The following is a 57,198-nucleotide window of genomic DNA, read 5'->3' as shown; positions in this document are numbered from 1 at the left end:
ATTGCGCGCACAGCCAGCAAAACCTGCTCGCAATTGCCGCTGCTCGTTGCCTTGCCCGGAAAGGGGCAGGAAATCTATGCGCAGTTGTTTGATGGCAATGGTGCTGCCATGGACGCGCCGTCTGTTCGAAACCTTGAGGATTTGCCCAATGCGGTTTCAGCCGGAACACGTCTGGCCGGCGCCGCTGCCGAAGCTGTCAGGGCGGCCTGTGCCTTTTCGGAAGAGGCCGTAATTGGAGAGCAGGCCTACCCCGATATTGCAGAGGTGGCCAAGCTTGGTATTCTTGCCAATCCGTTAGACTCCGCGGCATCGCCGCTTTACCTGCGGCCTCCCGATGCGACACCGCAAAAAAAGGGACGCATCGAAAGGCTGCCTGAAAGAGCGAATTGAACATGACCTATTGGTGGTTTTGGGGAACACCGCCGATTATCGAAGCAGCCGCGGTCGGAGATCTGCCTGCATTGGCCGATATCCATCGAAAGTCCTTTCCACATGCCTGGGATGCGGATGAACTGGCACGCATGCGTGCGCATGAGGGGACGCAGATCCTCATTGCCCGCCGCCCAAGCCCTTACGGGACACGATCCGTCGTCGGTTTCCTGATCCTGCGTTCGGCTGGAGACGAGGCCGAAGTCATTACCATCGCTGTCGATCCGCGCCACCGGGGCAAAGGGGTTGCCGGAGCGCTGATGAAGGATGGCATGTTCAGGCTCTACGCCGACAGGTGTGCCTGCCTGTTTCTCGAAGTTGATGCAGTCAATATGCCCGCGGTGAAGCTGTACCGACGCCTCGGATTCGAGAAGGTCGGAGAACGCAAGGGCTATTATCGCGCAGGTGACGGTGACGGAACGGCGCTTGTCATGCGCGCCGATCTTCGCTAAGCGCTGCCTACGCATCTAGTCAACATATCGGATCGGGCATATGGCGGAAGAACAGCATTCGGCACTTGCAGAACAATGTGCAGCCAAGGGCATGCGCATGACCGAACAGCGCCGCGTCATTGCCTCCGTGCTTGAAAAAGCCTCCGACAGCCATCCGGATGTCGAGGAACTGTACCGCCGTGCCGTTGCAATTGATTCCCGCATTTCGATTTCGACGGTTTACCGCACAGTGAAGCTGTTTGAAGATGCCGGCATGATCGAGCGCCATGACTTCCGCGACGGGCGGTCGCGCTATGAAACGGTGCCGGATGAACATCACGATCATCTGATCGATCTCAGAAGCGGTGAAGTGATCGAGTTCCGAAACGAGGAAATTGAGGCACTTCAGGAGTTTATCGCCAAGGAACTTGGGTATAAGCTGGTAGACCATCGGCTTGAGCTTTATGGCGTGCCGCTGAAACAAGGTGCGAAAACGGGATCGGGGGATCGCGGCGGAGATGGTTCAGACTAAGGCTGTTCTTGCGATACTGGCCCTGACACTGGTGTCGCTCTTCATGATCCCGATGCAATGGCTGGCCGTCCGGTTCAATCTCCCCCTGCAACGCTATCTGCCATGGATCTGGCATCTGATTGCCAATCGCCTTGTCGGAATCCGGGTTCATCAAATTGGCCGTCCGGTCGATAGCCGTCCTCTTCTGATTGCGTCCAATCACACATCCTGGGTCGATATTCCGGTCCTCGGATCGCTGATGCCGCTGTCCTTCATTGCAAAGTCCGAAGTGGCGTCGTGGCCGGTCTTTGGATTGTTCGCAAAACTCCAGAGATCCGTGTTTGTCAATCGAACCCGGCGTTCTGACACCGGCAAGGTGACCGACTCGATTGCCGGCCGCTTGAAAAGCGGCGATGCGATGGTCCTCTTCGCCGAGGGGACCTCGAATGACGGCAACGGCGTGCTGCCCTTCAGGTCTGCTTTGCTGGGATCTGCAACCCGTGCTCTTGATGCCGAGGGCGGTGAGGTTTGGGTCCAGCCCTTGTCGATCGCCTATCAGGGGCTTCAGGGCATGCCCATGGGCCGCCAGTTCCGCCCGAGGGTTGCCTGGTATGGAGACATGGAGTTGGCAGGCCATCTTTGGGGGGTGTTTTCTTCTGGTGCGCTGGATGTGGTCGTGTCCTGGGGGGAGCCTGTCCTTGTGCATCACGGCACCGACCGGAAGGTGCTGACACGAACACTGGAGCAATCCGTTCGCTCCATGACAATCGCTTCCTTGACCGGCACAGCGGACCAAAGCCCGAAAACGCCCGAGATCGAAGCGTTAAACCTATTCTCAAATGGGGAAAAAACCGTTAAAGCTGGCGCTTGAATGAACAGGAGATCGGGCGTGCCAGCGATTGCCGGACAGGGTCGCCCAAGCAGAACCGCTCGACAGAACTCCTGAACTCACCCGTTTTGCCATCAGCCTTAAAGGGCCGTGAGGAGCGAATGACCAGCCGCCTGGACCGCCAAGTGACCAAGACAGAATCTGCCGCAGACACCAAAAAAGACAACATGCGCAAAGTGTTTGTACGCACCTATGGCTGTCAGATGAATGTCTATGACAGTGATCGCATGACCGATGTTCTGGCTCCGGAAGGTTACACGGCAACGGACAATCCGGACGAGGCTGATCTCGTACTTCTGAACACCTGCCATATCCGGGAGAAGGCGGCCGAGAAGGTTTATTCCGAGCTGGGCCGGATCCGCAAGATCAAGGAAGAGCGCAACAAAGCCGGCAAGGACATGATGGTCGGCGTGGCCGGGTGTGTTGCGCAGGCCGAAGGGGAGGAAATCTCCCGCCGTGCTCCGGTGGTTGACCTTGTGGTCGGCCCGCAGAGTTACCACCGGCTGCCCAAACTGCTGGAACAGGCGAAGTCGGGCCAGAAGGTTGTCGAAACCGAGTTCGATATCGATGCAAAGTTCGATCACCTGTCCGAGCGGGCGGCGAAGCCGGTCCAGAAGCGGCCGCCGTCGGCTTTTTTGACGGTTCAGGAAGGGTGCGACAAATTTTGCACGTTTTGTGTGGTTCCCTATACGCGTGGTGCCGAAGTATCGCGCTCCGTGACCCAGATCGTCACCGAAGCCGAGCAGATGGCCGCTGGTGGCGTCCGTGAAATCACCTTGCTCGGCCAAAACGTGAATGCCTATCACGGCGAGGCGGAGGACGGATCGACATGGGGTCTTGGCCGCCTCTTGCGGCGCTTGTCGGAAATCGATGGCCTGGACCGGCTGCGCTACACCACAAGCCATCCACGGGACATGGATGACGAGCTGATCGACGCGCACCGCGACCTGAAAACCCTGATGCCTTATCTCCATCTGCCGGGTCAGTCAGGTTCGGACAAGATTTTGAAGGCTATGAATCGGAAACACACACGTGACGAGTATTTCCGTTTGATTGACCGGATCCGGGATGCAGCTCCCGACATTGCCCTTTCCGGCGACTTCATCGTGGGGTTCCCCGGTGAAACGGACCAGGACTTCGAGGACACGATGGATTTGATCCGCCGTGTTGAATATGGCTCTGCCTTCTCGTTCAAATACAGCCCGCGCCCGGGAACGCCAGGGGCAACGCTGACGGACCAGGTTCCCGAAGACGTGAAAAGCGCCCGGCTTGCGGAGTTGCAGGCCCTTCTTTCGGATCAGCAGCGTGCATTTAATGCGTCAAGGCTCGGAATGACCTGCGACGTTCTTCTTGAAAAGAAGGGCCGCCAGCCTGGACAGCTGGTCGGCAAGTCCCCTTGGTTGCAGCCGGTTCAAATCGATGCGCCTGAAAATCTGATCGGCAGCATACAAGCGGTGGAAATCGTCGAGGTTGGTGCCAATTCGCTGTTCGGGCGGCTGATTGCCGGGCAGGATATGCTCGTGACAGCACGGCCCGACGCCATTCCCGAAGTCCTTCAAGGAGGCGGCATTTGACGCGTGACAGCCAGTCTTCGGCTCGCAAGATACCGGACACATCTGCCAAACCGGCATCCGACCTGACGCATATTGTTCTCGCTTTTGAAGACAACAGATTGATCGGCGACCTGTTCGGTCAGTTCGATCAAAACCTGGCGCTGATCGAACAGCGGCTCGGCGTCGACGCCATAGCCCGCGGCAATCAGGTGACCTTGAAGGGGTCTCACGCTGGTTGTGCGCAGGCGCGGTCGGCTCTCGAGGCGCTTTACCAGCGGCTTCTGCAAGGCCATGAGATCCACCCCGGCGACGTTGATGGAGCGCTTAGAATGGCTGCCGCCGACGAAGCGCAGTTGCCGCTGCCGACCATGGAACCGAAATCGCGGTTGGCATTTGCACAGATCTCTACCCGCCGCAAAACCCTGGTTGCGCGTACGCCGACACAGGACGCCTATATCCGGTCGATGGACCGGGCGGATCTCGTGTTCGGCACGGGGCCGGCCGGCACCGGCAAGACCTATCTTGCAGTCGCTTATGCGGCCGCTCTCATCGAACGTGGCGACGTCAGCCGTCTGATTCTCTCCCGGCCGGCCGTCGAGGCAGGCGAGCGCTTGGGCTTCCTGCCGGGCGACATGAAGGAGAAAGTCGATCCCTATCTGCGGCCGCTTTATGACGCTCTCTACGATATGATGCCGCCTGAAAAGGTCGACCGTGGATTGCAGTCGGGCATGATCGAGGTGGCGCCGCTCGCCTTCATGCGCGGGCGGACCCTGTCGGATGCGGTGGTCATTCTCGATGAGGCGCAAAACACCACGTCGATGCAGATGAAAATGTTCCTGACCCGTCTGGGTGAAGGTTCCAAGATGATTGTCACGGGCGATCCGAGTCAGATTGACTTGCCTGCCGGTCAGACATCGGGCCTCCGGGAAGCGCTCGGGCTTCTCACGGAAGTCGAGGGTGTGGCGCATGTGCGCTTTACCGAGACGGATGTTGTCCGTCACGAGCTGGTGGCCCGTATCGTCACGGCTTATGACAATGCCGGCCGGGAGGCTTCGGAAGCGCGCGAGCGCCGGCATCGGGAGCGGCAGGCTGCGGCCGAGGCGGAAACCGGCAGGAACCCGAAGTCATGAACACGCAAAATCCCGGCGGGAACGCGCCGGTGATCGACGTGATCGTCGAGGCTGGAAATTGGCCCGACGAACGTTTTTTGCAGGATTTGTTCAACAGGTCCTTCACGGCGGCGTGCAGGGGGGCAGATCTCAAGTTCCTGAAGAGTTCAGAGCTTTCGGTCCTGTGTACCAACGATCAGGCCATCCAGGCACTCAACAAGCAGTGGCGGGACAAGAACAAGGCAACGAATGTGTTGTCCTTTCCCGCCAGCGAACCTCAAGATGATGTTTACGGTCCTCTGCTTGGGGATATTGTCTTTGGGTTTGAAACCGTTGAGCGTGAAGCAGACGAATTGGGAATTGAATTTCAAGCGCATCTCACCCATCTGGTTGTTCACGGAATACTCCATCTTTTCGACTATGATCATCAAGAGGACGATGAAGCTGAACTGATGGAAAGCCTGGAAGTGAAGATTTTGTCGGACCTAGGTCTTGAGAACCCGTATATTGACAGGCCCTTGATGCCGGATGCGTAATTGATGAGCTCTTTCCTTTGGGAACGATGATTAGAAAACAATGATGACTGCTTCTGATACGCCGGTTCAGCAGAGCCAGACGCCGCCGTCCATGAAGGATGGCGAGCAAAACTCCGACGAGCCGCAACAGAGTAGGCCGCAGAAATCTGCGGCTCTTTGGACCTCTGTGAAAAACATGCTCGGCTTCAACCGCAGCTCAACGAGTTTGCGGGAAAACCTCGCAGACGAGCTTGCGCGTGAAACTGGAAGAGATACTGCGTTCTCGCCTGAAGAGCGGATGCTTCTGGGCAATATTTTAAGGCTTCGTGAGCTCCGTGTTGATGATGTGATGATCCCGCGCGCAGACATCGACGCGGTGGAGAACACGACATCCATCGGGCGGGTGATGGAACTGTTCGAAGAAAGCGGCCATTCGCGTATGCCGGTCTATGACGAGACCCTCGACGACCCGCGCGGCATGGTGCACATCAAGGACCTGATCGCCTATTTTGCAGAGTGTGGATACGTAAAGCCCGATAAGGCGGAGGCGGTGCGCCAGCCAGAGCTTTCCGAACTGGGCCGTGGCGGGCAAGACAATTCTGAGGCGGGGGTGAACGGAAAGGGGCACAATTCCCGGCCGATCGATTTGGGGCGCATTGATCTGGCGATTTCCCTGGAAGAGGCAGGCTTGATCCGTCAGCTGCTGTTTGTTCCTCCTTCGATGCCTGCAACCGACCTGATGGCAAAGATGCAGGCCGACCGCATCCAGATGGCCTTGGTTATTGATGAATATGGCGGAACGGATGGCCTCGTTTCGCTGGAGGACCTTGTCGAAGAAGTTGTCGGCGATATTGAAGATGAGCATGATGAAGACGAGGATGACATGCTCATGCCGGTTTCCGAAAATATCTGGATGGCCGATCCGCGCATGCCGCTGGAAGATCTGGACGAAGCATTGGGAACCGATGTTGCTTCTGGCGAGATCATCGAGGATGTCGACACGTTGGGCGGGCTTCTCTACGTGACGCTCGGACGTGTTCCGGTTCGCGGGGAGCTCGTTGTTGCAGCGCAATTGCCGGGTTACGAGTTTGAAATTCTGGATGCCGACCCGCGGCGCATCAAGAAGATACGCATTCGGCGGCGGCGCAGCGACGTTCGTGTGCCGGACTTGCGCCGGAAACCGCGCAAGAACGAAACTGCAACTGCACAAGAATTAGGCGAAACGCCATCTTCTGCGGAAAACGTAAATCAGTCTAATCAATCTTGAGCAGGTGACGCTTGGGTCAGGTTGACCCTTTGCTTGTGTTGGCGCAATGGTTCACGCCTGTTGCCTTCGCCGGATTGCTTGATGCCAAGACCAATAACGTGCCTTTTAGATGCTCCTGACATGTGCCGGTCGGCGCGCGGGTGGCGCCGAATCGGCTTGGCACTGCTGTCCGGCGCTGTGGCGGCTCTTTCCTTGCCGCCGCTTGACTGGTCCGTCGTCCTGCTGTTGGCATTTCCGGCGCTTGTTTGGCTGATTGACGGCTCTGGCGAACCGGGGGGCACAAATTCCGGAAAACTCCGGAACGGTTTTTTCATCGGGTGGTTGTTCGGCTTCGGTTATTTCCTTGCGGGCCTTTGGTGGATCGGATCAGCCTTTCTTGTTGAAGCTGACCGCTTCGCGTGGATGATCCCTTTTGCAATCCTGACCATGCCGATGGGCCTTGCCCTGTTTACCGGCGTTGCGACGGCCATTGCCGCGCGATTTTGGAAGCCGCGGGCCTCGCGGGTGTTGTTGCTGGCAGTTTGCCTGTCCGCATCCGACTGGTTGAGAGGGCATGTTCTGACGGGATTTCCCTGGAATGCCTTCGGCTACGGCATTTCCGGTTCTTTGAGCCTGTCACAACTGGCGAGCGTTGTGGGGCTCTATGGGTTGAGTTTCCTTGTGGTTGCGGTTGCCGCAGCACCTGCCGTTCTCGCGGACAAACGGACCAAATCGGCGCGGGTTTTAACCGTCGCGATCGCTGTAGCCGTCTTTGTTACCGGGGGCGTTTATGGGGTTAATCGGCTAACCAAACACGACGGCGGCGATACGGCCACACAAATCCGCATTATCCAGCCGTCAATCGATCAGTCGGAAAAATGGAAGCCTGAAAACCGGGCGCGGATTTTTCAGGACTACCTGGAACTGACGCGCCAGCCTTTTTCGGTGACCGGCAGCCAGAAACGTGACCGCATCGTTATCTGGCCGGAATCCGCAGTGCCGTTCCTGCTGTTGCGGGAGCCTGGCGCGCTGGCAGCCATTGGCGAAGCGCTGCCCCAAAATGCGTCCCTGATCACTGGTGCGGTCAGAACCGCGGAAACGGCTGACGGCCCGGTTTACTTCAATAGCATTTTTGTCATCGGATCGAATGGTGTGGTTCAGGACATCTATGACAAGGTCCGGTTAGTACCGTTCGGTGAATATTTGCCCCTTGAGAACATTCTTTCCAGTTTGGGTGTGACCGCCCTCGTCGATGTACCTTCCGCGTTTCGTGCTGGTGCTGAACAGCGGCCATTGAAGGTGATGGAGGGCGGAAGTGTTTTGCCGCTGATTTGTTACGAGGCAATTTTCCCCGGACTGTCGCGAAACGCTTCGGGGCAGGACTATTCGTGGATTCTGAATGTGACAAATGATGCCTGGTTCGGAAGGACACCCGGACCCTATCAACACTTTGCCCAAGCACGGCTAAGAGCGATAGAGCAGGGGGTTCCCCTGATCCGCGCGGCGAATACCGGGATTTCTGCGGTTGTCGATCCAAAGGGCAGAATTCTCGAGTCTCTTCCCTTGTTTCAACGGGGAGTAATCGATGCGCCCTTGCCAAGTAAACTATCGTCAACACTCTACGGTAGGTACGGGGAAATTACATTCGCTTTATTGCTGGGGTTGAGTTTATTTTTTTTCATTTGCCAGCCCTGCAATCATTTTTCCCGTAAAGATTGATTTTTGTGCTTGGCGTTTGTGAAACGTTCGTGATACAACCGTGATATCGCTTATTTGTTAAGCGACGTGAAAGAAAGCGGTGAGGAGCGCAGGGGCAAGCTCTGGACGCGGCGGAGTTGGGGATCGCTGTGTCGCCGTTTTCATAAAATGGTGGCCAGGGCGGATAGAACGCCGAAAAAAGAAAGACTCCGAAATGCCGAGTAAAAAATCTCCAAATCCGATTGATATTCACGTTGGAAGCCGGGTGCGTCTGCGCCGCATGATGTTGGGAATGAGCCAGGAAAAGCTGGGGGAGAGTCTCGGCATCACGTTCCAGCAGATCCAGAAATATGAAAAGGGAACCAACCGGATTGGCGCCAGCCGCTTGCAGCATATCGCGACCATCCTGAAGGTTCCGGTCGCATTCTTTTTCGAGGATGCTCCGGGCACGCCTGAAGAGGCGGAGGGTTTTGGAGAGTCGAAGCCGACTTCCTATGTCGTTGATTTTTTGTCATCTTCAGAAGGTTTGTCTTTGAACAAGGCGTTTGTACGCATTGAAGACCCGAAAGTGCGCCGCCGGATTGTCGATCTCGTAAAGGCGCTGGCAGGCGACGAATAGGTTTCCGTCTTTTAATCTTGACGGGGGCTTCCTCTTTAATGATTGATGGCTATTGGAAGCGGCGATGCCTATCGCCGCTTCTCTTGTTTTGTTTCCCAGAAGGACGAGATTGCCAATGGCCCGTCAAGATTATCTTTTTACATCTGAATCCGTATCCGAAGGGCACCCGGACAAGGTCTGTGACCGGGTTTCCGATGCTGTTGTGGACGCCTATTTGGCCGAGATGCCGGAAGCGCGTGTTGCGTGTGAAACGCTTGCGACCACCAACCGGATCGTGATCGCCGGGGAGACCCGGGGGCCGGAAACCATCACCAAGGATTATATTGCACACCTTGCGCGCATGGCGGTGAAGGATATCGGCTATGCCCAGGACGGGTTCCATTGGGAAAACTGCGATATTGATGTGCATTTGCATGCCCAGTCCGCTCATATTGCCCAGGGGGTCGATGCGTCTGGTAACAAGGACGAGGGCGCGGGCGATCAGGGCATCATGTTCGGTTACGCCTGCCGTGAAACCGACGAGTTGATGCCGGCTCCGATCCTGTTTTCGCACAAGATCCTGAAAAAGCTTGCCGATGTCAGAAAATCCGGCCTGCAGCCGGTCTTGGGGCCGGATGCAAAGAGCCAGGTAACTGTCCGTTATGCGGGTGGACGTCCGGTCGGGGTAACCTCTATCGTTCTGTCGACACAGCATCTGGACGAAACACTCACTTCTCAGGATGTGCGCGAAATTGTCGAGCCCTACATCCGCGAAAGCCTTCCGGACGGCTGGATTACCAGCGATACGATCTGGCATGTGAATCCGACAGGTGCTTTCGTGATCGGTGGTCCGGACGGAGACTGTGGCTTGACGGGCCGCAAGATTATCGTCGACACCTATGGCGGTGCAGCGCCACATGGCGGTGGCGCTTTCTCGGGCAAGGATCCCACCAAGGTCGACCGCTCTGCGGCCTATGCGGCGCGTTATCTGGCAAAGAATGTTGTTGCCGCCGGTCTTGGTGATCGCTGCACAATCCAGCTGTCTTATGCAATTGGTGTTTCGGATCCGCTATCGGTCTATGTTGATCTGCATGGTACCGGCACATGTGACGAGTCAAGGCTTGAGGCCGGCTTGCGGGATGTGATGCATTTGAGCCCGCGCGGAATTCGCGAGCATCTCAAGCTGAACAACCCTATTTATGAGCGCACCGCGTCCTATGGCCATTTCGGCCGCGAACCGGATGCCGATGGCGGTTTCTCCTGGGAAAAGACAGATCTTGTTGACGCGCTGCGCACGATTGCTGGATAAGGCGCGCAACTGCTCTTGAAACACATGAAAGAAAATCGCCGGCCTGTTGCCGGCGGTTTGGTTTGACTGAATGACTGATCGATACGAAGGCTCGTTTTTCGGGCGCCGCAAGGGAAAGCCCTTAACCCCGCGCCGCGCGGCGTTGATGGAAGAGGCTCTGCCGGAATTGAAACTGGATCTCGGCAAGCCGGCACCGGCCGACCTTGTGTCTTTGTTTTCTGTTCCGGTCAGGGCGGTCTGGATCGAGGTGGGCTTCGGGGGTGGGGAGCATCTGCTTCATCGTGCCCGTGAAAATCCGGATATCGGGATTATTGGTGTGGAGCCCTTTGTCGGCAGCATGGCGAAGACCGTATCCGCTGTCGTTAAGGAAGGTATTCGGAATATCCGTCTTTACGACGATGATGCGGTTAATGTTCTAGACTGGTTGCCGCCGTCCTCCATTGATCTTGCCTATCAGCTCTATCCGGATCCCTGGCCCAAAAAACGGCATTGGAAGCGCCGTTTTGTAAATGAGCAGAACCTGACCCGGTATGCCCGGGTGTTGAGGCCGGGCGGGGAGTTTCGCTTTGCCAGTGATATCGATACCTATGTTGACTGGACCCTGCAGCACTGCCGGGATCATCCGGGCTTCGATTGGACGGCCGAGACAGCATCGGACTGGCAGTCACCCTGGGCCAACTGGCCGTCGACCCGTTATGAAGCCAAGGCGTTGAGAGAAGGGCGTGTTCCCCGATATCTGACCTTCAGGCGAGGGTGATCCCGCCGGGAGAAAAGGGCGGCAGGTTTCGTCTTGCGTTCAAGGGGACTTTGACTGTATAAGGCCGTTGTTTCACCTCAAACGGCTTGGATCGGATTGAGAGTGGGCCCGGTCGGGACCCGCTCTTTTTTGCATAAGCGGAGCCGTTGAGAGCAACTGCCGCCGAAAGAACGACGCCTGCAGTTGAAAGCGGACCTGGGCATTGTTGCCTTAGACAGGAGTAGGGTGTGAGCGCGAACGAACCGAGAATTGTCGTTGAGCAAGGTCTAGAGGCCCGGGTGGCGGCGATTGTGGAGCCTGTGATCGAGGATCTCGGTTACCGGCTCGTTCGGATCAAGATCAGCGCGGCAAACGGTTGCACGCTGCAGATCATGGCGGAACGTCCGGACGGCACGATGACTGTCGAGGATTGCGAGGCGGTCAGTAGAGGCGTCTCCCCGGCGCTGGATGTTGAAGATCCGATCAATCGTGCCTATCACCTTGAAGTGTCCTCGCCCGGCATTGACCGGCCGCTGGTGCGGTCGAGCGACTTTGATCGCTGGTCCGGCCACGAGGTAAAGGTTGAAATGAGTGTCATGCTGGACGGGCGCAAGCGTTTCCGCGGCATGCTGCTTGGCGTCAAGGAGGATTATGCCTTGATCCGCTTGCCCGATGTAAAGGCAGACGACGTCGATACGGTCGAATTGCCCCTCGGTGATGTCGGTGAGGCGAAGCTGGTCTTGACAGATGATCTGATCAAGGCGGCGCTGCAGGCTGAAAAGGCGGCCCTGGCAGCACGTGATAGCGGATCTTTGGAACAGGATAACAAGCCCAACTGAGCTGTTGGATGCTTTGGGACCATGGCACCGGCCGGTCTCGGTAAACGGTGCAAAAGGAGTGAAGTGAATGGCAATCAGCGCTAACCGGCTTGAGCTGCTGCAGATCGCGGATGCGGTCGCGCGCGAAAAGTCTATCGACCGCACGATCGTGATCGCTGCCATGGAAGACGCGATCCAGAAAGCGGCCCGGTCCCGGTATGGCACTGAGACCGAGGTCCGTGCGGAAATCAACTCCAAGACCGGTGATATCCGGTTGCAGCGTTTGCTTCAGGTGGTGGAGACCGTCGAGAATATCTCGACCGAGATTTCACTGGTCGACGCACGGGCGAGAAACCCGGAAGCAACACTTGGCGATTTCATTGCCGAGCCGTTGCCGCCGTTGGATTTTGGCCGGATTGCAGCCCAGTCTGCGAAGCAGGTGATCGTCCAGAAAGTGCGCGAAGCGGAGCGCGACCGCCAATACGAAGAGTTCAAGGACCGTGTCGGCGAAGTGGTGAACGGTGTCGTCAAGCGCGCGGAATATGGCAATGTGATCATCGATCTCGGTCGCGGCGAGGGTATCGTGCGCCGTGACGAATTGATCCCGCGGGAGATCTTCCGGACTGGTGACCGTATCCGCGCGTACATATATGATGTCCGCCGTGAGCAACGTGGGCCGCAGATCTTCCTGTCGCGGACACATCCGCAGTTCATGGCCAAGCTGTTTTCCCAGGAAGTGCCGGAGATTTACGACGGCGTTATTGAAATCAAGTCGGTCGCCCGTGACCCGGGGTCTCGCGCCAAGATCGCCGTGATCTCGAAGGATTCCTCGATCGATCCGGTCGGCGCCTGTGTTGGTATGCGCGGTAGCCGGGTTCAGGCGGTTGTCGGCGAGTTGCAGGGTGAAAAGATCGACATCATTCCGTGGAATGAGGATCCGGCCACCTTTATCGTCAATGCACTGCAGCCGGCGGAAGTTGCCAAGGTTGTTCTGGACGAGGATGCGGAACGCATCGAGGTCGTTGTTCCTGATGAACAGTTGTCGCTCGCGATTGGCCGTCGCGGACAGAATGTCCGCCTGGCTTCGCAATTGACCGGCTGGGCCATTGACATCATGACGGAAAACGAGGAGTCCGAGCGGCGCCAGAAGGAATTCCAGGAGCGCTCCGAACTATTCATGAATGCCTTGAATGTCGACGAAATGGTTGGCCAGTTGCTTGCGACCGAAGGCTTTGCCTCGGTTGAGGAAGTGGCCTATGTCGAGCTCGACGAGATTTCGGAGATCGAGGGTTTTGATGACGAGACCGCCGAGGAAATTCAGGCTCGTGCACGCGACTATCTGGAAGAACTGGAAGCAAAGCTCGATCAGGAGCGTCTGGATCTCGGGGTTGCTGACGAGCTGAAAACGATCGACGGACTGACGACTGCCATGCTTGTCAGCCTCGGCAAGGACGGTATCAAGACCATTGAAGACCTTGCCGGCTGTGCTGCGGACGATCTTGTCGGCTGGACAGAGCGCAAGGACGGTGAGGTCAAGAAGTATGACGGGGCTTTGAGCGGTAGCGACATGTCCCGTGCCGAGGCGGAAAACATCGTCATGGCTGCCCGCTTGGCGGCCGGCTGGATTACCGAAGAAGAGTTGGCCGCTCAGATGGCCGATGAAGCAGACGCAGAAGTCGAAGAAGAAGCTGATGAAACCGGCCTGGTTGAGGAAACCGCCGAGAGCGTCTTCAAGGCCTGAATGAAATCAGATCCCGCCTCTTTTTGGGCGCGGTAGCACGTTAGGAGATTGGGGTGCCGAAAAAAAATGAGCCAACCGAGCGGCAATGCGCTGTGACGCGGGAGGTTCAGCCGGTATCCCATCTTATCCGGTTTGTTCTGGACCCTGACCACCTGGTGGTTCCGGATCTGAAACGCAATCTCCCCGGACGGGGTGTTTGGGTAACTGCAGCGCGGGAAACCGTGGCCACTGCGGAAAAGCAGGCCAAAAAAGTGTTTGGCCGGGGCTTCAAGAGTGAAGTACGGCTGGAGCCCGGCCTTGATGAGCGCGTGGATGCGCTTTTGATGAAAACGGCCTTGCAGGCCTTGTCCATGACCCGCAAGGCGGGGGAGCTGGTGACGGGATTTGCGAAGGTTGAGGCGGCACTACGCCAGGGTCAGGTCATCGGGCTGATCCATGCAACGGACGCTGCGGATGATGGGATCCGCAAGCTCGGGGCGATTGCCGTTAGGGAATGTGAAGTGACAAACGGGTGCCCTGTCGTCCGTTTGTTCGATTCGGCTCAATTGAATTTGGCATTGGGCCGGTCAAATGTGATACATGCTGCACTGCTTGCGGGTCGGGCGAGCGAAAACTTCCTGTCGCGCGCAAGCGAGCTGGAGGATTTCAGGTCGAATTCCGCCATCCAAGAACACGGCAGCGCGAACAGTGCAGTTGCGCAGGACTGAAGGCAATATGAGCGATACGAAAAACCCAGGCGACAAAACAATCAGCGTCGAGCGTGGCAAAACGCTTGGCCTCAAGCGAGGTGGTGGAGGCGATCAGGGAACTGTTCGGCAATCCTTTTCGCATGGCCGGTCCAAGGCTGTCGTCGTGGAGAAGAAGAAGCGTCGTGTCGTGGTGCCTGGCCAGGACGCGAAGCCTGAATCCTCCAATCTGACGACGCAGCGCCTTGAAAAGCCGGCGGAAGCTCCGCCGCGCCGGCCGCAGCAACCCGATCCCCAGCAGGCCCAGCAGGCCCGCCGCAACGCCTCTGGCCAACGGGGCCAGAAGGGGGGCGGCAATGTTTTGCGGACGCTTACGAAGGAAGAGGCTGCTGCCCGTGCAGCTGCGCTGAAGCTCGCGCAGGCGCGTGAAATCGAAGAGCGCAAGCGGGCCGAAGAGGAAGCCAAGCGCCGGGCCGAGGAAGAAGTCAAGCGCAAGGCCGAGGAAGAGATACGCTTGAAGGCTGAAGAAGAAGCCCGCAAGCTACGCGAAGCTGAAGAGGCCAAGCTGGCCGCTCAGCGGGCGGAAGAAGAAGCCAAGGCCAAGGCGGCGGCTCCGAAAGAAGCGCCGGCCCAGCCAAGAAAGGCACAAGGTCAGGCGGGAGCAGCCCCGTCACGGACTTCTGGTGCCAGAGGAGCTCCGGCACCCGATCAGGAGCAGAAGCCTGCGCGCTCGCCCAAGGCAACGTCGCCGCGTCCGAAGCCGGGTGGTGAAGGCGGCGGAGAGGATGACCGCAACAATGCCGTGCGTGCGGTCAAGCGCCAGAAGCCTGCGCCGACCCCGGCACGCACACGTGGTGGCGAAGACCGCCGCCGGTCCAAGCTGACTATATCCACCGCGACCGGCGGTGAGGAACAGCGGTCCCGGTCGCTGGCCTCCATGCGCCGCCGCCAGGAAAAGGCAAAGCGCGGCCAGCAGCAGGTGGTCCGCGAAAAGATCACCCGTGAGGTCGTCCTGCCGGAAGCAATCACCATTCAGGAACTCGCCAACCGTATGGCGGAGCGGGCCGTGGATGTGATCAAGCTGCTGATGAAGCAGGGCCAGATGCTCAAGATCAACGATGTGATCGACGCGGATACCGCCGAGCTGATCGCCGTGGAGCTGGGTCATACGGTCAAGCGTGTGTCTGAATCTGATGTCGAGGAAGGCATTTTCGGTATCGACGACGCTGCAGACAGCTTGAAGACGCGTCCTGCGGTGGTGACCATCATGGGTCACGTTGACCACGGCAAGACGTCGCTTCTGGATGCAATTCGTAAGTCGAAGGTTGTAAGCGGCGAGGCTGGCGGCATCACGCAGCATATTGGTGCCTATCAGGTTGAGCAGGATGATCAGAAGATCACCTTCATCGATACACCGGGTCACGCAGCGTTCTCGCAAATGCGTGCCCGCGGCGCCAAGTCGACCGATATCGTGATCCTGGTTGTCGCAGCCGATGACGGCGTCATGCCGCAGACCAAGGAAGCGATTGCCCACGCCAAGGCGGCCGATGTGCCGATCATCGTGGCGATCAACAAGATGGACAAGCCGGGTGCCGATCCGAACCGGGTTCGCACCGAGCTGCTCAACGACGAAATCGTTGTCGAATCCATGGGCGGCGACGTGATTGATGTCGAAGTGTCGGCACTCAACGGCACCAACCTCGACAAGCTGCTTGAAATGATCCTGCTGCAGTCGGAAGTTCTGGAGCTGAAGGCCAACCCGGACCGGACTGCGGAAGGCATCGTCATCGAAGCCCAGCTCGACCGCGGCCGTGGTCCTGTGGCGACGGTTCTGGTCCAGAAGGGCACCATGAAGCCGGGCGACATCCTTGTAGCCGGTGCCGAATGGGGCCGTGTCCGGGCCATGCTCGACGAGGACGGAAACCAGGTCAAGGAGGCAGGGCCTTCCAAGCCGGTCGAGGTTCTCGGCTTCCAGGGCACACCGGAAGCGGGCGATCTGGTTGCCGTGGTCGAGAACGAGGCGCGTGCCCGCGAGATCGTCGACTATCGTCAGCGCCAGATCCGCGAGAAGGCTTCGGTGATTGCCTCCGGCAGCCGCGGCTCGCTCGAGCAGATGATGAACCGCCTTCAGGAGACCGGGAAGAAGGAATTCCCGCTGGTTCTCAAGGGCGACGTGCAGGGCTCGACCGAAGCGATCGTCCATGCGCTCAACGAGCTTGGGACAGACGAGGTCGGTGCGCGTATCCTGTTGTCCGGTGTCGGCGGCATTACCGAAAGCGACGTGACCCTTGCGGCCGCGTCCAAGGCTCCGATCATTGGCTTCAACGTGCGTGCCAACAAGCAGGCCCGTGAGGCGGCTCAGCGTGACGGCATCGAGATCCGGTATTACAATATCATTTACGATCTCGTGGATGACATCAAGGCGGCCATGTCCGGCCTGCTGTCTCCGGAGCGCCGCGAGACTTTCCTCGGAAATGCGGAGATCAAGGAGATCTTCCACATTTCGAAAGTCGGCAAGGTTGCAGGCTGTCTGGTCACGGAAGGCATTGTCGAACGTGGGGCGAATGTCCGCCTCATCCGCGACAACGTGGTTATCCACGAAGGCAAGCTGGGAACGCTCAAGCGTTTCAAGGACGAGGTCAAGACGGTCGAATCCGGTCAGGAATGCGGCATGAACTTTGTCAACTATCAGGATATGCGTCCGGGTGACGTGATCGAGTGTTTCCGCGTCGAGGAAATCGCACGTACGCTCTGATCGGCGGCACAATTTGAAATGACACACCGGCGCGGTCCAGAATTGGGCTCGCGCCGGTTGTTCATTGGAGGCCCGCGTATCACGCGCCTCCAGCAACAGGAACAAGACCAATGGCCAAGAACACAGCTCATGGCGAGCGTGGCCCGTCGCAGCGTCAATTGCGCGTCGGCGAGACCGTTCGCAAGGAACTTTCCGACATTCTGACCCGGGGCGAAGTGGCGGATCCGGATCTGGCAGGTGTCATCGTCACCATTCCGGAAGTGCGGATGACGCCGGACTTGCGTCTGGCGACCTGCCTGTTCATGCCGCTCGGCGGCGGGGACAGCGACAAGGTCGGCAAGGCCCTCAATCGCAGCGCAAAATATCTGCGCGGGCTGGTATCACGCCGGCTGACCATGAAATACATGCCGGATTTGCGTTTCGTGCTCGACACCCGCTTTGACGACGATGACCGGATCGACACCCTGTTGCATTCGCCGGATGTGGCCCGTGATCTGGATCACGGCGAAGACAACTGACACTCTCACCCCAATAGACGGATATCACGATGGCGCGGCAACAGAACCGCAAGAAAAACAAGAATGTCATCAACGGCTGGCTTGTTCTGGACAAGCCCTACGGACTGACGTCGAACGATGCTCTCGGCAAGCTCAAGCGGATTCTCCATCCTCAGAAGGTCGGCCATGCGGGCACGCTCGATCCGCGGGCAACGGGATGCCTGCCGATTGCCTTCGGTGAGGCGACCAAGACCGTTTCCTTCGTGATGGACGGACGAAAGATCTACCAGTTCGAGGTGACGTGGGGTGCGGAGACCAACACCGACGACACCGAAGGCGAGGTGGTTGCAACATCAGACAACCGGCCCGATGCCGACAGCATCCGCGCGGTCCTCGACGAGTTCACCGGCACGATCATGCAGGTGCCGCCGAAATTCTCGGCGATCAAGGTCCAGGGCGAGCGTGCCTATGACCTGGCGCGTGACGGCGAAGAAGTTGAACTGGAAGCACGGCCCATCGACATGCACCGGCTGGATCTGGTCGAGGTCGTCGACGAGAACCGGGCCGTGTTTGAAGCCGAATGCGGCAAGGGGACTTATGTGCGCGCGCTCGCCCGCGATCTCGGCCGCCGTCTGGACAGCTGTGGTCACGTGACAAAACTGCGCCGTCTGCTGGTCGGTCCGTTCGGCGAAGACGATATGGTTCCGCTTGAAGACCTGATCGAGGCTGCCGGAGAGCTTGAGGAAGGGGCGGGGATCGACGAGCTGGTCGAGGAATTCGTTCTGCCCGTCCGGGAATCGATGGAAGAGCTTGTCGAGATCCCGGTGTCGCTCGACGATGCGGCCAAGATCCGCAAGGGCATGGCTGTTTTGCTCAGAGGCCGTGAAGCCCCGCTGAATTGCGACACGGTCTTTGCCAGCCATGCGGGTATCCCGGTGGCCATCGGCGGCGTCGAAAAGGGCCGCTTCCAGCCAAGCCGCGTGTTTCATCTTTAATCCGGATCTCGTGCAGGCGGCCAGAATCCACTGGCTTTCCCTATCGTTTTCCGGCATATTCCGCCGCCATCGGGCCCAGGTGCCCGAACGGGTGTGTGCTCCCTTTGCTGACCGACATCTCGGCTCTGGAGACGGTGCGCGCCCCGCCGGATAACCGGCATGTTCAATTGGCTGTCCCGGCAGCCGCAAAAAGAAGGAAAAGACGATGTCGATTACCGCAGAGCGCAAGGCTGAGCTCCTGAAGGAATACGCGATCAAGGAAGGCGACACCGGGTCTCCGGAAGTCCAGGTCGCGATCCTGACCGAACGGATCAACAACCTCACCGAACACTTCAAGTCCCACGGCAAGGACAACCACTCCCGCCGCGGCCTTTTGAAGATGGTGGCGCAGCGCCGTTCCCTGCTCGACTATGTCAAGGGCAAGAACGAAGAGCGCTACAAGTCTCTGATTTCCCGTCTCGGCATTCGCCGCTAAGACCGGAACTTCGAAACGCGGTGGGTGGATTTGCCCGCCGCGTTTTACTATAGGAAGTCACGTGACGGTCATGGGGCAGGATTGCCAGCCGCTTCAAGGATTTGGAAGCGTCTTGTTGTCTTGCCCGTGGCTTGTCCGGCCGGTAACCGGCCCATACGGGGCCGACCGGATTTGTGCCCGTTTTCCGGCTGCCTGTTTGCGGCGGGACGGCGGGACCAAGCTGTAAGGAAAGACGATGTTCGATATTCATCGCGTTGAAGTCGAGTGGGGCGGACGGCCGCTCGTTCTCGAAACGGGCAAGGTGGCCCGTCAGGCTGATGGCGCTGTCATGGCGACCTATGGCGAAACCAAGGTTCTGGCGACCGTTGTTTCCGCCAAGCAACCTAAGCCGGGTCAGGATTTCTTCCCGCTGACCGTCAACTATCAGGAAAAGGCCTTTGCTGCCGGCAAGATCCCGGGTGGCTACTTCAAGCGTGAAGGCCGTCCGTCCGAGCACGAGACCCTGACCTCGCGTCTGATCGACCGTCCGATCCGCCCGCTGTTTGCCGATGGTTACAAGAACGACACCCAGGTGATCATCACCGTTCTGGCGCATGACATGGAAAACGCGCCGGACATTCTGGCGATGGTTGCAGCGTCTGCCGCGCTGACCCTGTCCGGTGTTCCGTTCATGGGCCCGATCGGTGGCGCCCGCGTTGGCTATATCAATGGCGAGTTTGTTCTGAACCCGCTTGTCGACGACATGCCGGAATCCTCCCTCGACCTCATTGTCGCCGGCACCACCGACGCCGTTTTGATGGTGGAATCGGAAGCCAAGGAGCTGGACGAAGATACCATGCTCGGCGCGGTCATGTTCGGACACAAGTCCTTCCAGACCGTGATCGACGCCATCATCAAGCTGGCGGAAGTCGCTGCCAAGGAGCCGCGCGATCTGGTCATTCCGGATCATTCCGCGCTTTCTGCCAAGATCAAGGAGATCGCCGGAGAAGACCTCAAGGCGGCCTACAAGATCACGTCCAAGACCGACCGCAAGAACGCTGTCGATGCTGCGAAGGCCAAGGCTGTCGAAGCCCTGATCGACAACGCAGCCGAAGGCGAGGCAGTCGAGGCAACCGTTCTCGGCGAACAGTTCAAGAAGCTGGAAGCCGAAATCGTCCGGGGTGGCATTCTCGACACCGGCACCCGCATTGACGGCCGCGACCTTTCGACGGTTCGTGCGATTTCGTCGGAAGTCGGCATTCTGCCGCGTGCGCACGGTTCCGCGCTGTTCACCCGTGGTGAAACCCAGGGTCTCGTCGTGTCCACTCTCGGGACCGGCGAAGACGAGCAGTTCATCGACCTGCTGGAAGGCACCGTGAAGGCTCACTTCATGCTACACTACAATTTCCCGCCTTATTCTGTCGGTGAGACCGGCCGCATGGGCTCCCCGGGGCGCCGCGAAATCGGTCACGGCAAGCTGGCTTGGCGCGCCATCAACCCGATGCTGCCGCAACACCACGAGTTCCCGTACACGCTGCGCGTTGTTTCGGAAATCACCGAGTCCAACGGCTCCTCGTCAATGGCAACGGTCTGCGGCACTTCGCTGGCGCTGATGGATGCCGGTGTGCCTTTGAAGGCTCCGGTGGCAGGTATCGCCATGGGTCTGATCAAGGAAGGCGACCGCTTCGCCGTTCTGTCCGACATTCTCGGCGATGAAGATCATCTCGGTGACATGGACTTCAAGGTGGCCGGTTCTGAAAACGGCATCACTGCCCTTCAGATGGACATCAAGATCGACGGCATCACCGAAGAGATCATGAAGGTCGCCCTCGCACAGGCGAAGGATGGCCGGATCCACATTCTCGGCGAAATGTCCAATGCGATCTCCGAAGCCCGTTCGGAACTCGGCGAGCATGCGCCGCGCATCGAAGTGATGAAAATCCCGGTCGACAAGATCCGTGAAGTCATCGGTTCCGGTGGCAAGGTTATCCGCGAAATCGTCGAAAAGACCGGTGCCAAGGTCAACATCGAAGACGACGGCACGGTCAAGATTGCCTCTGCTGATGGCAAGGCGATCAAGGCAGCGGTCAACTGGATCAACTCCATCGCAGCCGAGCCGGAAGTTGGCATGATCTACGAAGGCACGGTTGTGAAATGCGTTGATTTCGGCGCATTCGTGAACTTCTTCGGCGCAAAGGACGGCCTTGTTCACATTTCCCAGCTGGCACCGAGGAAGGTCGCCAAGACCACCGATGTTGTCAAGGAAGGCGACAAGGTCTGGGTCAAGCTGATGGGCTTTGACGAGCGCGGCAAGGTTCGCCTGTCCATGAAGGTTGTCGACCAGGACACCGGCAAGGAAATCGAAAAGGAAGAAGCCCAGGGCTAAGGCCGGGTAGCTTCTGACAGATTGGAAAGGGCGCTGGCTTCGGGCAGCGCCCTTTTTCGTGACCTGAACCCAGGAGCTTGGTGTTTGTCTTCCGCCGCTTGCCTCACTCAAGCAACCTGATATACCCCCGGCTTAGATAAAGTGGTCATCACAGCGGACGGGGATGAAAATGGGCGACATGCGTCTTGTAGTTGTCGGGGCGGCGGGCCGTATGGGGCAAAACCTCGTCAAGGCTGTTGCAGCGCAAGACGGTGTTGTTCTGACGGGTGCCATTGAGCAGCCGCAGTCGCCGCATTTGGGACAGGATGCAGGTTTGCTTGCCGGGATCGGTGCGGCGGATGTCACGATTTCCGATGATTATCTAACCGCTTTTGCCAATGCGGACGGGGTGCTTGATTTCACTGTTCCCAAGGCATCTCTGGAATTTGCCGAGGTTGCGGCTCAGGCGCGTATTGTCCATGTGATCGGCACGACCGGCTGGGGTGCGGACGAGGACGAACCACTGAAGGCTGCTGCGCGCCATGCAAGGCTGATCAAGTCCGGCAACATGAGCCTCGGCGTCAATCTCCTTGCCCATCTGGTCAGGAAAGCGGCTGAGACGCTTGGAGAGGATTTCGATATCGAGGTCCTTGAAATGCATCACCGGCACAAGATCGATGCGCCGTCCGGCACTGCCCTTTTGCTGGGCGAAGCTGCTGCGGACGGCCGGGGCATTTCATTGGAAGACCGGGCAGTGCGCAGCCGGGACGGCATTACGGGCGCACGGAAGGCGGGAGATATCGGATTTGCCACCCTGCGCGGCGGTTCGGTCATCGGGGAACATTCGGTGATGTTCGCAAGCGAAGCGGAGCGGATCGAACTTTCCCACAAGGCCGAAGACCGGCAGCTTTTTGCCCGCGGCGCGGTCCGCGCGGCGCTTTGGGGTTTCGACAAGAAACCCGGCTTGTACTCCATGGCTGATGTTCTCGGCCTGACTGATTGAACCAGTAAATTGAGACCCGAAGGAGATACGACCATGGAACGCCTTTTGGTGCTTGTCCGTCACGGTCAAAGTGAGTGGAACCTGAAAAACCTTTTCACCGGCTGGAAGGATCCGGACCTGACGGAAAAGGGCGTTGCCGAAGCCAAGAAGGCGGGTGAAGAATTGCGCGATCTCAAGCTGCAATTCGACATTGCTTTCACGTCCGACCTGTCACGGGCACAAAAGACCCTCACGCTCATTCTGGACGAGCTTGGCCAGCAGGATCTTGAAACCGTCAAGGACCAGGCGCTGAACGAGCGCGATTACGGCGACCTGACCGGCATGAACAAGGACGAGGCGCGCGAGAAATTCGGCGAAGAGCAGGTTCATATCTGGCGCCGGTCCTTTGACATTCCGCCTCCGGGCGGCGAGAGCCTGAAAATGACTGCCGAGCGGGTTCTGCCTTACTTCAAGTCGGAAATCCTGCCGCAGGTTCTGACCGGCAAGCGCACGATCGTGGCAGCGCATGGCAATTCGCTGCGGGCGCTGATCATGCATCTGGAAGGTCTGACACCGGACGAGATCCTGCAGCGTGAACTCGGCACCGGCACGCCGATCATCTATCGGCTTGACGAAGACGGCAAGGTTGTCAGCGTTCAGGATCTGGCCGCGTAAACACCGTGTTTGGCGTGGTTGAAAAAGGCACAGATGTCTATGAAAAGGCCCGCCAAACAGGCGGGCCTTTTTGTTGGTCAGATTTCAAATCCGCCTTGCTCTGCGGCTTGTTTGAGCGGGCGCTCCGGGCGGGCTCCCACATGGGAAATCACGTTTGACGCGCACAGGCAGCCGAGTTCGGCAGCACTCTTCAGATCATAGTTGCGGGCAAGGCCAAACAGGACGCCGGAGGCAAACAGATCACCGGCACCGGTGAGATCGACAACGTTGTCCACCTTCTCGGCGGCCACCTGTACGGTTTCCTCGCGGCTGATGGCCATCGCGCCGTTTTCGCCAAGGGTCAACGCGGTCAGTGCGCCGCTCTCGCGCGCAGCAGAAATGGCGGTGTCCAGGTCGGCGGTCTGATAAAGCGCTTTCAATTCGTGCTCATTGGCGAACATCAGATCGACGACGCCATCCTTCAAAAGGCCGATGAATTCGGACCGGTACCGGTCCACACAGAAGGAATCCGACAGGGTGATCGCGACCCGGTGGCCATGGGAATGGGCTATGTCTGCCGACTTCAGGAAGGCTTTCTTGGCCTCTTCCGGATCCCAGAGGTAGCCTTCCATATAGGTGACAGCTGCGGCGGCCACGACATCGGGATCGACATCTTCCGGGCCGAACTTTATGCAAGCACCGAGATAGGTGTTCATGGTGCGCTCGCCGTCCGGCGTGATCAGGATCATGGAGCGGGCGGTCGGCAGGTCGTTCTTGAGCCGGGCAGTCTCGTAGTGGACGCCGGTGCCGCGCATGTCATGGGCGTAGCTGTCGCCAAGTTCGTCCTCGGCGACCTTGCCGAAAAACGCGGGCGCACCGCCAAGGGAGGCGATGCCGGCCGCCGTGTTTCCCGCGCTGCCGCCGGATATGCGAACCGTCTGTCCCATCTTGCCGAACAGCCGGACAGCTTCATCCGTGTCGATCAGGCGCATGGAGCCCTTGGCGAGCTCTTCGGCGCGCAGGAAGTCTTCTTCCACATGCGAGAAGACGTCGCAAATCGCGTTTCCGATGCACAGGGCATCAAATCGGGTGTTTGTTGGCATTGTTATTCCATTGAGAGGATTCAGGATTGCGGGTTCGGGCGCAGGGCGCGGTTGGCCTCGGGTTCACGGATCTTGTCCCGGAACGGGCTGGCGCGGTAAACGCCCAGTATACGAAGCTCGGCACAGAAGAAATTCAGTTCCTCCAGCGCCAGGGCGACATTCGGGTCTTCGGGATGCCCTTCGACATCGGCATAGAACATGGAGGCGAAAAACGTGCCTTCAAGCTGATAGGATTCGAGCTTTGTCATGTTGACGCCGTTGGTGGCGAAACCGCCAAGTGCCTTGTAAAGAGCGGCCGGAACATTTCGAACCCGGAAAATGAAGGTCGTGATCATCGACTGGCCGTTGTTGGCCGCTTCGAGCTTTTCCCGCGACAGGATCAGGAAACGGGTCGTGTTGTGGGCCGCGTCTTCGACATCGCTGCGCAGGATGTCGAGCCCATAGGCCTCGGCGGCCATGGCGGGCGCAAGGGCTGCAGCACTTGGATCGTTCATTTCCGCGATCTGGCGGGCCGACCCGGCAGTGTCGGCACCAATGATTGGTGTCAAACCGAGTTCGCGAATGATTTTCCGGCACTGGCCAAGGGCCATGACATGGCTTTGAACCGACTTCAGGCCGTCCAGCGTTGCGCCCTTCGGGGCAACCAGCTGAAACCGGATCGGCAGAAAGTATTCGCCAATGATGCTGAGGTTTGAATTCGGCAACAGGTAGTGAATATCGGCGACACGACCGGCGACGGAGTTCTCGACCGGGATCATGCCAAGATCGGCATCACCGTTCTCGATTGCCGTAAAACAATCCTCGAAGGTGGCGCAAGGGATGGCCTCATAGTCCGGATAGACATTGCGGCAGGCCATATGCGAGTTGGCACCGAGTTCGCCCTGGAATACGATTTTCTTTCGGTCGGTCATGAGGGTCTTTCTAAGGCAGGTCGTCTTGATCAGGAAAGCGCTTGGCGTGCGCGTTCAAGATCGTCAGGGGTGTTCACATCCATCGGTGCGCTGTCGATGATGCTGACATCAATTCGCATACCGGCCTCAAGCGCGCGCAGTTGCTCCAGCTTTTCCCGGATTTCCAGCGGCGAGGGCGGGAGGCTCACAAATTTGTCCAAAGCCTGCCGGCGGTAGGCATAGACGCCGATATGCTGGAAGATGGGTCCATCGCCGGTCGGCGCGGTGGCGCGGGTGAAATACAGCGCCCGGTGACAGCCATTGGGCAGCGGTGTGGTGACCGTCTTGACGAAGCTCGGATCGTCGCGAAATTCACTATCGGTAATGTCGGTCATGATCGTACCGATGTCGACTGCCGGATCCTCCAGTGGCTTGAACGCAGCCTGCACGGCCGCGGGCTCGATCAGCGGAACATCGCCTTGCAGGTTCAAAACGACATCATAGTGTCGATCCGGATCAATTGTGTTTGCGGCTTCCTGGATCCGGTCAGAGCCGGACTCGTGGTCGGGGCTGGTCATGACGGCCTCGCCGCCATGGGCTTCGACGGCGGCTTTGATGTCCGGATGATCACAGGCCACGACGGCACGGCCGATCCCCGCATTTCTGGCCTGGTCGACAACCCGAACGATCATCGGCTTGCCGCAGATGTCTGCAAGGGGTTTTCTCGGTAGACGGGTCGCACCCAAACGGGCCGGAATGATGACGAGTGCAGAACTCAAGCTGATCTCCAAGTGCTACGGATGCCTTGAACCTGTAGAAAACAGGGGCCGCGTCCGAATGTCGTAGTTCGACGTCTTTTAAACCTATGGACAGCGAGGTCAAAAAATTTGTAGGGTCCGGCCAAAATAGAGAGGTCGAGCTGGGTTCGTGGTCCTGCCACGGACCCGGACGCGTATAAGCTTGGAGCCGGAGAGAATGGATTCCTTCACGCTAAACAAAGCCGCGGGGGCGGTTTTGATGGTACTTATCCTGACCATGGGTGTCGGGATCGTCTCGGACATCATTTTCGAGCCGACGATACCGGGCGAGCCCGGCTATGATATCGTGTTGGAGACACCGGAAGACGACACGTCCACCGTTACGGCCGAGCCGGATGTCGTTCCGCTTGGCGAGCGTCTGTTTGCCGCTTCTGCGTCCAAGGGTGAAAATGTCGCCAAGAAGTGCGCGGCCTGCCATTCCTTCGACCAGGGTGGCGCCAACAAGGTTGGCCCGGCCCTGTATGACATTGTCGGCCGCAAGCCGGGTGGACATGATGGCTTCAACTATTCGTCCGCGATGGCGGCTTATGGCGAAGAAAACCCGGAATGGACCTACGAGAACCTCGACAACTTCCTCGCAGCGCCGAAGAAGTACCTGTCCGGGACGTCGATGGGCTTTGCAGGTCTCAGAAAGCCGGAAGAGCGGGCGGACATCATCGCCTATCTGCGCAATCTTTCGGCAAATCCGAAGCCGCTTCCGGCTCAGTGATACACCGTTACGCGCATTTGCACTTGTGACGATAGGCCGCCTTCCTTGAGGGCGGCCTTTTTGATGCGCAGGACCACAAGATCCCATATCTTGGCGAACAGTTAACAACCGGGACCCACATCAAATCGCAAGTCTCGCCAGGTGAATGCACAATCATAGTTTGCAAGTTCATTTCCCTATTAAAATCCGGCAATGTTATTTGAAAGAGGGTGACGGGCGGGCGCCGTCTGCCTAAACTTTACCGAACGTCCACTGTGCCCATGTTGAGCGTATAAGCGCCGGAGATATAGTATGAAACCAAGGACCGCCGTTCCTGGACTGCCCTTCGCAAAAAACGCTGCAGTTCTCGCGATACTGGGTCTTTGTTTTTTCTTTCCGCAACAGAGTGCAGCCACTGAAGAACCGGAGTGGCGGCATGCGGCAGCTTTGAACGGCGAACCGAAATACGGCCCCGGCACCAAACATTTCGATTACGTCAATCCGGATGCACCGAAGGGCGGACTGGTGCGTCTGTCGACGAGTGGTGGCTTCGACTCCTTTAACCTGTTCCTGCCAAAGGGAAACATCGTTCCGGGCCTGTTGCTGATTTACGAAAGCTTGATGGAGCCGAGCCTCGATGAAGCCGACATCAGCGCGCAATATGGTGTGCTGGCCGAGGCGCTTCGATATCCGGAGGATTACTCTTGGGTCGAGTATCGGATGAACCCGAACGCCAAATGGCATGACGGTCAACCGGTGAGCGCGGAGGATGTGGTCTGGTCATTCGAAACGGTCACAGATCTCGACCCGCGGCAACGGTTCTATTACCACCACGTTGAAAAGGCCGAGGTTGTTGGTGACAATGTTGTCCGGTTCACGTTCGACGGCTCAGGGAACCGGGAGCTGCCCAAGATCATCGGTAATTTGACGATCCTCCCGAAACACTGGTGGCAAGGGACCGGTCCGGACGGTGAACCGCGTGATATTACCAGAAGCACGTCACTTGAGCCGCCGCTCGGCTCCGGACCATACAGGATCAAGGATTTTGATGCCAACCGGCAAGTCACGTATGAGCGGGTTCCGGAGTACTGGGGCGCGGAGTTGCCGATCCGGGTCGGGACCAACAATTTTGATGAAATCCGCTATATCTCCTTTCTGGATGGCACGGTCGCCTTTGAGGCTTTCAAGGGGGATCAGTATGATTTCCGTCTCGAGAATGTCGCAAAGAATTGGGCTACCGGATACAAGTTTCCAGCGGTCGAAGCGGGCGATGTTGTTCTGGAGACATTCGACGACAAGGCGACCGGGATCATGCAGGCTTTTGTTGTCAATTTGCGCCGGGACAAGTTCAAGGATGTTCGGGTCCGCAAGGCCTTGAATCTTGCTTTCGATTTTGAAACGACCAATCGCACGGTTTTCTTTGATCAATATAAACGCATTGACTCGTTCTTTGCCGGAACCGAACTGGCGTCCTCGGGGGCCGCTTCAGGGCGCGAGCTTGAAATTCTGGAGGAAGTTCAGGATCTTGTGCCTCCGGAAGTCTTTGATCAGGTCTATCGAAACCCGGTCAACGGCGATTCGCGGAAATTGCGCGGAAATCTGCGGGAAGCGCTGAAATTGCTAAGGGAAGCCGGATACCGGCTGGAAGGCGGCACTCTTGTGAATGACAAGACCGGTGAGCCGTTTACGATCGAGTTTGTCGATTCCCAGAAGTCTTCCGAACGGTATGCCTTGCCTTACGTCGAAAATCTCAATCGGATCGGTATTGATATGAGTGTTCGCGTTCTCGATACGCCGCAATACATCAACCGCATTCGCAGCCGTGATTTTGATATGACCACCCTGGGGTGGGCGCAGTCACTTTCGCCCGGGAACGAGCAGCGAAATTATTGGGGAAGTGAAGCTGCCGATCAGGAACAATCGCAAAATTACGCAGGGATAGCGGACAAGGGCATTGATGCGTTGATCGACAAGGTCGTTTTTGCGACAGACCGCAAGGAACTGGTCGCATCGACGCGCGCACTGGATCGTGCGTTGATGGCCAACCATTATGTGATCCCGCAATGGTATCTCAACATTGATCGGACCGCCCGCTGGAACCGGTTTGGCCATCCCGAGACCATGCCGGAATACACCTTCGGGTTCCCGACGATCTGGTGGTACGATGAGGCGCTGGCGGAGAAGACGGGAGCGCCGAAATGAGTAAGCGGAACGGGGCCGACCGGCGGCAATTTCTGAAACTGACGGGTGCTGCGGCACTTGCAACCGCTTTGCCAATCGGCACACGCGCGTTCGCGGATCCCGGCAAGGGTCCGTTGCACGGACTGTCCGTTTTTGGAGACCTTAAATACGGCCCGGATTTCAAGAGTTTCGATTATGTGGTGCCGGGAGCGCCGAAGGGCGGCCGCTTTACTTTCAAGACGCCCAGCTGGCAATTCAATCAGAATCCGCAAACCTACAACACTTTCAATTCCTTCATTTTGAAGGGGGACGCTCCGCCAAGGATGGAGTTGTGTTTTGACTCATTGATGGTGCGTGCGTGGGACGAGCCGGATGCGGTTTACGGATTGTTGGCGGAGTCCGTCGAAATCACCGAAGATGGAAACACCTATTTTTTCAATCTGCGGCCCGAAGCGCGCTTTCACGACGGATCCAGGCTGACCGCGGAAGATGTCGCGTTTTCCCTCATGCTCCTGAAGGAAAAAGGGCACCCGCTGATCAGCCAGACTATTCGCGAAATGGCGCAGGCTGAAGCTTTGGGCAATCAAAAAGTCAAGATCGGGTTCACGGGCAAACAAACCCGGCAGTTGCCGTTGCTCGTCGCGGGCCTTCCGATCTTTTCCAAGCGATACTACACGACCTATGATTTCGAACAGTCGACGCTGACGCCGCCACTGTCATCGGGGCCTTACAAGGTCGGCAGGCATGCCGTGGGGCGGTACGTGGAATACAGCCGGGTGACGGATTACTGGGCAAAGGATTTGCCGGTTGTTGCCGGCCATTTTAACTTCGATGTGATCCGCCTGGAATTCTTCCGGGATGCGCAGGTTGCCTTTGAAGCCTTCAAGAAGGGGAATGTCACGTTTCAGGAGGAGTTCAGCTCCAGAATTTGGGCGACTGAGTATAATTTTCCCGCGGTTGGTGACGGAAAGGTCAAGCAGAAAATCGTTCCGGACAACAGACCGTCCGGTGCTCAAGGCTGGTTCTTCAACACAAGGCGGGACAAGTTCAAGGATCCGCGGGTGCGGGAAGCCATCGGGTATGCATTCGATTTCGAATGGTCGAACCAGAACCTGTTCCACGGGATGTACGAGCGTACCCAAAGTTTCTTCGAAAATTCTGACATGAAGGCGGAAGGGCTGCCGTCCGAAGCAGAACTTGTACTGTTGGACCCATTCCGGGAGCAGTTGCCGGAAGCTGTTTTTGGAGAGCCCTGGACACCGCCCGTATCGGATGGCAGTGGATTTGACCGAAGCCTTCTGCGGAAAGCGGCCATGTTGTTGAAGGACGCCGGGTATACCCGCGACGGGGCTCTGCTTGTTGATCCGAATGGGCAACCGCTCACGATCGAGTTCCTGAACAATGTGCCGATGTTTGAACGCATCACCATGCCGTTTATCAACAGTCTCGAACGTTTGGGGATCTCGTCAAGCTTCCGCCTTGTCGACCCGGCACAATACGAGGCGCGGCTCAACAACTTTGATTTCGATGTCATCAGCCGGAGATACTCGCTGACACCGACACTCGGCACGTCAATTCGTCAATTCTGGAGTTCCGCGTCGGCCGATACGCCCGGCAGCAACAATCTCGCAGGCATATCGTCGCCTGCAGTCGATGCCATGATCGAAGCCGCACTGGCCGCATCCAGCCGGGAGCAGATGATTGTCGCTGCCAGAGCGCTCGACCGGTGCCTGCGCGCGGGGCAATACTGGGTTCCGCAGTGGAGCAAGGGAACCCACACAATCGCTATGTGGGACATTTTCGGCTATCCGGAAGAACCGCCGCATTATGAGTTCCCTGTTGAAACGACCTGGTGGTTCGACCGGGAAAAAGCCGATAAGATCGGCATGGCCGGTTAGACAGACCATCATCTCACGAGATACGAACGGCATTTTATGGGCGCCTATATCCTCAGACGCTTGCTGCTCATGATACCGACCCTTGTCGGGATCATGGCCCTGAATTTCATCATCATCCAGTTCGCGCCCGGTGGGCCGGTGGAGCGGGTGATCGCCCAGCTCTCGGGCACCGATGTTTCGGCCACGGCCCGGATCAGCGGCGGCGGCGGCGACATGGGTGGACCGGCAACGGATACCTCCGGCATCGGGAGCGGAGCGGAAAGCGTTTCCTCGAAATATCGCGGCGCGCAAGGCCTTGATCCGGAGTTCATCAAGGAACTGGAGACCCAGTTCGGTTTCGACAAGCCGCCGCTTGAACGGTTTTTGACCATGCTGTGGAACTACGCCCGGTTCGACTTCGGGGAGAGCTACTTCCGCGACATCAGGGTTCTGGACCTGATTGCGGAAAAACTGCCCGTGTCGATTTCCCTGGGCCTCTGGATGACGCTGATCTCCTATCTGGTGTCGATCCCGCTCGGGATTCGCAAGGCGGTGAGCGATGGCTCCAGGTTTGATATCTGGACATCGGGGGTTATCGTCGTGGCCTATGCGATACCCGGTTTCCTGTTTGCGGTCTTGCTGATCGTGCTGTTTGCAGGCGGTTCGTTTTGGGATCTGTTTCCCTTGCGCGGCCTCGTTTCGGAAAACTGGCAAAGCCTGTCCTGGCCGGAGCGGATTGTCGATTATTTCTGGCATCTGGTCCTGCCGCTGACAGCGCTTGTTCTTTCGGCCTTTGCCACGACCACCTTGCTGACCAAAAATTCCTTTCTGGACGAGATCCGCAAGCAATATGTCCAGACCGCCCGTGCCAAGGGGCTGACAGAGCGGCAAGTGCTTTACGGCCACGTATTCCGTAATGCGATGCTGATTGTGGTCGCCGGCTTTCCGGGAGCGTTCATTTCGTCCTTCTTCGCCGGATCGCTGCTGATCGAAACAATCTTCTCGCTTGATGGACTGGGTTTGCTGGGCTTTGAGTCCGTCATCAACCGGGATTATGCCGTCGTTTTTGCGACCCTTTACATCTTCTCCCTGATGGGACTGATCGTGAACCTCATTTCGGACCTGACCTATACATGGATTGATCCGCGGATCGATTTCGAGTCGCGGGAGGTTTGAGACTGTGGACACCAAACTCGACAAACACCTCTCCGACGCCGGCTACGATGTCTATAATCCTCTGGCCGAAGAGACGGTTCCTCCGCGCAAGAAAATGCGCCTGTCGCCGATCAATCAGCGCCGGCTCGCGAATTTCCGCGCCAACAGGCGCGGGTTTTATTCGCTCTGGATTTTTCTCGTCCTGTTCGTATTGGCAATGGCCGCGAATTTCATTGCCAACGACAAGCCTCTGATCGTCTATTACAAGGGCGAATTGCTGGCACCGGTCTTTGTGGAATACCCGGAGGAACGGTTTGGCGGCTTTCTCGCCATTACCGATTACCGTGATCCGTTTATTCAGGACGAGATCAACAGCAATGGCTGGGCGCTCTGGCCGCCGGTGCGTTATTCCTACAATACCGTCAACACCGATATTCCCGTGCCCGCACCCGCGCCACCGTCCTGGACCATGGACAAGCAGGAGCGCTGTCAGCGCTATCCCCTCGGAGACCAGGACCCCAACTGCATCGTTGGCAACTGGAACTGGTTTGGCACGGATGATCAGGGCCGGGACGTTCTGGCGCGCCTGATCTACGGTTTCCGGATTTCGGTGCTGTTCGGCCTGGTGCTGACGCTGGCCTCTTCCGTTGTCGGCATCGCAGCCGGAGCCGTGCAGGGCTATTATGGAGGCTGGGTCGACCTTCTGTTCCAGCGGTTCATCGAAATCTGGACCGCGATCCCGACGCTCTATCTGATCCTGATCGTGTCGTCTGTTCTGGTGCCGGGGTTCTGGACGCTGTTCACGATCCTGCTGGCATTTTCCTGGGTGGCGCTGGTCGGGGTTGTCCGGGCGGAGTTCCTGAGGGGCCGGAATTTTGAATATATCGCCGCCGCGCGGGCGCTCGGCGTCTCCAATCGCACGATCATGTGGCGGCACCTCCTGCCCAATGCGATGGTGGCAACGCTAACCTTCATGCCTTTCATTCTCAACGGTTCGATCTCGACGCTGACGGCGCTCGATTTCCTGGGCTTCGGCTTGCCTCCGGGCTCCGCCTCGCTCGGGGAATTGCTGGCCCAGGGCAAGAACAACCTGCAGGCTCCGTGGCTTGGTATTTCCGGATTTGTGGTCGTATCGCTGATGTTGAGCCTTTTGATTTTCATCGGCGAAGCGGTGCGCGATGCCTTCGATCCGCGCAAGAGCCTGGCGTGAGGAGCCGACCCATGACTGAAACGCCTCTCCTGTCGGTCAAGGACCTGTCGATCGCCTTCACCCAAGGCGGCAAGGACACCTTGGCAGTCAACCGGATCTCCTTTGACATCAAGAAGGGGGAAACGGTCGCCCTTGTCGGCGAAAGCGGGTCGGGGAAGTCCGTCTCGGCCCTGTCCGTGCTCAAGCTTCTGCCTTATCCTGCCGCGTCTCATCCCTCGGGCGAGATCCTGTTCAATGGTCAGGATCTGCTGAAGGCCAATGAAGCTGGTATCCGGAAGGTGCGTGGAAACGAGATTTCCATGATCTTTCAGGAGCCGATGACGTCTCTCAATCCGCTGCACACGGTCGAGCGGCAGGTTGCCGAGATCCTGAAAGTCCATCGCGGCATGGGTGATGCCTCTGCCCGAAAGCGCGTTCTGGAATTGCTGCATCAGGTCGGGATCCACGATCCGGAAAGCCGGCTCGGGTCCTATCCGCATCAGCTCTCTGGCGGGCAGCGCCAGCGGGTCATGATCGCGATGGCGCTGGCCAACGAGCCGGATCTTCTGATCGCCGACGAGCCGACGACCGCGCTTGACGTCACCGTGCAGGCCCAGATCCTCAAGCTCTTGAAGGAATTGCAGGCGGTGCAGGGCATGGCCATGCTGTTCATTACCCATGATCTCGGGATCGTGCGCAAGTTTGCCGACCGGGTCTGCGTGATGACCAATGGCGAAATCGTCGAGCAGGGGCCGGTTCAGGAGATTTTTGACCGGCCACAGCATGACTACACCAAACATCTCCTGTCCGCCGAACCCAAGGGCGCGCCGCCGCAAACGGATCTGTCAAAGCCGATTGTGGTGCAGGCCGATGATCTCAAGGTGTGGTTCCCGATCAAGCGGGGCCTGATGCGCCGGACCGTGGATCACGTCAAGGCGGTCGACGGGATCGACGTCAAGGTGCGGGCTGGCCAGACGCTGGGGATCGTCGGCGAAAGCGGCTCGGGCAAGACGACGCTCGGGCTCGCGATCCTGCGCATGATCTCGTCAACTGGCAGGATCTGTTTTGACGGCACGGAGATCCAGGCAAACTCCTGGAAGCAGATGCGACCGCTGCGCCGGGACATGCAGATCGTGTTTCAGGATCCGTTCGGCGCGCTCAGTCCGCGCATGTCGGTCTCCGATATTGTCGGTGAAGGGCTCAAGGTCCATTTTCCGAAGCTCTCCGAAGAGGAGCGGGACCGGAAGGTGGCAAAGGCGCTGGAAGAGGTCGGGCTCGATGCGTCGACCCGCTTCCGCTATCCGCATGAGTTCTCCGGTGGTCAGCGTCAGCGGATCTCGATCGCACGGGCCATGGTGCTGGAACCGAAATTCGTCATGCTGGACGAGCCGACCTCGGCGCTCGACATGAGCGTGCAGGCGCAGGTTGTCGATCTCTTGCGGGACCTTCAAAAAGCCCACGGGCTCGCCTATCTGTTCATCTCTCACGATTTGAAAGTGGTTCGTGCACTGGCCAATGAAGTTGTGGTGATGCGTCAGGGCAAGGTGGTCGAGGCGGGGTCTTCGGAACAGATTTTCGATGCTCCCCAAACGGATTACACCAAGGCGCTGATGGCGGCGGCCTTCCGGCTGGAAACGGCTTCGATGGCCGGGGTGGTCAGCGAATAGGGTTTTGAAAATACCTGAGTGCAAATGCCGTCAGGCTTTTGCACTGGTGATGGGATCTTCGTTCACACCAGTCTCCCGTTGATCTGACAAAGACGGATGCGTGCTGTCCGGTTGGCCGGAATTTGGCAAAGGATGATCGCGGCGCACAGGGCCGGTGTCGCCCATGAGAAAATCGATCCAGCGCGGCAGTTTTACCCGTTCGAAGATGATTTGATCGAGCGACAGCCAGCGGCCGCCGCCAAGAACGAAACTCAGGATTAGCGCGGACCAGAGAAGCGGATACTCCCAGCCGCCACCAGCTGTTGCCCATATGAAGCCAAGCTGGAAATGGTGTCCGAGAATTGTCGCCACGATGAGGTAGATGACGGTGAGGATCGAGGCGAGCCGGGTCAACAAGCCCATTCCAACTCCGATCATCGCCGCGAACTCGATTGTTCCGGCCAGCAACACAAAGCCAAGCGCGTCCGGTACTCCGAGGGCCTCGAACGATTTGACATCCCCAAGACGGGCAGATGGGCCTGCAAACAGTTTTTCGGTGAAGTGGGGAACCAGATCAAGTCCGATATAAAGCCGGATAAAGCTCAGCTGGACACCGGGAAATGTTGTTTCGGGGCGGCCGTCTTCCTGCGGCGTTTTCAGGCCGTGGACAACGATGATGGCGAAAAGCGCCAGGTAGGAGACAAAGGCAATCCCCCCAAGGGCTTCGATCCAGGAGAGGTCATGCAAGGCGGCAATACGCCAGCCGATCATCAACGGAAACAGGCCGAGCAAAAAAATAAGGCGTGGTCTTGTGCGCGGCGCAAGCAGGTTCAAAACACAGGACAACGCCAGAAAACCGCTCAGAAAGTAAATGGCCAGCGAGGAATTGATTTTTGCAACATCGCTCGCCGTTGCCCCACCCGAAAGCAACCCGGCAAATACTGCGATAGCGATCAGAAGAGCGATGCCGGTTGCTCCGCAAGCGGTGTATCGGATCAACTGGACCTGGGTTCCGTACGACATCGGCAGACTCCGGATTTCGACGAGAGCGAGATCTTCATGAACATCCATAAGATGAAACTATGTGTTCGAAATCAATTGTTTCTATTCCGGGGTTCTTTGTTTTTCATGCGGCGTTGTATGTGCCGCTGCAGCGCCATCTAGCCAATCCAGCAGGTTGCGAAGTATCCGGATTTTTCCTGTGCCTTGCCGATGGACCGGCGGGTCTTGAAGCCGATCAACCCGTCGGCACCGCCAACATCGTGGCCCTGGCCTTCCAGCTTTGATTGAAGTGTGCGGACGGCGCCGCGGGTTGTTTGCTTGGTGGGTTTCCAGTCCGCCACAAATCGGCGGTTGTTTCCGTAGCGGTCTGCCAGATGCCCGACAAAAAGCGCATAGACATCTGATTCATTGTACTCTTTCAAAACATAAAAATTCCCGGTCGCTATGAAGGCTGGACCGTAACGGCCGGCTGGCATCAGGATGTTTCCCGGTTGCCTCATTTCATGGGCAGGAAAGGGACGCCCGCTCACCCGGGTCACGCCCTCCTGAACAAAGGCGGAGATCTTCTGGCGGTTGTCGGGGCCCTCGCGCGTACAGGAGACGTGGTCCGGAATGACAACCTCATATCCCCAATCCCGGCCTTTTTCCCATCCGTGACGGGAAAGGTAATTGGCGATGGACGCCATTGTGTCGACCTGTGAGCGCCAGATGTCGCGCTTGCCGTCGCCATCGAAGTCGACAGCATATTTCAGGTAGGACGAGGGCAGGAATTGCGGCTGGCCCATCGCCCCGCCCCAGGAGCTTTTCATGTCTTGCCGGGAGACATCGCCGTTTTGCAGGATCTTGAGCGCTGCAATCAGTTCTTTCTTGTAGAAGTCGGTTCGCTGGCCCATGAAGGCACGGGTCGCGAGCACCCGGATTGCATCATGCGGGATTCTGGCGTTGCCATAGGCAGATTCCCGGGCCCAGATTGCAACAATGATCCGTTTGGGCACACCATACCGTGCTTCTATTTTGGCAAGTGCGCTGGCGTGGGTCTGCATCAGACGGCGGCCGCCCGGAACGAGGGCGTTGAATTGGCTGTCCCGAAAATAGCCGGCCGGTGCCCGGAACTCCGCCTGAAAATTGATTTTCGGTGGCCTGCCCTTGCCGCCGGGGCCGACAAGGCCGGGCAGGGAGGTGTCCGGCGTCAGGCCGCGCAGTTCGCGGTCCAGCACAGCCTGCGAAACCCCTTGTGCGCGGGCAGCCGGCACAATTTCGGAATTGAGGAAGGTCCTGAAGGCCGCATCATGCGGGCCGGCATTTACATCAGGCGCAGACAGAAGAGCGGCAAGGGAAATCAAGAATAACCGGATCACGCCAATCCTCCCCGGATCTGGATGGATGCTCAGCTTAACAGAATTCGGGTGCTCGATTGAGTGACTTTAGAGTGCTGTCCACGCCAGTTGGTTTGCCGATTGCGCGGCAAGATCCTTGCGGTCGAAGCGAAACCAGCTTCCGGCGTGTTTTTGATCGTGTGTGCGGGAAATCGGAGTGTTCATCAGGTGGCACATCAGCAAGGTGCCGACCCCGCCGTGTCCGCAAAACAGGATCGGCATGTTTTCCGGGATACGGGTGAGAGCGGCCTGAACACCTGAAACAATCCGCCTCTGGGCATCGATTGCGCGCTCCCAGCCTGAAACCGAATTGTAAGGATCGGCGAAAAAGGCATCGGCGGTGCGGTCAAAATCGCCCTTTGGCAGATAGCCTGTTGCCGAGCGATCGTTTTCGTGCAGCGGCTGCAGTGTCAGCACCTGCAGGCCCATGGGGTCTGCAAAGACATGTGCCGTGTCCTGTGCCTTTTGTTCCGCACTGGACACCACACGCTTGATGTCTTGTGCGAAGGAAAGCTGGAGAGCTTTCCTTGCGCGCTCAAGACCGGTTTCGGAAAGATGCCAGTCGGGAACCGGAGAGACCGGATCAATGACAACTTCGGGGTGGGTCAAATAAATGCAGAACGTCACGCGCTGATTGTTCCCTCAAGCCAGCCCGTAATCAGGTCATATGCAATCGAGATGGAGGGGGGGATCCGGTACCCGTCCGGATGGGTACCCTTTACCATCTGCCGGACTTCATCGCGGGTAAACCACCCGCACGCCTCAAGCTCGTCGTCGTCGATGAAAATCTCCGAGCTTGTTGCCCTGCCGATGCAGCCGAGCATGAGGTTGGATGGAAACGGCCAGGGCTGATTGGCAACGAGATGGACCTCGCCGACCTCGATCCGTGATTCTTCCTGTGTTTCCCGGCGGACCGCCTGTTCGATCGTTTCTCCAGGCTCCATGAAACCGGCAAGCGTCGTGTAAATGCCCGGTGGCAGGCGGGGCGGGCGGCCAAGCAGCGCCCTGTCTCCGTCCGTGATCAGCATGATCACGCATGGATCCGTGCGCGGGAAATGTTGCGCGCCGCAGGAGGGGCATTCGCGCCGGTAGCCCGCATCCGCCATCTGGGTGGGTTTGCCACAGCGTGAACAGAACCGGTGCGTCCGGTGCCAGTGAAGCATGGCCCGGGCTTGTGCAAGTACTCCGAGTTCCAGCCCGCCGAATACCCCTTGAAGTGCCAGATTGCGCAGGTCGTTGGCCCACAGACTGTCGTCTGCATCCACTTCCTCGTCGCTGAGCCCGATCAGACCCGCAAACAACGGCCGGGACCCGTCACTGTTTTGTCCAAGAAAGATCAGGTCTTGCCGGTCGAGGCCGAAATGCCGCGCGCGCTCGCGGGGGTGTCCGAGCTTGCCGCGCGATTTTGCGTCAAACACCAGCCGGTAGGCGGTGGACAATATGACTTCACAATCCGGCCGGGCCAGCCGCTCGTTGAGAAACGGGATATCCTTGCGGCGGATCGATTGCCGATCAAGCATGTTTGCGATGAAACTCATTTCGTCCGGTGCGTGCTCTTCCGAAGCTAGTGCCATTCCGGGCATCCTTGCAAGGAGGGAAAGAAAGCGGGGCTGGAACCAGAAGTCGTAGGCTTGTAGGCAGCGGCTGTCTAGCCGGAGAGTTGATCCCGCAGTTTCGCGATCAAGTGTTCCGACTTGTCCGGGGTATAAGTCTCCGGCGGTACGGCGCCCCAGACAGGTCCCGGCCAGGCCGGATCGTCCCGGAAGCGGCCGATCACATGAACATGGAGCTGCGAAACCTGATTGCCAAGAGCTCCAATATTGAGTTTTTCACAGGTTGTCACCACCTTCAGGGCCTCGCTCACCTGCGCGATTTCCCTCATGAGCTGCAATTGCTTGTCCGGTTCAAGATCTATGATCTCGATCAGATCGTGTGCACGCGGGATCAGCAGCAGCCAGGGATAGTTGGCGTCTTTCATGAGGCGAACCGCACAAAGCGGGAGATCCGTCACAAACAGACTGTCGCCTTCAAGACGTGGATTGATATCGAACTGGATCATGGAGGCCTCCTGAAGGGCATTTTTGCAACCGGATCTGGCGGGGGACGCTACACGCAGTGCGGCGCTGCGGCTAGGCATGAAACCAGGCCATCCCTGAAAACTTTCCCGGCCCCTCTTGCCAACACCCCCGTTGTTCCTGATATAAGGCGCTTGGGAGGTTGGTGGTGGACGAGCCACTCGCCAACCGGGTCAGGTCCGGAAGGAAGCAGCCCTAACGAGCATCGGCACGGGTCGCCGTGCCAGCCTCCCACCCTCACGCCTCGTATTGTTGTTTGGGACCGGTTCGCACAAGCGCGCCGGGATCGTGCGTAGCGCCAAGTGGCGGTTCACAAAAAAATCCACAAGGGCTCTCACCCTTTGGCGCGAAAACTCGTTATGGTGCGCGCATGGACGACATGGCTTTCCCGCAAGATACCGCTCACGAACCGGCGCAGGCAGACGGTGCATACCGTGTGCTCGCGCGCAAATACCGGCCGCAAACCTTTGAGGATCTCGTCGGTCAGGAACCGATGGTCCAAACGCTTGAAAACGCGTTTGACACCGGCCGGATCGCGCAGGCCTGGATGCTGACCGGCGTCAGGGGTGTGGGAAAGACGACAACTGCCCGGATCCTCGCGCGCGGCCTGAATTACGAACTTCCTGGAGAGGCGGACAAGCCGACGGTCAAGTTGACCGGGGAGGGGACCCATTGCCGCGCGATCATGGAAGGCCGCCATGTCGACGTGATCGAGATGGATGCAGCTTCCCATACCGGTATCGGGGACATTCGGGAGATTATCGATGCATCGCGCTACCGTCCGGCGACGGCGCGGTACAAGGTCTATATCATCGATGAGGTGCACATGCTCTCCAATGCGGCCTTCAACGGGCTGCTGAAGACGCTCGAAGAGCCGCCGGAGCATGTGAAGTTCATTTTCGCCACCACGGAAATCCGGAAAGTTCCGATCACGGTCTTGTCGCGCTGTCAGCGCTTCGACTTGCGCCGGATCGATCAGGCGAAGCTTGTTGGTCTGTTGCGGCGCATTTCGGACACGGAAAGCATCCGGATTTCCGATGAAGCGCTGATGCTGATTGCGCGGGCCGGGGAGGGATCGGCACGCGATTCCCTGTCACTGCTCGATCAGGCGATGGCTCATGGGGCAGGGGAAATCGGCGCCGATGACGTCCGCCAGATGCTCGGTCTTGCCGACCGGGCCCGGGTGATCGATCTGTTCGACCACCTGATGGCCGGGCGCACGGCAGAGGCGCTGGAAGAATTGGCAGCCCAGTATCAGGTTGGCGCGGACCCTGCGGTTGTTTTGACCGATCTTGCCGATTTTGCCCATCTTGTGACCCGCCTGAAGGTTGCACCGAAAGCGGCGGACGAGGCGTCGGTGACCGAAGCGGAGCGTCTGCGCGGACGCGAATTTTCCGAAAAGCTGTCGATCCGGCTGTTGTCGCGGGCCTGGCAGATCCTGTTGAAGGGCGTTCAGGAAGTACAGGCCGCGCCCAAACCATTGGCCGCGGCCGACATGGTTCTGGTCAGGCTTGCCTATGCCGCCGATCTTCCGGATCCGGGAGAGGCGCTGGCCATGCTGCGGCAAGGTGGGGCGGTTCCGGCTGGCGGTGGCGCGCCATCCGGCGGCAACGGGCCACAAGGTGGTGGTCCATCCGCATCCATCGAGCCCCGGCCGAAACTGACGGCGATTGCAGGTGGTGCACCTCGGGTTGAACCGGCGCGGGCCATGGCTCCGATCGCAGCACCTGTAGCCTCTGCGCCGCCCGCCATGGCCCTGCGGTCGCTTCAGGATTGCGCGGCACTTGCGTCCGAAAAGCGCGACATTCCGATGAAGGTCGCGATCGAGCGGCAGATGCGGCTCGTCAAGATCGAGCAGGGGCGGATTGAAATCCAGCCGACACCGGATGCGCCCGCCGATATCGCCGGTGATTTCGGGCGCAAACTGACGGAGTGGACAGGAACGCGCTGGATTGTGTCCGTCAGCCAAAGCCCCGGACGGCCAACCATTCACGAAGAGCGTGAGGCCAATCAGGCGCAACTTTTGTCCGATGCGCGCTCACACCCGACTGTTGCGGCCCTTTTGGAGAAGTTTCCAGGGGCCAAGGTGATTGATGTGCAGGTCAAGGTCAGTGAAGACGACCCTGCTCTGGCAGATCCCTTGCTGGCGGAAGCGCTCGGTGATGATGACAGTGATGATATCTAGCGGTTTTGCGGTTGATCGGGGCTGCAAGCTGGCCTAAGTCGAGGCACAATGACGAGCGCGGAATGGTCGCGTTCCATATGTATTGGAGGTTGAGTCGATGGACTTCCTTAAAATGATGAAGCAGGCCAAGCAAATGCAGGAACAGATGGGTTCCCTGCAGGAGCAGATCGTCGAGATCGAGGCGGAAGGCACGTCCGGAGCCGGTCTGGTTACGGTGGTTCTGAATGGCAAGGGCGAGATGAAAAGTCTCAAGATCGACCCGTCGCTCTTGAAAGAGGGCGAAGGCGAGATTCTGGAAGACCTGATCATCGCAGCCCATACCGATGGCCGGGTGAAGGTCGATGCGGCGATCCAGGAGAAAACCCAGGACATGATGGGCGGGCTTGGCTTGCCGGCCAACATGAAACTGCCTTTCTGAGCCTGTCGAGACGATAAACATGGCACCAAACAAGGTCGCGGGACCGGAAATCGAGCGGCTGATTCAGCTGCTTGCCAAGCTCCCGGGCCTCGGGCCGCGCTCCGCCCGGCGCGCCGCCCTGCACCTGATCAAGAAAAAGGATCAGCTGCTGGTCCCGCTCGCCGAAGCCCTTGGCGTGGCGGTTGACAAGGTCGGGATTTGCTCGACATGCGGAACGGTCGATACGTCCGATCCTTGCGCGATCTGCGCGGATCCGCGCCGGGACGAGAGCGTTCTGGTGGTTGTGGAAGATGTGGCAGATCTTTGGGCGCTGGAGCGGGCGGCTGCCATCAATGCACGTTATCATGTACTGGGCGGAACCTTGTCGCCGCTCGACGGTGTCGGCCCGGAAGACCTTAATCTCGCCAAACTCGTGGAACGCTGCGGATCAGGCGAGGTCAAGGAAGTGATCCTGGCAGTGGGCGCAACCGTTGAGGGACAGACCACCGCGCATTTTGTGATGGACCAACTGGCCCCGCTCGACGTGAATGTCACGCGGCTCGCCCATGGCGTTCCCGTCGGTGGCGAACTCGACTATCTGGACGAGGGCACATTGACCCAGGCGCTCAAGGCCCGTACGCGGTTCTGAGGGCGCGCGGCTGTTGCGGTTCGCAAATACGAGCTCAAAACAGTGCGTGGAACCTTGACAGCATTTCGGTGTCCGAAACCTCCTCCATCCGCGTGGCGATAATCCAGTGGTGACCGAACGGGTCGCGGATACGCCCGGCGCGGTCGCCATAGAACTGGTTTTCGAGCGGGTAGATTTCCTCCGCTCCGCAATCGATGGCTTTTTGAAGGACGGTATCTGCATCCGGAACATGCAGGTTGAGCACGACGGTTGTTGCGTTGAGCGTCCGAGGGCTTGAGGATCCGATCTTGGGCATTTCATCGGCAAGCATCAACCGGGTGCCGCCGATTTCGATCTCGGCATTCATGCATGTTCCGTCTGGTGCGACCAGACGGCTTCGGACTTCCCTGGCTGAAAAAACGGTTTCGTACCATGAGATTGCATCCCCTGTTCCAGAGACTTGAAGATAGGGGATAATACCTTCCATACAGCCCTCTCGAGATGTCGATGCTCAGTTCATTTCCGGGCACTTCCGGTATTTGAACAACCGGCAATAGCCATCGCCTGGTTCGCTGAAGACAGTGCGGTTGCGCAAGAATCCGGCTGACAATCCCAGACGTAACCAGGTGTCGGATGTTTCGGGCAGGTCACAGTCCTCGATATGGCGCCAGATCCGGTCGAATTCCGAGGGAGATAGGCCTTGCCAGCGGGCCTTGAGGAGGTGCCGCATCCGCCGGTTGAAAACCGAAAGCGTGTCCCCATCGGTCAGCACAGGCTCATAAATCATCAACAGCCCGTTCGGGCGGAGGGCATTGAATGCCCTTTGCATGAAAAGGCGCTTTTCGATGGTCGTCAGATGGTGAACCGAGAGCCCGCACCAGATAAAGTCAAATTGCCTTGGCAACCGCGCCAAAGCGTCCAGCATGTCCCGGCATTCCAGTTTGGTGTCGCACGAAACCGCATCGAGGTTTTTTGCAGCAAGCGCCAAGGCTGGCCCGGACAGATCGACACCGTGATATAGTGCGATCGGAGTTTGCCTTAAAACCAAAGAAGTGATCAAGGCATCGCCGCAGGCCAGATCGAGGAACGAAAATCCAGCCGGCATACTGTCTTGCAGCGTTTCAAAAAGAATGTCGGCCACTTCCGCGTGATGGAAATGGTTCAACTCGACCAGCTTTTTGTAAAGCTGCCAGTCATTGCGAAAAATCTCTAGGGCATCAAGCTGCGCGCCGAAGCTGCCTTCTGCCCATCCGAAAGCATTGGACATTGTTTTCCTCCCGAATGTGCCTTTTGATGGCGACCGGGTTCTTGCGCCCGTAGCGCATAGTCGGACAAAACTGTGATCCGAATGTGAATATCACAGAAAAATCACCATAAGGCATTTACGTATCAGTTAGAAGAAGAGTGTAATTTTGCGAAGTCACTTGCGTCCGCGAATTTCGTCGCGCCATGACCAGTATGTGGAGAGTGTAAAGGTTCATAGCAGAGCGGCATTCCGATACTTGAACAATCTACAATATTGATCAATCGGTTCGCTGAAGACGACTTCAGCGCTTGAATATCCGGCGCGCAGCCCGAGGTCCAGCCACATGGCGGCCGTTTCCGGGAGATCGCAATCCAGTATGTGTTGCCAGATGTAGTTGAATTCGCCCTCTTCAAGGGCTGCCCAACGGGCCTGCAAAATCGGCAACAGCCGCGCGTTGAAATCGGGCAGGCTGCAGTCTTCGTCCAGAACGGGTTCATAGATCATCAAAAGGCCACCCGGCACCAAGGCTTTCCGGGCAAGTTCCATGAACTCCAGTTTCCTGTCGGTGCCCAAGTGGTGGACCGACAGGCCGCACCAGATCATGTCTGCTTCACCGCGCATTCCGGCGAGGGCGTCAAGCATGTCCTGCTGTTCCAGTGTGCTCTTGAACGGCACATCCATGAGATTATGCGAAGCGAGCCTGAGTGCGTCAGCGGAAACATCCACACCGGAATACTGTGCGATGGAGGTGGTGCTCAGCCCTTGTGACATGAGTGCCGAATCTCCACAGGCCAAGTCTATGAAGGTAAATCCGGGTTTCAATTCAGTCTGGCAGGTGGCCCGAATGAGGTCCGCGACCTCCTGAAAATTAAGGCCATTCATCTCGACCAGGTGTTTGTAGACACCGAATTCCTTCTCGAACAATGCGAAGTTGACGCTTTTGCTGCCGATTGTGAAGTCTTGAATCTCTGAACCTGTTTGGCGCATCGGGAATTTCCATAAACGATCTCGCCCCGCCGTCAGGTCAACCCGTCCTTCAGATAGGATGCGTTTGTGCCATTTGAAGACCGTCTCCGGAAGATCATTGCACTTGCGTTCAAGTTGGCCTGCGCCTATTTCGGGATGACCGTTTCGCGTATGGATTGTTCTCTATGTTTTCTGCCGCCTCGCGCGCCATGTCACAGGTTTTTCAGCCGTCTTTCCGGGCGATCTTTTTCAAGATGCTGGGCTACACCCTTGCTGTCTTGCTGGTGATCTGGCTTGCCCTTCAGGGACTGGTTGCAGGCTTTCTCGTGCTTCCCTATCCGTGGCTCGAAACCGTCGTTTCACTTCTGACCGGCATCGGGGCAATCATCGGGCTGGGGTTTTTGATCGCACCGGTATCCGCCCTTTTGGCCGGACTGTTTCAGGATCAGATCGCGGATATCGTCGAAGGTCAGGACTATCCGAACGATGCGCCCGGCCGCGCCTTGCCGCTTGGCCAATCGATCTTTCTCACGCTGAAGTTCACCGGGGTCGTCATTGCCGGCAACATCATTGCCCTTTTGCTGCTGTTCGTGCCCGGGATCAATCTCGTCGCGTTTTTTCTCGTCAATGGCTATCTGCTCGGCCGCGAATTTTTCGAATTCGCCGCGATGCGCTTCATGCCGCCGGAGGACGCCAAGCGGTTTCGCAAGGCCCGGGGCGGCATGGTGTTTCTGGCGGGACTGGTCATTGCCGCTGTACTGGCCGTTCCGATCCTGAATCTGGTCACCCCTATTTTTGCGACGATTTTCATGATGCACCTTTACAAGCGTCTTGCACCCGGGCGTGCGGTCTGACCCGGTATTCTCCTGCCGTTGATTGGATAAGGTCTGATATGCAGCGTTTCCTGGATGAGATTGCAGAACACGCACGGCTGTCGCCGGAAAAGGGGCAGGTCGCCCGTTATATTCCGCAGCTTGCGAAAATTGACCCGGACCAGTTCGGGATCTGTGTTTCGACCGCCGATGGGGCCTGCTACGTGGCTGGTGATGCGGATGTCCCCTTCTCGATCCAGTCCGTGTCGAAAGTGTTTGCGCTCGCCATGGCATTGGGCCATGCGGGGGATTCCTTGTGGTCGCGGGTCGGGCGTGAGCCGTCAGGGTCTGCCTTTGACTCCATTGTTCTACTGGAGCGGGAACAAGGTGTGCCCCGCAATCCCTTTATCAATGCCGGGGCACTGGTCACGACCGACTCCTATCTGGACATGTCGGCTCCGAAGGAAGCCCTGGGTGGTTTGCTTCATTTCATCCGGGCTGCGGCTGGCGATGATGACATCCATATCAATGCGACAGTTGCACGGTCGGAGCTGGCCACCGGACACCGGAACTTCGCGATGGCTCATTACCTCGCCTCTTGCGACAATCTGAATAATGACGTGGACAAGGTGCTCGGCACCTACTGTCATCAGTGCGCCATCGAAATGTCCTGCCGCCAACTTGCCATGGCCGGCCGGTTTTTGATCGATGCGCCCGGGATGCCGCGCCTGCTTTCAGCAGACCGGAGCCGGCGGATTGCAGCCCTGATGATGACCTGCGGTCACTATGACGGATCAGGTGACTTCGCCTTCCGGGTCGGCTTGCCGGGCAAGAGCGGTGTCGGTGGCGGCATTCTGGTGGCCGCGCCTGGCAAGGCTTCCATTGCTGTCTGGTCGCCGGGTCTCAATCAATACGGCAATTCCAAGCTCGGCACAGAGGCCATGGAAGCCTTTGCAAGGATGACCGGCTGGTCTGTTTTCGGTTGAGGCGGCAGACACCGGAGAGTCTGGCGAAATTCGGACTTGCAAGGTCAATTTTACCAATTAATCAAGGATCTGACATCATTTTCCTTCCATTTACGCCCTTGTGATGCTTTGACGCGACGCGGCGTTGGGGGTAGAACCCTCTCGGACAACGCTAGTTAATTCTTACGTTTACGTAAACGTAAAGAGCGTCGTACGGGAGAGAAATTACATGTCAAATGCCGACCTGCAGGGCAAGCGCCCGCTGTCGCCTCATCTTCAGATCTATAAACCGATCCTGACGATGGTCATGTCGATCCTGCACCGCATCACCGGAGCGGCGCTCTATGTCGGCACGATCTTTCTCGCCTGGTGGCTGATCGCGGCTGCGGCGGGCCCTGCCTATTTCGATGTTGCCAACGCGGTCTATGGGTCCATCATCGGACGCATCATCCTGTTTGGCTTCACCTGGGCGTTGGTGCACCACATGCTTGGCGGTCTGCGCCATTTCATCTGGGATATGGGTGCCGGCTTTGGACGCGAAGCGCGCGAGTGGCTCGCCAAGGCAACCATCATCGGCTCCATTAGCCTGACGATCATCCTCTGGATCATCGGTTTCGCGGTCAGCTGAGGGAACAAGCAAAATGACTGATATGCGCACACCGCTCGCCAAGGTCCGCGGGCTGGGCTCGGCCAAGGACGGAACCGAGCACTTCTGGCGCCAGCGTGTCACCGCTGTTGCAAATGTCTTCCTGATTTCGTTTTTCGTAATCCTTGTCATCGCCCTGCAGGGCGGCACTTATGACGAGGTGACCGCGACGCTTGGCAATCCGATCATCGCGATCCTGATGCTTCTGGTGATTCTGTCTGGCGTCTATCACATGAAGCTCGGCATGCAGGTGATCATCGAGGACTATGTGCGCTCGGAAGGCCTCAAAGTGATCGCTCTTCTGGGCAATACGTTTTTCTGCGCCCTGATCGGCTTGGGCTGTCTGTTCGCCGTCTTGAAAATCGGCTTTGGAGGGTGATCCGAATGGCCAAAACCTACGATTTCGTCGACCACAAATATGATGTGGTTGTTGTCGGCGCCGGTGGCGCGGGCTTGCGCGCAACTCTCGGTATGGCCGAGCAGGGCCTGCGCACGGCCTGTATCACAAAGGTGTTCCCGACACGGTCGCACACGGTCGCAGCGCAAGGGGGCATTGCCGCCTCCCTGCAGAACATGACGCCCGACAGCTGGCAGTGGCATATGTATGACACGGTCAAGGGCTCCGACTGGCTCGGCGATACCGATGCCATGGAGTATCTTGCCCGTGAAGCGCCCAAGGCCGTTTACGAGCTGGAGCATTACGGTGTTCCGTTCTCGAGGACGGAAGAGGGCAAAATCTATCAGCGTCCGTTCGGCGGCCACATGCAGAATTTCGGCGACGGGCCTCCCGTTCAGCGCACCTGTGCGGCTGCCGACCGGACCGGCCATGCGATCCTGCACACGCTTTACGGCCAGTCGCTGCGCCACAATGCCGAATTTTACATAGAGTATTTTGCGCTAGACCTGATCATGTCGGAAGACGGCGTCTGTCAGGGTGTGATTGCGTGGAACCTCGATGACGGCACCATGCACCGCTTCTCGGCGAAGATGGTTGTTCTGGCGACGGGCGGTTATGGCCGCTCCTATTTTTCGGCGACTTCGGCCCACACCTGCACCGGCGACGGCGGCGGAATGGTGGCGCGTGCAGGTTTGCCGCTTCAGGACATGGAGTTTGTCCAGTTCCACCCGACCGGCATCTACGGCTCGGGTTGCCTGATCACCGAGGGCGCGCGCGGCGAGGGGGGCTATCTGGTTAACTCCGAAGGCGAGCGTTTCATGGAACGGTATGCGCCGTCGGCCAAGGACCTTGCATCGCGTGACGTCGTGTCCCGCTGCATGACCATGGAAATCCGCGAAGGCCGGGGTGTGGGCAAGAACAAGGACCACATCTTCCTGCATCTGGATCACCTCGACCCGGCGCTTCTGGCCGAACGCCTGCCGGGGATCTCGGAATCGGCGCGCATCTTTGCCGGTGTCGATGTGACCAAGGAACCGATCCCGGTCCTGCCGACGGTCCACTACAACATGGGCGGCATTCCGACCAACTACTGGGGCGAGGTGCTTGATGCGTCCGGTGACCATCCCAACCGCATCCAGCCCGGCCTGATGGCCGTTGGCGAGGCGGGCTGTGCCTCCGTTCACGGTGCCAACCGGCTCGGTTCCAACTCGCTGATCGATCTGGTCGTGTTCGGCCGTGCGGCTGCCATCAAGGCGGCTGAAGTGGTAGATCCGAAAGAGGCCGTACCGACGCCGAATGAAGCGTCTTGCGAGAAGATCATGACGCGCTTCGACAAGATCCGTCATGCGGGCGGTTCGACGCCGACGGCGGATCTGCGTGACAAGATGCAGCGCGCCATGCAGGAAGATGCGGCCGTGTTCCGGACACAGGATACCCTCGAGCAGGGCTGCCGCCGTCTGGACGACATCTGGAAGGGCATGAGCGATCTCAAGGTGTCCGACCGGTCCCTGATCTGGAACTCCGATCTGGTCGAGACGCTGGAACTGGAAAACCTGATGGCCAACGCCATCACGACCGTTTATAGCGCCGAGGCCCGCAAGGAGAGCCGTGGCGCGCATGCCCGCGAAGACTTCAAGGACGGGCCGCTGTCCGGCCGCAACGACGAAGAGTGGCGGGTGCATACGCTCAGCTGGGTGGATGATGAGGGCAAGGTCAAGCTGGACTACCGTCCTGTCGTGACCGAGCCGCTGACCCCGTATCAGCAGGGCGGTATCGATCCGGCGAAGATTGCGCCGAAAGCGCGCGTCTACTAGGGCGGACCGGACGTTGAGCGCAAGTGCCGCCAGAATAGACACGACCAGCCCCTTCGGCACCTACAGCGCCGAGGGGATGGGCCGGGCCGCCTGGAAACTGGCGGACCGGCATGACGTGTCGAAGGTCTTGCGCAAACGTATCAGGTCTCTGGTCAGCCGGGTGTTTCAGGGGCCCTATGACACGGAAGTCGAGGGCCTGCGGTTCCGGATCTATCCGGCGCAGAACTATGATGACCGCAAGATCCTCGCCAAGGGACGGTTGCCGGAAAGGGCTGAACATCAGCTGCTTCGGCCGCTGATCAAGCCGGGCTCGGTGTTCGTCGATGTCGGGGCCAATGTCGGCACCTATTCGCTGTTTGCGGCCAAGCGGGGCGCAAGGGTTCTGGCGATCGAGGCCAATCCGGAGACCGCAGGCAAGCTGGCGTTCAACATTGCGGCCAACGATCTTGCCGCAGTCGAGCTTGCGCAAACGGCGGTCGGTGCGGAGGCTGGCGAATTGTCCTTGTGGCATGAGCCGAGCAACTGCGGATTTGCGACGCTTGTCGAGGATCTGACGACCGGTGAATGGGCCGGTGACTGGCGCCCGAGGAAAGTGGCGGTCCGGCCGCTGCTTGACGTCGTGCAAGAGGCCGGTCTGAGCCGTGTCGACGTCATGAAGATTGATGTGGAGGGCTTTGAGGATCGTGCTCTTTTGCCGTTTCTCAAGCTGGCACCAAAAGGCCTTTGGCCAGGGGCCTTGCTTCTGGAAACCAATTGCCGCCCGCACTGGACGGAAGATTGTCTGCCTGCATTGGCGGAGGCCGGTTACATCAGGACCGGTGAGACGAAAGACAACATGGTGTTTGAGCTGAAAAGCGGACACCTTTGAATTTGGATGGCCCGGACGCGACTTGAGGGCCCAAACGCGGAGCATTGAAAGATGGTTCAGCTGACGCTTCCCCGGAACTCGCAGGTGACGGAAGGCAAGGTCTGGGACAAGCCGGAAGGTGCGGCCAATCTGACCGAATACCGGATTTACCGCTGGAATCCGGATGAAGGCCGGAACCCGAGGGTCGATACCTATTTTATCGACCGGGACGATTGCGGTCCGATGGTTCTCGACGGGCTTATCTACATCAAGAACAAGATCGACCCGACGCTGACCTTCCGCCGGTCCTGCCGCGAAGGCATTTGCGGGTCCTGTGCAATGAACATCGACGGCACCAACACGCTCGCCTGCACCAAGGGCATGGACGAGGTGGCGGGCGACGTCGTCAAGATCTATCCCCTGCCGCATATGCCGGTGGTCAAGGATCTGGTGCCGGACCTGACACGGTTCTACGCCCAGCACCGTTCCATCGAGCCATGGCTGCAAACCACGACGCCCGCGCCGGAAAAGGAATGGCTGCAAAGCCACGAGGACCGGGTCAAGCTTGATGGCCTTTACGAGTGCATCCTGTGTGCGTGCTGTTCAACCTCCTGCCCGAGCTACTGGTGGAACGGCGACCGCTATCTCGGCCCGGCGGTTCTGCTGCAGGCCTACCGCTGGCTGATTGACAGCCGCGACGAGGCGACCGGCGAACGGCTCGACAATCTCGAGGATCCGTTCCGGCTTTATCGTTGCCACACGATCATGAATTGTTCCCAGGCTTGCCCCAAGGGCTTGAACCCCGCCAAGGCCATTGCCGAGATCAAGAAGATGCTGGTCGAGCGCCGCGTCTGACGCGCTCATGTTCGGGTGATTTTTCGAAGCGGGCCATTCGGCCCGCTTTTTTTTATCCGACCGCAAAAGCATCATGGGCCCCAGCCATGTGATCTTGCCCAAACGCAAACGGTCTCTTTTGGCATGTGGAGTTCGTTGGGAACATTTGCGCTTGCATGCCAAACAATAATGTTCTTGTTTTGTACTATAAACTTTAAGGGGAGCTCCATCATGCCCGAAAGCCGGCTTGAGGATTTCGTGATTGATTGTCCGGGGGATGACCTCGACAAACATGCCGCCTTTTGGGCGGAAACGCTTGGCAGGACGCTTGAGACGACAGTCAAGAACCCGCGCTACCGGCGTCTCACCGGCAAGCCGGGGGAGATCGGTATCCTGCTGCAAGCCGTCGACCATGCTCCGCGCATCCATCTGGATCTGGTGTCCGGCAATGTGCCGGCGGAGGTTGACCGCCTTGAAGGGCTTGGTGCCAGGGTGCATGAGACCTTTGAGAACTGGGTGGTCATGGAAGCGCCGAGTGGCCACCGGTTTTGCATCGTCAATTCGAAAGCAGGCGGTTGCAGCGGCAATTCGAACGAAAGTTAGGACATTCCAGTGCACGTCCGCGCCGGAACACCCGGCAGGGTACCCGTTCACCTTGCATCACAGCCGCGCGAGGTTGCGCCCACGGGACCTGACAGCTGCCACAATTGGCATTAAGTCTTCAGGCAATCGGCAAGACTGGGAGTGCGCCATGCGGATGAAATCGCTTTTGACCGGAACGCTGACTGCGGCTGTTTTGGGTTTCTCGGCCCCCGCCCATGCGGAAACGGCCGTTTTCGCCGGCGGCTGTTTCTGGTGTGTCGAAGCGGATCTGGAGAAGGTGCCTGGTGTGCGGGATGTGGTGTCCGGGTATGCAGGCGGCGAAACCTCGAACCCGACCTACAAGAACCATGGGCGCGGCGGGCATCGTGAAGTCGTGCAGGTGGAATTTGACGAAAGCCGGATCAGCTATCGCCAGTTGGTCGACATTTTCCTGCGCACCATCGACGTCACGGATCCGGACGGCCAGTTCTGCGACCGGGGCTTTTCCTATTCGACTGCGATTTATCCGCTGGACGACGCACAGGCAACGGCTGCGCGCGGCGCTGTGGCAAAGGCGGAACAACGGCTCGGCCGGAATGTCGTGACACCTGTTGAAGGCCCGGTCGTTTTCTGGCCTGCGGAAGATTATCATCAGGGCTACTACAAAAGCGATGCGCGCACGCTGACACGCTTTGGCTATGTCAAGCGGTCGGAGGCCTACGAAGGCTATCGCAAGGCCTGTGGCCGCGACCAGACGGTCAAGCAGGTCTGGGGCGATCAGGCCTATAAGGGTATTCCCAAAGCAGGCAGCTGACCGGCAACCCGCCTTCACCTTAGTTCGGCGCCACGGTCATTCCTGCTCAATGCAGACGGAATGGCCGTGGCGTTTTTCGTCTCTGGGCCGGGGACAGTTTCTGCACTTGCATGCACTGGCCTGAAATGGACGCTTATTTGATTGAATCCGCAGCGTGAGTTATCCTGTTTGATCAGGGGTTGAGCCGGGGGCATTGGCATGTTCGGGCTGTTCCAGAAGACGACTGCGAAAGAGCCGGAGTTTGTCATGGCGCTGCAGGCTGCGGCCGTCGAGAACCGCTTGCGTGCCCGGCTGGATCCGCTGCTTGAAGCGGCTAAGCTCGAAATCGAAGACACCAACGGGCCGACGGAATTCGGAGCGGCGGCCACGGTTCAGGTGATCCGTCTGGTGATGTCGCGTGCCGGTGCCGACAACGGGGAGCCGAGCAGTGAAAAGAAATTTGTCGTCGGCCTTTTTGCGTTTCTCGTGGCTCATGATGTGAGCGCGCGTGTCCGGGCTGACCTCGGGATTGTGCTGGGCATCGCAGCACTCGAGTTTTTTTCAAAGGACAAGGTCGGCGAAATCTACAGGCTGGGAAAATCCTTCGGCCGGCTGCGTGAGTTCAGAAGCACGCACCGGGTTTTGAGCAACACCATCAAGGCGTTTCTGGACCAGCCGGATCAGACAAAACTTGAAGAACTTGCATTGGTGTTCCGGTGCTGTCTGCCTTCGGCGTCTGGCAAGAAAGTGAGCTAGAGACCCGCTTCGAAGGCGTTGACGAGGTCCAGAAACTCTTCGCCGTATTTTTCCAGCTTTGATTGTCCGACCCCGGAGATCCGCAGGAGAGCATCTTCGTTGACCGGGCGCGCCTGAGCCATTCCAGCCAGCGTCGCATCAGGGAAGACCAGATAGGGCGGCACACCGTTTTCGCGGGCAATTTCGGTTCGCAATCGCCGCAGCCGGTCGAACAGGATCCTGTCTTCGGGGTCCAGTTCGTCCGAAATCGAGGCTGACCGCCCGGAGAGCTTGCTGCGTTGCTGGGCTGCCTGCCGGTCCTTTCGGAGCAAGACCTGCCGGTCGCCGCGCAAGACGTCACGTGCGCTTTCGGTCAAAACGATTGCGCCGAACTGGGCGTGGTTGACCTCCATCAGATTGCTTGCAACCAGCTGCCGGGCCACTGATTGCCACAGCTTGGCGGAATGTTCGCTGCCGACCCCATAGACCGACAGCCGGTCATGGCCGAACCGCGCAATCTTGTCGGTTTCCTTGCCCAGCAGGACATCTATGACATGGCCCAGACCGAACCGCTGGCCCGTGCGATAGACTGCCGACATCAGCTTTTGGGCCGCTTCCGTGCCATCCCATGTCTCGACAGGCGCTGAACAGGTGTCGCAGTTGCCGCAGGGCTTGGGGTAATGTTCGCCAAAATGGGCCAGCAGGGCCTGTCTGCGGCAGCCGGTCGTTTCGCATATGCCAAGCAGTGCATTGAGCTTGGCTCTTTCGGCGCGTTTGATGTCGTCGGGAGCATCGCCCTCGGCGATCATGCGCTGGCGTTGCACCATGTCCGCCATGCCGTAGGACATGAATGCATCGGCCGGGGCTCCATCACGTCCGGCACGCCCGGTTTCCTGATAATAGGCCTCGACGGACGAGGGCAGGTCCAGATGGGCGACATAGCGTACATTCGGCTTGTCGATCCCCATGCCGAAGGCAACGGTGGCCACAAGGCACAACTCTTCTTCCAGCAGGAAGGCGTCCTGGTTGGTCGCCCGGACATCCTGGGACAGACCGGCATGATAGGGCAGAGCCCGGATGCCTTTTCCATTCAGCCAGCCGGCAATATCCTCGACCTTGGCGCGCGACAGGCAATATACGATGCCGCTGCACCCGGAATGGCGCTTCAAGAAGTCCAGAAGCTGCTGGCGCTGGTTGGTCCGCTCGACGATTTCATAGCGGATGTTCGGCCGGTCGAAACTGGTCGAAAAGACCGGAGCCTCCTCAAGCTGCAGTCTCTTTGCGATATCGACACGTGTATGCGGATCGGCAGTTGCCGTCAGCGCGACGCGCGGCACATCGGGATACCGTTCCTTCAAAAGCGAAAGCGAAAGATATTCGGGCCGGAAATCATGGCCCCACTGGCTGACGCAGTGGGCTTCGTCAATGGCGAACAGGGAAATCGTGAGTGTGTCCAGAAACCGGCAGAACCCCTCGGTCGCAAGCCGTTCCGGTGTGACATAGACGATGTCGAGATCGCCCCTTCGAAGCGCGCTGCGCACGGACGATTGTTCATCCGAAGACAGGGTTGAATTCAGGGCCGCGGCGCGCACCCCCACCTCGTTGAGCGCATTGACCTGATCTTTCATCAAGGCAATCAGCGGCGAGACAACAACGCCAACGCCATTGCGGCAAAGCGAGGGAATTTGATAGCACAGCGATTTCCCCGCCCCTGTCGGGAACAGGACAAGCGCGTCCCGGCCGGTGACCAGCGCTTCTACGACCTCCCGCTGGCGGCCGCGGAAATCGTCGTAACCGAAGACGGACCTCAAGATCCGTTCCGCGTCAGCAATTGTGGGCGTAGGGCCGTGGGCAGCCGCAAGGACCGGGTGCGGTTGTAGCATGAGCAGCGATTTCTCCGAATTCGCTGCACTTTGTCTTATTCGCCGGTTCCCGGCAATCATGCGCAAGACAGATCCGGCCAGCTTGTGGATGAAATGCAATTTATGCTGTCAGTGCTGGAATTCCGCATCCGGATCGGCGCCGAGCGTTTCCGCGCAATGGACTCTGAGCCGCTCCGCCTGATCGGTCAGATCACCGCCTTCCAGGACGCAAGGGTCAATCGGTTTGCCGAAATGCACCCGGAACTCCGCATGCTTCTTGTTCAAGAGCTCGTTAAATACGGTCATATCGCGCATTTCGGTCGAGATGCGGGCGAGAAAGTAGAACAGCCCCGAATTGCGTCCACCCATATGGATCGGAATGATCGGTGCCTTGTTCTTGCGCGCCATCGCAAGGGCCGATGTCATCCAGGGGCGTTCGGTCAGCTTGCCCTTGTGCCAATAGGCAAGGCGCCCGGAGGGAAACAGGACGACGACCCGCTCCTGATTGAAGGCGGAGGCTGCAAGTTTCAGGGTTTCCTTAGTCTTTTCGCGGCTCTTGAAATCTGCACGCCATTCGACCGGAATGATCATTTCCGCGAGCCGCGGATTGATCCGGATCGCATCCCGGTTGGCGAAGATCGCAAGGTCGGACCGGCGCTGCTTGATTGCGTCGAAGAGAACAATGCCATCCGCGATGCCCGTTGGATGATTTGAGACCAGAACAACCGGCCCTGAGGCGGGCACGCGGTCAAGCCCGAGCGTCGTCACATCAAGCTTCAACAACGAACTCAGATAGCCAAACACATCCTGCGCTTCCATGAGCGCGATCGTGTCGGCCATCTCCACGGCAGAGCGGTAGCGCAGGATCTTGTAGGCAAACGGTCTCACCAGCGGCCACCAGGGCGTTGCCATCACCTGCTTGCCGCGTTCGGAGATTAGTGTGTCAACGATGTGGGCATCGGCGGAGCTGCTGATGTGGCTTTCGGTAGACCGGGTTGGAATTGTTGTTGTGGTCTGGTTGCTGGTCCGCACGAATTGTCCTTACCGCTCAGATCAAGAAAAAAGTCTAGCCGTATCGTTAAGCCAAGCTAGGGTCAGATGCAATTTCGATAAGACGGTGCGCTTGCCCGGCCCTTGCACGTCAACTCCAGACAGGACTGGAGAAAATGGCCACAGTGGCAAAAAAGCCTGCAGTCCAAGCGATTGAGCGTGGTGTTGCGCGATTGCTCCAGTAACAAAGAATGTAGAGAACCCGCATGGCGATGAAAAGAAGGGCCAGTTGGTCGATCCAGTAGGGATCGCCTCCCTGACCTATGCCTACAATCACGGCTATGGCGAAAAAAGGAAAAGCCTCGAAGCCGTTTGCCTGTGCGCCTTGAGCGCGCGCTCGAAATCCTTCCTTCCAGTATTCCGGATTACGCGGGAAGGTGTTGTCGAACTCTTTGGAAAGCTTGGCCGGGAAGACAGTCACGATCGGCAGAATTGCCGCAGCCAGAATGCACCAGATTGCAATGGCCATAGTTTCGCTCCTAATGCGACAGGTTTGGGGTCATGACAGGTTGGGGTGAGTGCGTTGTGATCAACAGCATGATGCGGAGCATAAATCAACTCCCGGTGTCTGGCGGTTCTGGGGGCAATCCAAATCCGGCGAATTGTAGGAGCAATCCGAGTCGGCAACCGCATATTTCCGGCGCTGGGTGTCATAATTCGATCCGAGTAGAAAATAATACAATATTTTGACAATGAAGTTGTTGTCAGGGGCTTGTTTATTTTTGTGCTATTTGAGGGTTTTTGTTCGTATTGTCATACTTGTTTTGATGAAGGTCTTTATCAGGTGCCGCTGAGTGATGTAGACAACTGGCGTTCTGAGAGATCTCCGTGAGCAAGACAACTGTTCTGTTTGTGTGTCCCGACAATGCATTGCTGGGGCCGTTGGCCGAAGCTTATCTGAACCATTCACACGCAGGTTTTGCCCGGGCCTTTTCCGCCGGTATTGCGCCCGCACGTGCCATACACGACGCCGTCCCGAAGCTGCTTGCCAGCCGGCGACTGGGGACCGACGGGCTTGCGCCCAAAAGTATCGAGGTCTTTCTTCAACCCCATGCTCCGGTTCCGGATCGCGTCGTCTATCTGGCCGATATGGCGATGGTCGATGAGCCCGTTGCGTGGCAGAGCCACACGCGCGCGCATGTCTGGGACATTGCCGGATGTGTAGCGTTTCCGCAGTCTCTTTCAGCGGCGGCCGAGTATTTCCGCAGGATCCGGTTATTGATTGATCAGGCTGCCGTCCCGGACCCGGCAAGGGACCTTGAAAAAGGCTCCCAGACCGCGAACCTGTGTGCTGCGATTTGAGCCGGTTGACCATCCCGGATCTCTCCTGTCGTTCGCAGTCGGGAAGTGCCGAATTTTGCGAAATCAGTCGCTGCGGTTGTCATGACGGCAGAAGCGGTAGGGGCTTCCAGGCAGATCATGCGCCTGTATGGAACAGTGGGTGAATTCAAGCGCGAAGTGCAACACA

At 58.3% G+C, this 57,198-nt stretch carries 56 protein-coding genes and 1 other RNA gene (1 of these 57 only partly in view); 43 read left to right on the top strand and 14 right to left on the bottom strand.

Annotated elements, in window-relative coordinates:
* The 22 genes from tsaB to E1297_RS27325 all read left to right on the top strand — a co-directional run.
* Positions 1-390, top strand: partial view of a tRNA (adenosine(37)-N6)-threonylcarbamoyltransferase complex dimerization subunit type 1 TsaB gene (gene tsaB, locus E1297_RS27430; RefSeq protein ID WP_155143866.1) — the 3' portion only. The gene continues 303 nt to the left of window position 1, outside the view; the window shows 390 of its 693 coding nt (coding positions 304-693); its start codon lies off the left edge, out of view; it ends in the stop codon at positions 388-390.
* A gap of 2 nt (positions 391-392) precedes the next feature.
* Positions 393-881 (top strand): GNAT family N-acetyltransferase, encoded by a 489-nt coding sequence (locus E1297_RS27425; protein WP_155143864.1) that lies wholly within the window; start codon positions 393-395, stop codon positions 879-881.
* 40 nt (positions 882-921) lie between these two features.
* Positions 922-1,392, top strand: a complete 471-nt coding sequence (locus tag E1297_RS27420; protein WP_155143862.1) for a Fur family transcriptional regulator — start codon at positions 922-924, stop codon at positions 1,390-1,392.
* The gene (locus E1297_RS27415; RefSeq protein WP_155143861.1) at positions 1,379-2,242 is read left to right on the top strand and encodes a 1-acyl-sn-glycerol-3-phosphate acyltransferase; all 864 of its coding nucleotides are present in this window, start codon (positions 1,379-1,381) and stop codon (positions 2,240-2,242) included. The genes E1297_RS27420 and E1297_RS27415 overlap by 14 nt, the downstream gene beginning before the upstream one ends.
* A 119-nt stretch (positions 2,243-2,361) precedes the next feature.
* Positions 2,362-3,834: a tRNA (N6-isopentenyl adenosine(37)-C2)-methylthiotransferase MiaB gene (miaB, locus tag E1297_RS27410; RefSeq protein ID WP_155143860.1), complete on the top strand. Its 1,473-nt coding sequence runs from the start codon at positions 2,362-2,364 to the stop codon at positions 3,832-3,834.
* Complete coding sequence (locus E1297_RS27405; protein WP_368669697.1) at positions 3,831-4,943, top strand: PhoH family protein; 1,113 nt, start codon at positions 3,831-3,833, stop codon at positions 4,941-4,943. Before miaB ends, E1297_RS27405 begins: the two co-directional genes overlap by 4 nt.
* On the top strand, positions 4,940-5,458 hold the full coding sequence (gene ybeY / locus E1297_RS27400) for an rRNA maturation RNase YbeY (protein ID WP_155143859.1): 519 nt from the start codon (positions 4,940-4,942) through the stop codon (positions 5,456-5,458). Before E1297_RS27405 ends, ybeY begins: the two co-directional genes overlap by 4 nt.
* 43 nt (positions 5,459-5,501) lie before the next feature.
* Positions 5,502-6,704, top strand: a complete 1,203-nt coding sequence (locus E1297_RS27395; protein WP_244327909.1) for a transporter associated domain-containing protein — start codon at positions 5,502-5,504, stop codon at positions 6,702-6,704.
* A 156-nt stretch (positions 6,705-6,860) separates the two neighbouring features.
* Positions 6,861-8,402, top strand: a complete 1,542-nt coding sequence (gene lnt / locus E1297_RS27390; RefSeq protein ID WP_209016024.1) for an apolipoprotein N-acyltransferase — start codon at positions 6,861-6,863, stop codon at positions 8,400-8,402.
* Positions 8,403-8,595: 193 nt separating this feature from the next.
* Positions 8,596-9,000, top strand: a complete 405-nt coding sequence (locus tag E1297_RS27385) for a helix-turn-helix domain-containing protein (protein ID WP_155143856.1) — start codon at positions 8,596-8,598, stop codon at positions 8,998-9,000.
* A 115-nt stretch (positions 9,001-9,115) separates the two neighbouring features.
* Positions 9,116-10,288, top strand: a complete 1,173-nt coding sequence (metK, locus tag E1297_RS27380; RefSeq protein WP_155143855.1) for a methionine adenosyltransferase — start codon at positions 9,116-9,118, stop codon at positions 10,286-10,288.
* Between the two features lie 70 nt (positions 10,289-10,358).
* Complete coding sequence (trmB, locus tag E1297_RS27375; RefSeq protein ID WP_155143854.1) at positions 10,359-11,045, top strand: tRNA (guanosine(46)-N7)-methyltransferase TrmB; 687 nt, start codon at positions 10,359-10,361, stop codon at positions 11,043-11,045.
* 227 nt (positions 11,046-11,272) lie between these two features.
* A complete protein-coding gene (gene rimP / locus E1297_RS27370; RefSeq protein WP_368669696.1) occupies positions 11,273-11,863 on the top strand; it encodes a ribosome maturation factor RimP in 591 nt (196 codons plus the stop codon).
* A 67-nt stretch (positions 11,864-11,930) separates the two neighbouring features.
* Complete coding sequence (gene nusA, locus E1297_RS27365; RefSeq protein WP_155143853.1) at positions 11,931-13,583, top strand: transcription termination factor NusA; 1,653 nt, start codon at positions 11,931-11,933, stop codon at positions 13,581-13,583.
* Between the two features lie 53 nt (positions 13,584-13,636).
* Entirely contained in the window at positions 13,637-14,290 is a 654-nt protein-coding gene (locus E1297_RS27360) for an RNA-binding protein (protein ID WP_368669695.1), read from the top strand.
* A 7-nt stretch (positions 14,291-14,297) separates the two neighbouring features.
* On the top strand, positions 14,298-17,024 hold the full coding sequence (infB, locus tag E1297_RS27355) for a translation initiation factor IF-2 (protein WP_155143851.1): 2,727 nt from the start codon (positions 14,298-14,300) through the stop codon (positions 17,022-17,024).
* Positions 17,025-17,134: 110 nt separating this feature from the next.
* Entirely contained in the window at positions 17,135-17,542 is a 408-nt protein-coding gene (gene rbfA, locus E1297_RS27350; RefSeq protein ID WP_155143850.1) for a 30S ribosome-binding factor RbfA, read from the top strand.
* Between the two features lie 29 nt (positions 17,543-17,571).
* The gene (truB, locus tag E1297_RS27345) at positions 17,572-18,516 is read left to right on the top strand and encodes a tRNA pseudouridine(55) synthase TruB (protein ID WP_155143848.1); all 945 of its coding nucleotides are present in this window, start codon (positions 17,572-17,574) and stop codon (positions 18,514-18,516) included.
* Positions 18,517-18,721: 205 nt separating this feature from the next.
* Positions 18,722-18,991: a 30S ribosomal protein S15 gene (gene rpsO / locus E1297_RS27340; RefSeq protein ID WP_155143847.1), complete on the top strand. Its 270-nt coding sequence runs from the start codon at positions 18,722-18,724 to the stop codon at positions 18,989-18,991.
* 235 nt (positions 18,992-19,226) lie between these two features.
* The gene (pnp, locus tag E1297_RS27335; RefSeq protein ID WP_155143845.1) at positions 19,227-21,356 is read left to right on the top strand and encodes a polyribonucleotide nucleotidyltransferase; all 2,130 of its coding nucleotides are present in this window, start codon (positions 19,227-19,229) and stop codon (positions 21,354-21,356) included.
* 178 nt (positions 21,357-21,534) lie between these two features.
* Positions 21,535-22,338, top strand: a complete 804-nt coding sequence (gene dapB, locus E1297_RS27330; RefSeq protein WP_155143900.1) for a 4-hydroxy-tetrahydrodipicolinate reductase — start codon at positions 21,535-21,537, stop codon at positions 22,336-22,338.
* A 33-nt stretch (positions 22,339-22,371) separates the two neighbouring features.
* A complete protein-coding gene (locus tag E1297_RS27325) occupies positions 22,372-22,992 on the top strand; it encodes a 2,3-bisphosphoglycerate-dependent phosphoglycerate mutase (protein ID WP_155143843.1) in 621 nt (206 codons plus the stop codon).
* A 77-nt stretch (positions 22,993-23,069) separates the two neighbouring features.
* Here the strand turns inward: E1297_RS27325 and E1297_RS27320 are convergent, their stop codons facing one another.
* From E1297_RS27320 to E1297_RS27310, 3 genes are read right to left on the bottom strand one after another with little or no spacing between them, the layout of a single operon-like run.
* On the bottom strand, positions 23,070-24,074 hold the full coding sequence (locus E1297_RS27320) for an adenosine kinase (RefSeq protein ID WP_155143842.1): 1,005 nt from the start codon (positions 24,072-24,074) through the stop codon (positions 23,070-23,072).
* Between the two features lie 20 nt (positions 24,075-24,094).
* Complete coding sequence (locus E1297_RS27315; RefSeq protein ID WP_155143840.1) at positions 24,095-24,985, bottom strand: prephenate dehydratase; 891 nt, start codon at positions 24,983-24,985, stop codon at positions 24,095-24,097.
* Between the two features lie 29 nt (positions 24,986-25,014).
* Positions 25,015-25,749: a 3-deoxy-manno-octulosonate cytidylyltransferase gene (locus tag E1297_RS27310; RefSeq protein WP_368669700.1), complete on the bottom strand. Its 735-nt coding sequence runs from the start codon at positions 25,747-25,749 to the stop codon at positions 25,015-25,017.
* Between the two features lie 190 nt (positions 25,750-25,939).
* Between E1297_RS27310 and E1297_RS27305 the strand changes: the two genes are divergently transcribed.
* From E1297_RS27305 to E1297_RS27280, 6 genes are all read left to right on the top strand, one after another.
* Positions 25,940-26,491, top strand: coding sequence for a cytochrome c family protein (locus tag E1297_RS27305; RefSeq protein WP_155143837.1), 552 nt, complete (start codon positions 25,940-25,942; stop codon positions 26,489-26,491).
* 291 nt (positions 26,492-26,782) lie between these two features.
* The gene (locus E1297_RS27300) at positions 26,783-28,672 is read left to right on the top strand and encodes an extracellular solute-binding protein (protein WP_155143835.1); all 1,890 of its coding nucleotides are present in this window, start codon (positions 26,783-26,785) and stop codon (positions 28,670-28,672) included.
* On the top strand, positions 28,669-30,549 hold the full coding sequence (locus tag E1297_RS27295) for an extracellular solute-binding protein (protein WP_155143834.1): 1,881 nt from the start codon (positions 28,669-28,671) through the stop codon (positions 30,547-30,549). The genes E1297_RS27300 and E1297_RS27295 overlap by 4 nt, the downstream gene beginning before the upstream one ends.
* Before the next feature lie 36 nt (positions 30,550-30,585).
* Complete coding sequence (locus E1297_RS27290) at positions 30,586-31,704, top strand: microcin C ABC transporter permease YejB (RefSeq protein ID WP_155143833.1); 1,119 nt, start codon at positions 30,586-30,588, stop codon at positions 31,702-31,704.
* A gap of 4 nt (positions 31,705-31,708) precedes the next feature.
* Entirely contained in the window at positions 31,709-32,893 is a 1,185-nt protein-coding gene (locus tag E1297_RS27285) for an ABC transporter permease (protein ID WP_368669694.1), read from the top strand.
* An 11-nt stretch (positions 32,894-32,904) separates the two neighbouring features.
* Positions 32,905-34,539 (top strand): ABC transporter ATP-binding protein, encoded by a 1,635-nt coding sequence (locus E1297_RS27280; RefSeq protein WP_155143829.1) that lies wholly within the window; start codon positions 32,905-32,907, stop codon positions 34,537-34,539.
* Positions 34,540-34,569: 30 nt separating this feature from the next.
* Here the strand turns inward: E1297_RS27280 and E1297_RS27275 are convergent, their stop codons facing one another.
* From E1297_RS27275 to E1297_RS27255, 5 genes are all read right to left on the bottom strand, one after another.
* Entirely contained in the window at positions 34,570-35,541 is a 972-nt protein-coding gene (locus E1297_RS27275; protein ID WP_196223417.1) for a DoxX family protein, read from the bottom strand.
* 137 nt (positions 35,542-35,678) lie between these two features.
* Positions 35,679-36,878 (bottom strand): lytic murein transglycosylase, encoded by a 1,200-nt coding sequence (locus E1297_RS27270; RefSeq protein WP_368669693.1) that lies wholly within the window; start codon positions 36,876-36,878, stop codon positions 35,679-35,681.
* A gap of 66 nt (positions 36,879-36,944) precedes the next feature.
* On the bottom strand, positions 36,945-37,523 hold the full coding sequence (locus E1297_RS27265) for a histidine phosphatase family protein (protein ID WP_368669692.1): 579 nt from the start codon (positions 37,521-37,523) through the stop codon (positions 36,945-36,947).
* Positions 37,520-38,470, bottom strand: coding sequence for an NAD(+) diphosphatase (nudC, locus tag E1297_RS27260; RefSeq protein WP_209016023.1), 951 nt, complete (start codon positions 38,468-38,470; stop codon positions 37,520-37,522). The genes E1297_RS27265 and nudC overlap by 4 nt, the downstream gene beginning before the upstream one ends.
* A 74-nt stretch (positions 38,471-38,544) precedes the next feature.
* Entirely contained in the window at positions 38,545-38,955 is a 411-nt protein-coding gene (locus tag E1297_RS27255; RefSeq protein ID WP_155143826.1) for an HIT family protein, read from the bottom strand.
* A 153-nt stretch (positions 38,956-39,108) separates the two neighbouring features.
* Here E1297_RS27255 and ffs point away from each other — a divergent pair.
* The 4 genes from ffs to recR all read left to right on the top strand — a co-directional run bounded on the left by ffs (position 39,109) and on the right by recR (position 42,202).
* An RNA gene (gene ffs, locus E1297_RS27250) (signal recognition particle sRNA small type) lies at positions 39,109-39,206 on the top strand.
* A 135-nt stretch (positions 39,207-39,341) separates the two neighbouring features.
* Positions 39,342-41,156: a DNA polymerase III subunit gamma/tau gene (locus E1297_RS27245; RefSeq protein WP_155143825.1), complete on the top strand. Its 1,815-nt coding sequence runs from the start codon at positions 39,342-39,344 to the stop codon at positions 41,154-41,156.
* A 97-nt stretch (positions 41,157-41,253) separates the two neighbouring features.
* Entirely contained in the window at positions 41,254-41,574 is a 321-nt protein-coding gene (locus E1297_RS27240; RefSeq protein ID WP_155143823.1) for a YbaB/EbfC family nucleoid-associated protein, read from the top strand.
* 19 nt (positions 41,575-41,593) lie between these two features.
* Positions 41,594-42,202, top strand: coding sequence for a recombination mediator RecR (gene recR, locus E1297_RS27235; protein WP_155143822.1), 609 nt, complete (start codon positions 41,594-41,596; stop codon positions 42,200-42,202).
* Between the two features lie 34 nt (positions 42,203-42,236).
* Here recR and E1297_RS27230 read toward each other — a convergent pair whose 3' ends face one another.
* The 3 genes from E1297_RS27230 to E1297_RS27220 all read right to left on the bottom strand — a co-directional run bounded on the left by E1297_RS27230 (position 42,237) and on the right by E1297_RS27220 (position 44,414).
* The gene (locus tag E1297_RS27230; protein ID WP_155143820.1) at positions 42,237-42,668 is read right to left on the bottom strand and encodes a VOC family protein; all 432 of its coding nucleotides are present in this window, start codon (positions 42,666-42,668) and stop codon (positions 42,237-42,239) included.
* A 24-nt stretch (positions 42,669-42,692) separates the two neighbouring features.
* Positions 42,693-43,448 (bottom strand): trans-aconitate 2-methyltransferase, encoded by a 756-nt coding sequence (locus E1297_RS27225; RefSeq protein WP_155143819.1) that lies wholly within the window; start codon positions 43,446-43,448, stop codon positions 42,693-42,695.
* 210 nt (positions 43,449-43,658) lie between these two features.
* On the bottom strand, positions 43,659-44,414 hold the full coding sequence (locus E1297_RS27220) for a class I SAM-dependent methyltransferase (protein WP_155143817.1): 756 nt from the start codon (positions 44,412-44,414) through the stop codon (positions 43,659-43,661).
* Between the two features lie 164 nt (positions 44,415-44,578).
* On the opposite strand from E1297_RS27220, the gene E1297_RS27215 reads away from it, so the two are divergent.
* From E1297_RS27215 to E1297_RS27170, 10 genes are all read left to right on the top strand, one after another.
* Positions 44,579-45,247 (top strand): sulfate transporter family protein, encoded by a 669-nt coding sequence (locus tag E1297_RS27215; RefSeq protein WP_155143815.1) that lies wholly within the window; start codon positions 44,579-44,581, stop codon positions 45,245-45,247.
* A gap of 38 nt (positions 45,248-45,285) precedes the next feature.
* Entirely contained in the window at positions 45,286-46,191 is a 906-nt protein-coding gene (locus E1297_RS27210) for a glutaminase (RefSeq protein WP_155143814.1), read from the top strand.
* Between the two features lie 208 nt (positions 46,192-46,399).
* On the top strand, positions 46,400-46,798 hold the full coding sequence (gene sdhC / locus E1297_RS27205) for a succinate dehydrogenase, cytochrome b556 subunit (protein WP_155143813.1): 399 nt from the start codon (positions 46,400-46,402) through the stop codon (positions 46,796-46,798).
* Positions 46,799-46,811: 13 nt separating this feature from the next.
* Complete coding sequence (gene sdhD, locus E1297_RS27200; protein WP_155143811.1) at positions 46,812-47,195, top strand: succinate dehydrogenase, hydrophobic membrane anchor protein; 384 nt, start codon at positions 46,812-46,814, stop codon at positions 47,193-47,195.
* A 5-nt stretch (positions 47,196-47,200) separates the two neighbouring features.
* Entirely contained in the window at positions 47,201-49,027 is a 1,827-nt protein-coding gene (sdhA, locus tag E1297_RS27195; protein ID WP_155143810.1) for a succinate dehydrogenase flavoprotein subunit, read from the top strand.
* A gap of 13 nt (positions 49,028-49,040) precedes the next feature.
* Complete coding sequence (locus tag E1297_RS27190) at positions 49,041-49,895, top strand: FkbM family methyltransferase (RefSeq protein ID WP_209016022.1); 855 nt, start codon at positions 49,041-49,043, stop codon at positions 49,893-49,895.
* A gap of 51 nt (positions 49,896-49,946) precedes the next feature.
* Positions 49,947-50,729 (top strand): succinate dehydrogenase iron-sulfur subunit, encoded by a 783-nt coding sequence (locus tag E1297_RS27185; protein WP_155143809.1) that lies wholly within the window; start codon positions 49,947-49,949, stop codon positions 50,727-50,729.
* A gap of 210 nt (positions 50,730-50,939) precedes the next feature.
* Positions 50,940-51,311 (top strand): VOC family protein, encoded by a 372-nt coding sequence (locus tag E1297_RS27180; protein WP_155143808.1) that lies wholly within the window; start codon positions 50,940-50,942, stop codon positions 51,309-51,311.
* Positions 51,312-51,459: 148 nt separating this feature from the next.
* Positions 51,460-52,104, top strand: a complete 645-nt coding sequence (msrA, locus tag E1297_RS27175; protein WP_368669691.1) for a peptide-methionine (S)-S-oxide reductase MsrA — start codon at positions 51,460-51,462, stop codon at positions 52,102-52,104.
* Between the two features lie 198 nt (positions 52,105-52,302).
* Positions 52,303-52,839 (top strand): hypothetical protein, encoded by a 537-nt coding sequence (locus E1297_RS27170; RefSeq protein WP_155143807.1) that lies wholly within the window; start codon positions 52,303-52,305, stop codon positions 52,837-52,839.
* Here the strand turns inward: E1297_RS27170 and recQ are convergent.
* The 3 genes from recQ to E1297_RS27155 form a co-directional block, all read right to left on the bottom strand.
* Entirely contained in the window at positions 52,836-54,701 is a 1,866-nt protein-coding gene (gene recQ, locus E1297_RS27165) for a DNA helicase RecQ (protein WP_155143806.1), read from the bottom strand. The two genes, E1297_RS27170 and recQ, sit on opposite strands and share 4 nt — an antisense overlap.
* A gap of 108 nt (positions 54,702-54,809) precedes the next feature.
* Complete coding sequence (locus tag E1297_RS27160; RefSeq protein WP_209016021.1) at positions 54,810-55,712, bottom strand: 1-acyl-sn-glycerol-3-phosphate acyltransferase; 903 nt, start codon at positions 55,710-55,712, stop codon at positions 54,810-54,812.
* 109 nt (positions 55,713-55,821) lie between these two features.
* Positions 55,822-56,199 carry an MAPEG family protein gene (locus E1297_RS27155; RefSeq protein ID WP_155143805.1) on the bottom strand — a complete coding sequence of 126 codons (378 nt, stop codon included), beginning with the start codon at positions 56,197-56,199 and terminating at the stop codon, positions 55,822-55,824.
* Positions 56,200-56,558: 359 nt separating this feature from the next.
* On the opposite strand from E1297_RS27155, the gene E1297_RS27150 reads away from it, so the two are divergent.
* Positions 56,559-57,032 (top strand): ArsR family transcriptional regulator, encoded by a 474-nt coding sequence (locus E1297_RS27150; RefSeq protein WP_196223416.1) that lies wholly within the window; start codon positions 56,559-56,561, stop codon positions 57,030-57,032.
* The last annotated feature ends 166 nt before the right edge of the window (positions 57,033-57,198 follow it).

The sequence above is a fragment of the Roseibium sp. RKSG952 genome (assembly GCF_009711355.1).
This window is presented reverse-complemented; position numbering and strand designations above follow the sequence as displayed.

Bases quoted from the DNA above. Each gene is read 5' to 3' on its own strand.
- E1297_RS27325 (WP_155143843.1), top strand. From the start codon at position 22,372: ATGGAACGCCTTTTGGTGCTTGTCCGTCACGGTCAAAGTGAGTGGAAC.
- E1297_RS27220 (WP_155143817.1), bottom strand. From the start codon at position 44,414: ATGCGCCAAACAGGTTCAGAGATTCAAGACTTCACAATCGGCAGCAAA.
- E1297_RS27210 (WP_155143814.1), top strand. From the start codon at position 45,286: ATGCAGCGTTTCCTGGATGAGATTGCAGAACACGCACGGCTGTCGCCG.
- E1297_RS27280 (WP_155143829.1), top strand. From the start codon at position 32,905: ATGACTGAAACGCCTCTCCTGTCGGTCAAGGACCTGTCGATCGCCTTC.
- E1297_RS27320 (WP_155143842.1), bottom strand. From the start codon at position 24,074: ATGCCAACAAACACCCGATTTGATGCCCTGTGCATCGGAAACGCGATT.
- E1297_RS27415 (WP_155143861.1), top strand. From the start codon at position 1,379: ATGGTTCAGACTAAGGCTGTTCTTGCGATACTGGCCCTGACACTGGTG.
- miaB (WP_155143860.1), top strand. From the start codon at position 2,362: ATGACCAGCCGCCTGGACCGCCAAGTGACCAAGACAGAATCTGCCGCA.
- nudC (WP_209016023.1), bottom strand. From the start codon at position 38,470: ATGGCACTAGCTTCGGAAGAGCACGCACCGGACGAAATGAGTTTCATC.
- E1297_RS27230 (WP_155143820.1), bottom strand. From the start codon at position 42,668: ATGGAAGGTATTATCCCCTATCTTCAAGTCTCTGGAACAGGGGATGCA.
- E1297_RS27395 (WP_244327909.1), top strand. From the start codon at position 5,502: ATGACTGCTTCTGATACGCCGGTTCAGCAGAGCCAGACGCCGCCGTCC.
- E1297_RS27245 (WP_155143825.1), top strand. From the start codon at position 39,342: ATGGACGACATGGCTTTCCCGCAAGATACCGCTCACGAACCGGCGCAG.
- E1297_RS27290 (WP_155143833.1), top strand. From the start codon at position 30,586: ATGGGCGCCTATATCCTCAGACGCTTGCTGCTCATGATACCGACCCTT.
- E1297_RS27170 (WP_155143807.1), top strand. From the start codon at position 52,303: ATGTTCGGGCTGTTCCAGAAGACGACTGCGAAAGAGCCGGAGTTTGTC.
- sdhC (WP_155143813.1), top strand. From the start codon at position 46,400: ATGTCAAATGCCGACCTGCAGGGCAAGCGCCCGCTGTCGCCTCATCTT.
- E1297_RS27385 (WP_155143856.1), top strand. From the start codon at position 8,596: ATGCCGAGTAAAAAATCTCCAAATCCGATTGATATTCACGTTGGAAGC.
- trmB (WP_155143854.1), top strand. From the start codon at position 10,359: ATGACTGATCGATACGAAGGCTCGTTTTTCGGGCGCCGCAAGGGAAAG.
- infB (WP_155143851.1), top strand. From the start codon at position 14,298: ATGAGCGATACGAAAAACCCAGGCGACAAAACAATCAGCGTCGAGCGT.
- rbfA (WP_155143850.1), top strand. From the start codon at position 17,135: ATGGCCAAGAACACAGCTCATGGCGAGCGTGGCCCGTCGCAGCGTCAA.
- E1297_RS27420 (WP_155143862.1), top strand. From the start codon at position 922: ATGGCGGAAGAACAGCATTCGGCACTTGCAGAACAATGTGCAGCCAAG.
- sdhD (WP_155143811.1), top strand. From the start codon at position 46,812: ATGACTGATATGCGCACACCGCTCGCCAAGGTCCGCGGGCTGGGCTCG.
- E1297_RS27295 (WP_155143834.1), top strand. From the start codon at position 28,669: ATGAGTAAGCGGAACGGGGCCGACCGGCGGCAATTTCTGAAACTGACG.
- E1297_RS27215 (WP_155143815.1), top strand. From the start codon at position 44,579: ATGTTTTCTGCCGCCTCGCGCGCCATGTCACAGGTTTTTCAGCCGTCT.
- pnp (WP_155143845.1), top strand. From the start codon at position 19,227: ATGTTCGATATTCATCGCGTTGAAGTCGAGTGGGGCGGACGGCCGCTC.
- E1297_RS27275 (WP_196223417.1), bottom strand. From the start codon at position 35,541: ATGTCGTACGGAACCCAGGTCCAGTTGATCCGATACACCGCTTGCGGA.
- E1297_RS27300 (WP_155143835.1), top strand. From the start codon at position 26,783: ATGAAACCAAGGACCGCCGTTCCTGGACTGCCCTTCGCAAAAAACGCT.
- dapB (WP_155143900.1), top strand. From the start codon at position 21,535: ATGCGTCTTGTAGTTGTCGGGGCGGCGGGCCGTATGGGGCAAAACCTC.
- msrA (WP_368669691.1), top strand. From the start codon at position 51,460: ATGCGGATGAAATCGCTTTTGACCGGAACGCTGACTGCGGCTGTTTTG.
- E1297_RS27315 (WP_155143840.1), bottom strand. From the start codon at position 24,985: ATGACCGACCGAAAGAAAATCGTATTCCAGGGCGAACTCGGTGCCAAC.
- E1297_RS27225 (WP_155143819.1), bottom strand. From the start codon at position 43,448: ATGTCCAATGCTTTCGGATGGGCAGAAGGCAGCTTCGGCGCGCAGCTT.
- recQ (WP_155143806.1), bottom strand. From the start codon at position 54,701: ATGCTACAACCGCACCCGGTCCTTGCGGCTGCCCACGGCCCTACGCCC.
- recR (WP_155143822.1), top strand. From the start codon at position 41,594: ATGGCACCAAACAAGGTCGCGGGACCGGAAATCGAGCGGCTGATTCAG.
- E1297_RS27240 (WP_155143823.1), top strand. From the start codon at position 41,254: ATGGACTTCCTTAAAATGATGAAGCAGGCCAAGCAAATGCAGGAACAG.
- ybeY (WP_155143859.1), top strand. From the start codon at position 4,940: ATGAACACGCAAAATCCCGGCGGGAACGCGCCGGTGATCGACGTGATC.
- E1297_RS27255 (WP_155143826.1), bottom strand. From the start codon at position 38,955: ATGATCCAGTTCGATATCAATCCACGTCTTGAAGGCGACAGTCTGTTT.
- E1297_RS27425 (WP_155143864.1), top strand. From the start codon at position 393: ATGACCTATTGGTGGTTTTGGGGAACACCGCCGATTATCGAAGCAGCC.
- E1297_RS27180 (WP_155143808.1), top strand. From the start codon at position 50,940: ATGCCCGAAAGCCGGCTTGAGGATTTCGTGATTGATTGTCCGGGGGAT.
- E1297_RS27185 (WP_155143809.1), top strand. From the start codon at position 49,947: ATGGTTCAGCTGACGCTTCCCCGGAACTCGCAGGTGACGGAAGGCAAG.
- metK (WP_155143855.1), top strand. From the start codon at position 9,116: ATGGCCCGTCAAGATTATCTTTTTACATCTGAATCCGTATCCGAAGGG.
- truB (WP_155143848.1), top strand. From the start codon at position 17,572: ATGGCGCGGCAACAGAACCGCAAGAAAAACAAGAATGTCATCAACGGC.
- sdhA (WP_155143810.1), top strand. From the start codon at position 47,201: ATGGCCAAAACCTACGATTTCGTCGACCACAAATATGATGTGGTTGTT.
- E1297_RS27155 (WP_155143805.1), bottom strand. From the start codon at position 56,199: ATGGCCATTGCAATCTGGTGCATTCTGGCTGCGGCAATTCTGCCGATC.
- rpsO (WP_155143847.1), top strand. From the start codon at position 18,722: ATGTCGATTACCGCAGAGCGCAAGGCTGAGCTCCTGAAGGAATACGCG.
- E1297_RS27305 (WP_155143837.1), top strand. From the start codon at position 25,940: ATGGATTCCTTCACGCTAAACAAAGCCGCGGGGGCGGTTTTGATGGTA.
- nusA (WP_155143853.1), top strand. From the start codon at position 11,931: ATGGCAATCAGCGCTAACCGGCTTGAGCTGCTGCAGATCGCGGATGCG.